Origin of the sequence: Streptomyces sp. NRRL S-1813, assembly GCF_000719605.1 — a bacterium.
GTDB classification, from domain to species: domain Bacteria; phylum Actinomycetota; class Actinomycetes; order Streptomycetales; family Streptomycetaceae; genus Streptomyces; species Streptomyces decoyicus.
This window is the reverse complement of sequence record NZ_JOHB01000006.1, coordinates 282,974-338,743: the sequence shown is the minus strand read 5'-3', so window position 1 is coordinate 338,743 and position 55,770 is coordinate 282,974. Positions and strand designations below refer to the sequence as shown.

General features: G+C 72.4%; 52 protein-coding genes and 5 pseudogenes (2 of these 57 only partly in view). 39 read left to right on the top strand and 18 right to left on the bottom strand.

Annotated elements, in window-relative coordinates; all coding sequences use genetic code 11:
* Positions 1 to 143: the 3' portion of a hypothetical protein gene (locus tag IF67_RS44845; protein ID WP_234341064.1), read on the top strand. The gene continues 103 nt to the left of window position 1, outside the view; only the last 143 of its 246 coding nucleotides appear in the window; its start codon lies beyond the left edge, outside the window; the stop codon is at positions 141 to 143.
* Positions 144 to 180: 37 nt separating this feature from the next.
* Here IF67_RS44845 and IF67_RS0112980 read toward each other — a convergent pair whose 3' ends face one another.
* Complete coding sequence (locus IF67_RS0112980; protein ID WP_030985210.1) at positions 181 to 849, bottom strand: LysE family translocator; 669 nt, start codon at positions 847 to 849, stop codon at positions 181 to 183.
* Positions 850 to 920: 71 nt separating this feature from the next.
* On the opposite strand from IF67_RS0112980, the gene IF67_RS0112975 reads away from it, so the two are divergent.
* Positions 921 to 1,835: a LysR family transcriptional regulator gene (locus tag IF67_RS0112975; RefSeq protein WP_030985209.1), complete on the top strand. Its 915-nt coding sequence runs from the start codon at positions 921 to 923 to the stop codon at positions 1,833 to 1,835.
* 87 nt (positions 1,836 to 1,922) lie between these two features.
* On the opposite strand, the gene IF67_RS0112970 is transcribed toward IF67_RS0112975, so the two are convergent.
* The gene (locus IF67_RS0112970) at positions 1,923 to 3,149 is read right to left on the bottom strand and encodes an 8-amino-7-oxononanoate synthase (RefSeq protein WP_030985206.1); all 1,227 of its coding nucleotides are present in this window, start codon (positions 3,147 to 3,149) and stop codon (positions 1,923 to 1,925) included.
* 156 nt (positions 3,150 to 3,305) lie between these two features.
* On the opposite strand from IF67_RS0112970, the gene bioB reads away from it, so the two are divergent.
* The 4 genes from bioB to IF67_RS0112950 all read left to right on the top strand — a co-directional run bounded on the left by bioB (position 3,306) and on the right by IF67_RS0112950 (position 7,557).
* Positions 3,306 to 4,457: a biotin synthase BioB gene (gene bioB / locus IF67_RS0112965; protein ID WP_030985203.1), complete on the top strand. Its 1,152-nt coding sequence runs from the start codon at positions 3,306 to 3,308 to the stop codon at positions 4,455 to 4,457.
* The gene (locus IF67_RS0112960) at positions 4,450 to 5,754 is read left to right on the top strand and encodes an adenosylmethionine--8-amino-7-oxononanoate transaminase (protein WP_030985202.1); all 1,305 of its coding nucleotides are present in this window, start codon (positions 4,450 to 4,452) and stop codon (positions 5,752 to 5,754) included. The genes bioB and IF67_RS0112960 overlap by 8 nt, the downstream gene beginning before the upstream one ends.
* Before the next feature lie 108 nt (positions 5,755 to 5,862).
* Positions 5,863 to 6,612, top strand: a complete 750-nt coding sequence (bioD, locus tag IF67_RS0112955; RefSeq protein ID WP_267959189.1) for a dethiobiotin synthase — start codon at positions 5,863 to 5,865, stop codon at positions 6,610 to 6,612.
* A 273-nt stretch (positions 6,613 to 6,885) separates the two neighbouring features.
* Positions 6,886 to 7,557, top strand: coding sequence for a class I SAM-dependent methyltransferase (locus IF67_RS0112950; RefSeq protein ID WP_030985198.1), 672 nt, complete (start codon positions 6,886 to 6,888; stop codon positions 7,555 to 7,557).
* Positions 7,558 to 7,629: 72 nt separating this feature from the next.
* Here the strand turns inward: IF67_RS0112950 and IF67_RS0112945 are convergent, their stop codons facing one another.
* Both IF67_RS0112945 and IF67_RS0112940 read right to left on the bottom strand, forming a co-directional pair.
* Entirely contained in the window at positions 7,630 to 8,001 is a 372-nt protein-coding gene (locus IF67_RS0112945; protein WP_030985195.1) for a hypothetical protein, read from the bottom strand.
* Positions 7,998 to 8,270 (bottom strand): toxin-antitoxin system HicB family antitoxin, encoded by a 273-nt coding sequence (locus IF67_RS0112940; RefSeq protein ID WP_051817949.1) that lies wholly within the window; start codon positions 8,268 to 8,270, stop codon positions 7,998 to 8,000. The genes IF67_RS0112945 and IF67_RS0112940 overlap by 4 nt, the downstream gene beginning before the upstream one ends.
* Before the next feature lie 494 nt (positions 8,271 to 8,764).
* On the opposite strand from IF67_RS0112940, the gene IF67_RS39120 reads away from it, so the two are divergent.
* From IF67_RS39120 to IF67_RS0112925, 3 genes and pseudogenes are all read left to right on the top strand, one after another.
* Positions 8,765 to 9,490, top strand: coding sequence for an amino acid permease (locus IF67_RS39120; RefSeq protein WP_234341063.1), 726 nt, complete (start codon positions 8,765 to 8,767; stop codon positions 9,488 to 9,490).
* A 21-nt stretch (positions 9,491 to 9,511) separates the two neighbouring features.
* Positions 9,512 to 9,904: pseudogene (locus IF67_RS39115) on the top strand (transcriptional regulator); the annotation flags it as partial.
* A 131-nt stretch (positions 9,905 to 10,035) separates the two neighbouring features.
* Positions 10,036 to 10,266, top strand: a pseudogene (locus IF67_RS0112925) (aminoglycoside phosphotransferase family protein); the annotation flags it as partial.
* Positions 10,267 to 10,291: 25 nt separating this feature from the next.
* Here the strand turns inward: IF67_RS0112925 and IF67_RS0112920 are convergent.
* Together IF67_RS0112920 and IF67_RS0112915 are read right to left on the bottom strand one after the other, a co-directional pair.
* On the bottom strand, positions 10,292 to 11,194 hold the full coding sequence (locus IF67_RS0112920; protein ID WP_030985188.1) for a serine hydrolase: 903 nt from the start codon (positions 11,192 to 11,194) through the stop codon (positions 10,292 to 10,294).
* Positions 11,191 to 12,078 carry a LysR family transcriptional regulator gene (locus IF67_RS0112915; RefSeq protein ID WP_030985186.1) on the bottom strand — a complete coding sequence of 296 codons (888 nt, stop codon included), beginning with the start codon at positions 12,076 to 12,078 and terminating at the stop codon, positions 11,191 to 11,193. Before IF67_RS0112915 ends, IF67_RS0112920 begins: the two co-directional genes overlap by 4 nt.
* Before the next feature lie 84 nt (positions 12,079 to 12,162).
* Between IF67_RS0112915 and bla the strand changes: the two genes are divergently transcribed.
* Positions 12,163 to 13,098 (top strand): class A beta-lactamase, encoded by a 936-nt coding sequence (gene bla / locus IF67_RS0112910; RefSeq protein WP_030985184.1) that lies wholly within the window; start codon positions 12,163 to 12,165, stop codon positions 13,096 to 13,098.
* Between the two features lie 65 nt (positions 13,099 to 13,163).
* On the opposite strand, the gene IF67_RS0112905 is transcribed toward bla, so the two are convergent.
* A complete protein-coding gene (locus IF67_RS0112905) occupies positions 13,164 to 13,643 on the bottom strand; it encodes a DUF6194 family protein (RefSeq protein ID WP_037839227.1) in 480 nt (159 codons plus the stop codon).
* A gap of 47 nt (positions 13,644 to 13,690) precedes the next feature.
* On the opposite strand from IF67_RS0112905, the gene IF67_RS0112900 reads away from it, so the two are divergent.
* From IF67_RS0112900 to IF67_RS0112890, 3 genes are all read left to right on the top strand, one after another.
* A complete protein-coding gene (locus IF67_RS0112900) occupies positions 13,691 to 14,449 on the top strand; it encodes a MerR family transcriptional regulator (RefSeq protein WP_030985181.1) in 759 nt (252 codons plus the stop codon).
* Positions 14,450 to 14,629: 180 nt separating this feature from the next.
* The gene (locus tag IF67_RS43680) at positions 14,630 to 14,767 is read left to right on the top strand and encodes a hypothetical protein (RefSeq protein ID WP_158713079.1); all 138 of its coding nucleotides are present in this window, start codon (positions 14,630 to 14,632) and stop codon (positions 14,765 to 14,767) included.
* Positions 14,768 to 14,816: 49 nt separating this feature from the next.
* Positions 14,817 to 15,536, top strand: a complete 720-nt coding sequence (locus tag IF67_RS0112890) for a DUF4232 domain-containing protein (RefSeq protein WP_030985180.1) — start codon at positions 14,817 to 14,819, stop codon at positions 15,534 to 15,536.
* A 73-nt stretch (positions 15,537 to 15,609) separates the two neighbouring features.
* Here IF67_RS0112890 and IF67_RS0112885 read toward each other — a convergent pair whose 3' ends face one another.
* Both IF67_RS0112885 and IF67_RS0112880 read right to left on the bottom strand, forming a co-directional pair.
* The gene (locus IF67_RS0112885) at positions 15,610 to 17,082 is read right to left on the bottom strand and encodes a helix-turn-helix domain-containing protein (protein WP_051817945.1); all 1,473 of its coding nucleotides are present in this window, start codon (positions 17,080 to 17,082) and stop codon (positions 15,610 to 15,612) included.
* A gap of 294 nt (positions 17,083 to 17,376) precedes the next feature.
* Positions 17,377 to 18,360, bottom strand: a complete 984-nt coding sequence (locus IF67_RS0112880) for an Lrp/AsnC family transcriptional regulator (RefSeq protein WP_030985177.1) — start codon at positions 18,358 to 18,360, stop codon at positions 17,377 to 17,379.
* A gap of 353 nt (positions 18,361 to 18,713) precedes the next feature.
* Between IF67_RS0112880 and IF67_RS0112875 the strand changes: the two genes are divergently transcribed.
* The 4 genes from IF67_RS0112875 (at position 18,714) to IF67_RS0112860 (ending at position 23,028) form a co-directional block, all read left to right on the top strand.
* Complete coding sequence (locus IF67_RS0112875; protein WP_030985174.1) at positions 18,714 to 19,619, top strand: MBL fold metallo-hydrolase; 906 nt, start codon at positions 18,714 to 18,716, stop codon at positions 19,617 to 19,619.
* Complete coding sequence (locus IF67_RS0112870) at positions 19,616 to 21,214, top strand: carboxylesterase/lipase family protein (protein WP_078889400.1); 1,599 nt, start codon at positions 19,616 to 19,618, stop codon at positions 21,212 to 21,214. The genes IF67_RS0112875 and IF67_RS0112870 overlap by 4 nt, the downstream gene beginning before the upstream one ends.
* Positions 21,211 to 21,645, top strand: coding sequence for a RidA family protein (locus IF67_RS0112865; RefSeq protein ID WP_051817943.1), 435 nt, complete (start codon positions 21,211 to 21,213; stop codon positions 21,643 to 21,645). Before IF67_RS0112870 ends, IF67_RS0112865 begins: the two co-directional genes overlap by 4 nt.
* 738 nt (positions 21,646 to 22,383) lie before the next feature.
* Positions 22,384 to 23,028, top strand: a complete 645-nt coding sequence (locus IF67_RS0112860; RefSeq protein WP_030985169.1) for a helix-turn-helix transcriptional regulator — start codon at positions 22,384 to 22,386, stop codon at positions 23,026 to 23,028.
* A 62-nt stretch (positions 23,029 to 23,090) separates the two neighbouring features.
* Here IF67_RS0112860 and IF67_RS44840 read toward each other — a convergent pair.
* Positions 23,091 to 23,234, bottom strand: a pseudogene (locus tag IF67_RS44840) (hemin ABC transporter ATP-binding protein); the annotation flags it as partial.
* A 65-nt stretch (positions 23,235 to 23,299) separates the two neighbouring features.
* Between IF67_RS44840 and IF67_RS41365 the strand changes: the two are divergent.
* The 11 genes and pseudogenes from IF67_RS41365 to IF67_RS0112800 form a co-directional block, all read left to right on the top strand.
* Positions 23,300 to 23,758: pseudogene (locus IF67_RS41365) on the top strand (HtaA domain-containing protein); the annotation flags it as partial.
* 181 nt (positions 23,759 to 23,939) lie between these two features.
* The gene (locus IF67_RS0112845) at positions 23,940 to 24,548 is read left to right on the top strand and encodes a GNAT family N-acetyltransferase (RefSeq protein ID WP_078889399.1); all 609 of its coding nucleotides are present in this window, start codon (positions 23,940 to 23,942) and stop codon (positions 24,546 to 24,548) included.
* A 92-nt stretch (positions 24,549 to 24,640) separates the two neighbouring features.
* Positions 24,641 to 25,066, top strand: coding sequence for a GNAT family N-acetyltransferase (locus IF67_RS0112840; RefSeq protein WP_030985160.1), 426 nt, complete (start codon positions 24,641 to 24,643; stop codon positions 25,064 to 25,066).
* Positions 25,067 to 25,281: 215 nt separating this feature from the next.
* Entirely contained in the window at positions 25,282 to 26,625 is a 1,344-nt protein-coding gene (locus IF67_RS0112835; protein ID WP_030985159.1) for a hemolysin family protein, read from the top strand.
* Positions 26,622 to 27,644, top strand: a complete 1,023-nt coding sequence (locus IF67_RS0112830; RefSeq protein ID WP_030985157.1) for a hemolysin family protein — start codon at positions 26,622 to 26,624, stop codon at positions 27,642 to 27,644. The genes IF67_RS0112835 and IF67_RS0112830 overlap by 4 nt, the downstream gene beginning before the upstream one ends.
* A gap of 28 nt (positions 27,645 to 27,672) precedes the next feature.
* A pseudogene (locus tag IF67_RS41360) lies at positions 27,673 to 27,867 on the top strand (hypothetical protein); the annotation flags it as partial.
* Between the two features lie 114 nt (positions 27,868 to 27,981).
* On the top strand, positions 27,982 to 29,415 hold the full coding sequence (purB, locus tag IF67_RS0112820; protein WP_030985156.1) for an adenylosuccinate lyase: 1,434 nt from the start codon (positions 27,982 to 27,984) through the stop codon (positions 29,413 to 29,415).
* 11 nt (positions 29,416 to 29,426) lie between these two features.
* Positions 29,427 to 29,984, top strand: a complete 558-nt coding sequence (gene mug / locus IF67_RS0112815) for a G/U mismatch-specific DNA glycosylase (RefSeq protein WP_030985154.1) — start codon at positions 29,427 to 29,429, stop codon at positions 29,982 to 29,984.
* A gap of 251 nt (positions 29,985 to 30,235) precedes the next feature.
* Positions 30,236 to 31,159, top strand: a complete 924-nt coding sequence (locus tag IF67_RS0112810) for an alkaline phosphatase family protein (protein WP_420708641.1) — start codon at positions 30,236 to 30,238, stop codon at positions 31,157 to 31,159.
* 1 nt (position 31,160) lies between these two features.
* Complete coding sequence (locus IF67_RS0112805) at positions 31,161 to 32,561, top strand: MFS transporter (protein WP_030985150.1); 1,401 nt, start codon at positions 31,161 to 31,163, stop codon at positions 32,559 to 32,561.
* Between the two features lie 11 nt (positions 32,562 to 32,572).
* Positions 32,573 to 33,589, top strand: coding sequence for a hypothetical protein (locus IF67_RS0112800; protein WP_030985148.1), 1,017 nt, complete (start codon positions 32,573 to 32,575; stop codon positions 33,587 to 33,589).
* Here IF67_RS0112800 and IF67_RS0112795 read toward each other — a convergent pair.
* Genes IF67_RS0112795 through IF67_RS0112785 form a run of 3 tightly spaced genes read right to left on the bottom strand, consistent with a single transcriptional unit; the run spans position 33,586 to position 35,752 of the window.
* Positions 33,586 to 34,035 carry a hypothetical protein gene (locus tag IF67_RS0112795; protein WP_030985147.1) on the bottom strand — a complete coding sequence of 150 codons (450 nt, stop codon included), beginning with the start codon at positions 34,033 to 34,035 and terminating at the stop codon, positions 33,586 to 33,588. The genes IF67_RS0112800 and IF67_RS0112795 overlap by 4 nt on opposite strands.
* Positions 34,036 to 34,083: 48 nt before the next feature.
* A complete protein-coding gene (locus tag IF67_RS0112790; protein WP_030985145.1) occupies positions 34,084 to 34,818 on the bottom strand; it encodes an ABC transporter permease subunit in 735 nt (244 codons plus the stop codon).
* A gap of 4 nt (positions 34,819 to 34,822) precedes the next feature.
* Positions 34,823 to 35,752, bottom strand: coding sequence for an ABC transporter ATP-binding protein (locus IF67_RS0112785; RefSeq protein WP_030985144.1), 930 nt, complete (start codon positions 35,750 to 35,752; stop codon positions 34,823 to 34,825).
* Positions 35,753 to 35,860: 108 nt separating this feature from the next.
* Between IF67_RS0112785 and IF67_RS0112780 the strand changes: the two genes are divergently transcribed.
* The 3 genes from IF67_RS0112780 to IF67_RS0112770 all read left to right on the top strand — a co-directional run bounded on the left by IF67_RS0112780 (position 35,861) and on the right by IF67_RS0112770 (position 39,021).
* Positions 35,861 to 37,093: a sensor histidine kinase gene (locus tag IF67_RS0112780; protein ID WP_030985141.1), complete on the top strand. Its 1,233-nt coding sequence runs from the start codon at positions 35,861 to 35,863 to the stop codon at positions 37,091 to 37,093.
* Between the two features lie 4 nt (positions 37,094 to 37,097).
* Positions 37,098 to 37,748: a response regulator transcription factor gene (locus IF67_RS0112775; protein ID WP_030985140.1), complete on the top strand. Its 651-nt coding sequence runs from the start codon at positions 37,098 to 37,100 to the stop codon at positions 37,746 to 37,748.
* Between the two features lie 85 nt (positions 37,749 to 37,833).
* Complete coding sequence (locus tag IF67_RS0112770; protein ID WP_030985138.1) at positions 37,834 to 39,021, top strand: ROK family protein; 1,188 nt, start codon at positions 37,834 to 37,836, stop codon at positions 39,019 to 39,021.
* A 167-nt stretch (positions 39,022 to 39,188) separates the two neighbouring features.
* On the opposite strand, the gene IF67_RS0112765 is transcribed toward IF67_RS0112770, so the two are convergent.
* Positions 39,189 to 39,935, bottom strand: a complete 747-nt coding sequence (locus IF67_RS0112765; RefSeq protein ID WP_030985136.1) for a GntR family transcriptional regulator — start codon at positions 39,933 to 39,935, stop codon at positions 39,189 to 39,191.
* 257 nt (positions 39,936 to 40,192) lie between these two features.
* On the opposite strand from IF67_RS0112765, the gene IF67_RS0112760 reads away from it, so the two are divergent.
* Complete coding sequence (locus IF67_RS0112760; protein WP_030985135.1) at positions 40,193 to 40,858, top strand: aspartate/glutamate racemase family protein; 666 nt, start codon at positions 40,193 to 40,195, stop codon at positions 40,856 to 40,858.
* On the opposite strand, the gene IF67_RS0112755 is transcribed toward IF67_RS0112760, so the two are convergent.
* Positions 40,810 to 41,703 (bottom strand): RNA polymerase sigma-70 factor, encoded by an 894-nt coding sequence (locus tag IF67_RS0112755; RefSeq protein WP_030985133.1) that lies wholly within the window; start codon positions 41,701 to 41,703, stop codon positions 40,810 to 40,812. The genes IF67_RS0112760 and IF67_RS0112755 overlap by 49 nt on opposite strands.
* A 189-nt stretch (positions 41,704 to 41,892) precedes the next feature.
* On the opposite strand from IF67_RS0112755, the gene IF67_RS0112750 reads away from it, so the two are divergent.
* From IF67_RS0112750 to IF67_RS45965, 6 genes are all read left to right on the top strand, one after another.
* A complete protein-coding gene (locus IF67_RS0112750) occupies positions 41,893 to 42,735 on the top strand; it encodes an alpha/beta fold hydrolase (RefSeq protein ID WP_030985131.1) in 843 nt (280 codons plus the stop codon).
* Between the two features lie 153 nt (positions 42,736 to 42,888).
* Complete coding sequence (locus IF67_RS42950) at positions 42,889 to 43,083, top strand: hypothetical protein (RefSeq protein WP_030985130.1); 195 nt, start codon at positions 42,889 to 42,891, stop codon at positions 43,081 to 43,083.
* 346 nt (positions 43,084 to 43,429) lie between these two features.
* Positions 43,430 to 45,007, top strand: a complete 1,578-nt coding sequence (locus tag IF67_RS0112740; protein WP_030985128.1) for an alkaline phosphatase D family protein — start codon at positions 43,430 to 43,432, stop codon at positions 45,005 to 45,007.
* A gap of 84 nt (positions 45,008 to 45,091) precedes the next feature.
* On the top strand, positions 45,092 to 46,489 hold the full coding sequence (locus IF67_RS0112735; protein WP_030985127.1) for a GNAT family N-acetyltransferase: 1,398 nt from the start codon (positions 45,092 to 45,094) through the stop codon (positions 46,487 to 46,489).
* Between the two features lie 161 nt (positions 46,490 to 46,650).
* Positions 46,651 to 48,345, top strand: a complete 1,695-nt coding sequence (locus IF67_RS0112730) for a DUF885 domain-containing protein (RefSeq protein ID WP_030985125.1) — start codon at positions 46,651 to 46,653, stop codon at positions 48,343 to 48,345.
* Positions 48,346 to 48,423: 78 nt separating this feature from the next.
* Positions 48,424 to 49,935, top strand: a complete 1,512-nt coding sequence (locus IF67_RS45965; RefSeq protein WP_078889396.1) for a GNAT family N-acetyltransferase — start codon at positions 48,424 to 48,426, stop codon at positions 49,933 to 49,935.
* Here IF67_RS45965 and IF67_RS0112720 read toward each other — a convergent pair.
* Positions 49,907 to 50,773: an SDR family oxidoreductase gene (locus IF67_RS0112720; RefSeq protein ID WP_030985121.1), complete on the bottom strand. Its 867-nt coding sequence runs from the start codon at positions 50,771 to 50,773 to the stop codon at positions 49,907 to 49,909. The two genes, IF67_RS45965 and IF67_RS0112720, sit on opposite strands and share 29 nt — an antisense overlap.
* 299 nt (positions 50,774 to 51,072) lie before the next feature.
* Here IF67_RS0112720 and IF67_RS0112715 point away from each other — a divergent pair, with 299 nt between their 5' ends.
* On the top strand, positions 51,073 to 51,519 hold the full coding sequence (locus tag IF67_RS0112715; protein ID WP_030985119.1) for an Lrp/AsnC family transcriptional regulator: 447 nt from the start codon (positions 51,073 to 51,075) through the stop codon (positions 51,517 to 51,519).
* A gap of 33 nt (positions 51,520 to 51,552) precedes the next feature.
* On the opposite strand, the gene IF67_RS39105 is transcribed toward IF67_RS0112715, so the two are convergent.
* Both IF67_RS39105 and IF67_RS0112705 read right to left on the bottom strand, forming a co-directional pair.
* Positions 51,553 to 54,843 carry an AAA family ATPase gene (locus IF67_RS39105; RefSeq protein ID WP_030985117.1) on the bottom strand — a complete coding sequence of 1,097 codons (3,291 nt, stop codon included), beginning with the start codon at positions 54,841 to 54,843 and terminating at the stop codon, positions 51,553 to 51,555.
* Positions 54,840 to 55,770, bottom strand: the 3' portion of a protein-coding gene (locus IF67_RS0112705) for an exonuclease SbcCD subunit D (protein ID WP_030985115.1). The gene runs 236 nt beyond the window's last position; only the last 931 of its 1,167 coding nucleotides appear in the window; its start codon lies off the right edge, out of view; the stop codon is at positions 54,840 to 54,842. Before IF67_RS0112705 ends, IF67_RS39105 begins: the two co-directional genes overlap by 4 nt.

Here is a 55,770-nt window from a genome sequence, read left to right as displayed (position 1 = left end):
GCGGGAGTGGCGCCTTCCTGTGCCATGCCGTGGTGGCGCGGGCCGCCCCCGGAAACGCCCGTGACGTCCGGGGGATTGTGGCCGCCGGGTTCGTGCCGCCGGGTGCCGAGGTGCTGAGGGTGCCGCACGGCGGTCGTGGCTGACGCGGACCGGCCGGAGAAGGTCCGGTGTGCGCCGCCCTCAGGCGAGCGCCAGTTCCACCAGCAGGATGCCTCCCAGAGCCGTGAGCAGCGCCCCGGTGGTGGCTTCCAGGGCACGGGCCACCCGCGGGCGGCGCAGCCAGACGCCCAGCCGGTCGACGAGCAGCGCGACGGCGGGGAACCACACCAGTGCCATGGCGACGACCATCGTCGCGAGCAGCAGCGTCCGGGGCAGCGCGGGCTGTCCCGCCGGGACGAACTGCGGGAGCAGGCTCAGGAAGAGAACAGGGGCCTTGGGGTTGAGTGCATTGGTCAAAAAGCCCTGCCGCAGGCTCTGCGTGGTGCCCAGGAGAGCGGCGGGCCGGGGGCCGTCGGCCGGTGCGGTGGCGGCCGGGCCTGCGGGGCCGTCCGTGGTGGCCGCCGGGCGGCGGAAGGCCGTGGCCAGGGCGCGGACACCGAGGTACAACAGGTAGCCGCCGCCGAGGAGTTGGACGGCTCCGAAGAGCGTGGGCACGGCGACCAGCACCGCCGCGAGCCCGGCCACCGCCAGGGCGGTGTGCACCAGCAGCCCGCCCGCGACTCCGACGGCGGTCGCCACCCCCGCCCGGCGCGAGTCGAGCGCATTGCGCACCACGACCGCGAAGTCCGCGCCCGGCATGGCGACCATGCCCGCGGCGACTCCGGTGAAGGCGATCAGCTGTCCGTCCATGAGAGCAGCATCGCCGGTCCGAGCCTTTAATAGGTATTGGCAATGTTCTTGGAGAGCCTAAAGAGATTCTTATGTACGACCCCACACGGCTGGCCGCCCTGGTAGCGGTGGCAGAGGCCGGTTCGATCACCCGGGCCGCCGCCCGGCTGGGCTACACCGCTCCCGCGCTCTCCCAGCAGCTCGCCAAGCTGGAGCGGGAGGCCGGGACGGCGCTCCTGGTGCGCCACCATCGCGGGGCTCGGCTGACGGCCGCCGGTGAGCTGCTGCTCGTACGGGCCCGGCGGGTCCTGGACGAGCTGGATCAGGCGCGGCACGAGCTGTCCCGGCTGGCGGGGCTGTCCGGCGGGCGGCTGCGGGTCGGCACGTTCATGACCGCCGGTACGCATCTGCTGCCGCCCGCGCTCAGCGCGTTCCGGCGGGCGCACCCCGATGTGGAGCTGAGCGTGACGGAGTACGTGCCGCCGCAGGCCACCGCGGCGGTGGCGCTGGGCGAGGTCGATCTGGCGCTCACGCATGAGTACGTGCCGGGCGAGGCGATGCCGGCGCCGGAGGGGGTGCGCCTGGAACCGCTGCTGACCGAGGAGCTGGTGCTGGTCACGGCGCCCGGCCATGCCCTCTCGGCGGGCTCCGGACGGCTGCCGCTCGTCGAGCTGGCCGGTCAGCCGCTGGTCAGCATGGCGCCGGCCAATCCCAACCGGCGGGAGGTGGAGGCGGCGCTGGCAGCCGCCGGGGCCAGTGAGGCGGTGCGCTGTGAGTCGCCGAGCTATGCCGTGGTGTGTGCACTGGTGAGCGCGGGGCTCGGGGTGGCCGTGGTTCCGGAGATGGTGGCGGAGGGGTCGCTGCCACCGCTGGGGGTCCGCCGGCTGGACCCACCGGAGCTGCACCGCCGGATCTCGGTGGCCTACCGCCCCGGCGGCACCCCGGCTGCCGACACCTTGCGGGCCCTGCTGCGCGGGGCCTTCACCCGCCACTCCCCCGCGCCGTGACGGCGGACGGCCGCGGCGGACGGCCGGTTCCACGGACGGCGGCCTGCCACGGGGCCGGCCGCCGTACCGCTCCGGACGGTCGCCGGCTCAGCCCGTCGGCGTCGTGGCCACGATCGTGCCGACCGCCCGGTCGAGCTGAGCATCCGTCAGGTCCGCGCGGGCGGTGAGCCGCAGCCGGGAGATCCCGTCGGGCACGGACGGCGGCCGGAAGCAGCCGACCGCGAGTCCGGCCGCACGGCAGTCGGCGGCCCAGCGGAGCGCCGCTTCCGGCGAGGGGGCACGTACGGAGACCACGGCCGCGTCCGGGCGTACCGCCGTCAGACCCGCCGCGGTGAGCCGCTCGTGCAGCCTCTGCGCGATCCGGACGGCCCGGGTGGCCCGCTGCGGTTCACGGCGCAGCAGCCGTAGCGCCGCGAGGGCACCGCCCGCCGCCGCCGGGGCGAGACCGGTGTCGAAGATGAACGAACGGGCGGTGTTGACCAGATGCTCGATGACCCGGGCCGGTCCGAGCACCACGCCGCCCTGGGAACCGAGCGACTTGGAGAGCGTCATGGTGGCCACCACATCACCGTCACCGGCGAGCCCGGCCGCCCACAGCGCGCCACGGCCTCCTTCGCCCAGCACCCCCAGGCCGTGTGCGTCGTCGACGAGAAGCCCGGCTCCCCGTGTCCGGCAGACCTCGGCCAGCGCGGGGAGCGGCGCGGCGTCCCCGTCGACCGAGAAGACCGAGTCGGTCACGGCGAGCGCCCGGCCGTCGTGGCCGGTCAGCGCGGCACGTACGGCCTCCGGGTCGGCGTGCGGAACGACTTGGGTACGGGCCCGGGAGAGCCGGCAGCCGTCGATGAGGGAGGCGTGGTTGCCCGCGTCGGAGACGATCAGGGCGCCCGGGGCGGTGAGTGCCGTGACGGCGGCGAGATTTGCGGCATAGCCGGAGGACAGCACCAAAGCGGCCTCGAAGCCGCAGAACGCCGCGAGTTCCGTCTCCAGCAGGGCGTGCAGCTCGGTGCTGCCGGTGACCAGCCGGGAGCCGGTCGCCCCGGCGCCCCAGCGGTGTGCGGCCTGGGCCGCACCGCGGGTGACCTCCAGGTGCCGGGCGAGTCCGAGATAGTCGTTGCCGGCCAGATCGAGCAGCGGGGAGTCGGCGGGGCGGGGGCGCAGGGTGCGGACGAGTCCGGCGTCCCGGCGCTCGGCACCGGCCGTATCGAGCCAGTCGAAGGCCGCATCGTACGCCGCACGGGCGGGCTCGGCGGAGGGCTCGGTGAGCCTCGCCGGGGAGGTGTCGCGAAGCAGCGACGGGGCGGAGTCCTGCGGCATCGGCTTCCTTCGTCTGTCGGCTTCGATTGTGGGCTGTCGATAGACGTTAGCGGTCGTTCCGCAGGTGCACGGTGTGGCGATACACACACCTCGATCGCAGCTCGTTGTGGGAATCCTCCTTGGCCGGGAGCGGTGGCGTGCGTCAGGATCAACGCCATGGACCTGCTGAACACACTGGTGGACAAGGGACTGCGGCGCGAGTTGCCGACCCGCGAAGAGGCACTGGCTGTATTGGCCACCTCCGATGACGAACTGCTCGATGTCGTGGCCGCGGCCGGAAAGGTGCGCCGCCAGTGGTTCGGGCGGCGGGTCAAACTCAACTATCTCGTCAACCTCAAGTCGGGGCTGTGCCCCGAGGACTGCTCCTACTGCTCCCAGCGGCTGGGGTCGAAGGCCGAGATCCTCAAGTACACCTGGCTCAAGCCCGACGACGCCTCCAAGGCGGCCGCCGCCGGGGTGGCCGGCGGCGCCAAGCGCGTCTGTCTGGTGGCCAGTGGCCGGGGTCCCACGGACAAGGACGTGGACCGCGTCTCGGAGACGATCTCCGCCATCAAGGAGCAGAACGAGGGGGTGGAGGTCTGCGCCTGCCTCGGCCTGCTCTCCGACGGCCAGGCCGGCCGGCTGCGTGCGGCGGGCGCCGATGCGTACAACCACAACCTCAACACCTCGGAAGCCACATACGGCGACATCTGCACCACGCACGACTTCTCGGACCGGGTCTCCACCGTCCAGCAGGCCCAGGCGGCCGGTATGTCGGCCTGCTCCGGGCTGATCGCCGGTATGGGCGAGAGCGACGCCGACCTCGTCGATGTGGTCTACGCGCTGCGCGAGCTGGACCCGGACTCCGTTCCGGTGAACTTCCTGATTCCGTTCGAGGGCACCCCGCTCGCCAAGGAATGGAACCTCACCCCGCAGCGCGCGCTGCGCATCCTGGCGATGGTGCGGTTCGTCTGCCCGGACATCGAGGTACGGCTGGCCGGCGGCCGTGAGGTGCATCTGCGCAGCATGCAGCCGCTCGCCCTGCACCTGGTCAACTCCATCTTCCTGGGCGACTATCTGACCAGCGAGGGGCAGGCCGGCCAGGACGATCTCGCGATGATCGAGGACGCCGGCTTCGAGGTCGAGGGCACGGACACCACCACGCTGCCCGAGCACCGCAGGCAGTGCGGTGACGGGGCGGCGGACGAGGCCACCACCGAGGCCGAGGCACCGGCCACCACCGTCCCGGCACCGTCCGACGAGACCCGCCGCGACCTGGTCTCGGTGCGCCGTCGCGGTGCCGGTACCGACCTGCCCCCCAATGCCTGAGCCGCTCACCCCCGGCGAACTGCTCGCGCTCGACCGGCAGCATGTGTGGCATCCGTACGGGCCGATGCCCGGCAAGGCCGCTCCGCTGCTGGTCGAGTCGGCTTCCGGCGTCCGGCTCCGGCTGGCCGAACCGGTCGACGGCCAGGACGAGTTGGTCGACGGCATGTCCTCCTGGTGGTCTGCGGTACACGGCTACAACCACCCGGTGCTCAATGACGCCGCGCATGGCCAGCTGGAGCGGATGAGCCATGTGATGTTCGGCGGGCTCACCCACGAGCCCGCCGTGCGGCTGGCGAAGCGGCTGGTCGACATCAGCCCGGAGCCGCTTCAGCACGTCTTCCTCGCCGACTCCGGTTCGGTGTCGGTCGAGGTCGCCGTCAAGATGTGCCTCCAGTACTGGCGCTCACTGGGGAAGCCGCGCAAACAGCGGCTGTTGACCTGGCGGGGCGGCTACCACGGCGACACCTGGCAGCCGATGTCGGTCTGCGACCCGGACGGCGGCATGCATGAGCTGTGGCAGGGGGCGCTGCCGCGGCAGATCTTCGCGGACGCGCCGCCGGCGGGCTTCGACGCCGCGCCCGACGAGGCGTATGCGGCACATCTGCGGGAGCTGATCGGCCGCCACGCCGAGGAGCTGGCGGCGGTGATCGTGGAGCCCGTGGTGCAGGGCGCGGGCGGGATGTCGTTCCACTCCCCCGCCTATCTGCGGGTGCTGCGGGAGGCCTGCGACGAGCACGGCGTGCTGCTCGTCTTCGACGAGATCGCGACCGGCTTCGGCCGTACGGGCGCGCTCTTCGCCGCCGGACACGCGGGTGTCGCACCCGATGTGATGTGTCTCGGCAAGGCGCTGACCGGCGGTTATCTGACCCTGGCGGCGACGCTGTGCACGACGGCCGTCGCGGACGGCATCTCCCGCGGCGCGCTGCCGGTGCTGGCGCACGGCCCCACCTTCATGGGCAATCCGCTCGCCGCCGCCGTCGCCGATGCCTCGATCTCACTGCTGCTGTCCCAGGACTGGGGACAGGAGGTCAAGCGCATCGAGTCCGGTCTGCAGAACGGTCTGGCACCGGCCGCGGACCTCCCCGGGGTGCGCGAGGTACGCGTACTCGGCGCGATCGGTGTCGTCCAGCTCGACCACGAGGTGGACATGGCGGCCGCGACCCGGGCGGCGGTCCGGGAGGGCGTGTGGCTGCGCCCGTTCCGGGATCTGATCTACACCATGCCGCCGTACATCACCGGCGACGACGACGTGGCGCGCATCTGCGCCGCGGTGTGCGCGGCGGCACGGGAAGGCTGAACGCACGGGCGGCGGTGGCCGGTCGAGGACACTTCGGCCGCCCCACCGCCGCTCCCCCTCCCCCCTTCCACACGAACCGCTCCCGCAAGGGCCGTTCACCCCACAACCATTCGCCGTAACCGCGCGGGACCGGCCGCGCAGAGTCGGAGGCACACCATGTCGGTGCTGTTCGTGACAGGCACGGGCACGGAGATCGGCAAGACCGTGACCACTGCCGCGATCGCCGCGGCGGCGCTCGCCCAGGGGCGTTCGGTGGCCGTGCTCAAACCGGCCCAGACCGGTGTCACGGCACACGAGAGCGGCGATGCGGCGGAGGTCGAGCGGCTGGCCGGCCCGGTCACCACCGCCGAACTCGCCCGCTTCCCCGACCCACTGGCGCCCGCCACGGCCGCGCTGCGGGCCGGTCTGCCGCCGGTGCTGCCCCACGAGATCGCCGAGGCCGCCGCCAAACTGGACGCCTCGCACGATCTGGTCCTGGTCGAGGGCGCGGGCGGGCTGCTCGTCCGCTTCGACGCGGACGGCCATACCCTCGCCGACGCCGCGCGGCTGGCGGGCGCCCCCGTCCTGGTGGTCGCACAGGCGGGCCTGGGCACCCTCAACGCCACCGCACTGACCGCGATGGCGCTGCGTTCGTACGGGCTGGACTCCCCGGGCGTCGTCGTCGGCAGCTGGCCGGCCGAACCCGACCTGGCCTCCCGCTGCAATCTCGCCGACCTCCCGGAGGCCGCCGGAGCCCCGCTCCTCGGCCTGGTCCCGGAGGGCTCCGGCGGGCTCACGCCGCAGGCCTTCCGCGCCGCGGCCGCCGACTGGCTGGCGCCGGTGCTCGGCGGATCGGGCGCGTTCCGTATCCCCGCGTGACGCCGACGCATCCTTTCGTGAGGTCGGCCCTTCCCCTCGTGATGTCGGCGGCGCGCTGCCGCGATGGTGGAACTCCGGTACCCCGGTGAGCCCCGCCGCGTGGGTGCTCAACGAGGACATCAGCTGCGCAGCGCACCCGCGGCGTCCGCTCGGCTCCCACCGTCGGCTCGTACAGATGTCCGCACGGCGGATGAGGGAGCTCGTGGCGGCTGGCGGTCCGCCCGGTGGGGAGACTGACAGCAGGAGCGGGCATCGTCGGCGAAAGGGTCGGTCATGTGGCAGCGCAGGAGAGTTCCGCAAGGCAGTGTCCATCACCCCGTGTTCGCCCGCTTCTATGCGAGCTGCTGCGGCCCGGCCGCGGACGCGCGGGCGGGCGTGGCCGCGCTCCGCAGGGAGTTGCTGGCCGGCGCCACGGGCCGGGTCATCGAGGTCGGCGCGGGCACCGGGCTGAACTTTGCGCACTACCCGGGGACGGTCTCGGAGGTGGTGGCGATCGAACCGGAGGCCACACTGCGGGAGGTGGCCAGGTCGGCGGCGGCGCGTGCAAAGGTGCCGGTCGATCTGGTGCCGGGTGTGGCGGAGGCCCTGCCGGTCAAGAGCGAGGCGTTCGATACGGCGGTGGCGTCGCTGGTGCTGTGTTCCGTGCGGGAGGTGCAGCGGGCGCTGGTGGAGCTGCGTCGGGTGTTGCATCCGGGCGGTGAGCTGCGGTTCTTCGAGCACGGGCGGGCCGCGGGGCGCGGGCTGGCGGCGGTGCAGTGGTCGCTGGACCGGACGGTCTGGCCACTGCTGATGGGTGGCTGTCACACCGGCCGGGACCCGCTGGGCGAGATCCGGACGGCCGGGTTCGAGGTGCTGCGGGTGCGCCGGCTGAAGGTGCCGGAGCGCGGGCCGGTACTGCCCACGTCACCGGCGGTGCTGGGCGTGGCGCGGCGGCCGGCCGACTGAGCGGGCCGCGTCACGGCGGGCTGATGGAGAATCCCCGCGGGGCCACCGGCTGCCCGCTCCTCGCCGCGGCCCTCACACCGTCCAGGTGCGCAACTCGTCCGCGATGGTGCGGACGTCGGCCGTGCCCTCCTTGACGAGGCGGGCGAGTTCGCGGACCTGCTCGGGAGAGGTGGCGATCTTCAGTCCGCTGGCGACGAGATAGCCATAGGCTACGGCGGTCGCGAACATCGCGTTCGAGCGCTCCAACGCCGGTACCTGGAGCAGGAGTTGGAGGAGCGAGGCGGCGCGGTCCTGCGGTTCGGTGTAGACGGGCACGCCGAATATCTCGGCTTCATGGCGGCTGACGGCGGCCACCAGAGCGCCCCAGTCGGTGACCTGAGGGTCTCCGGGGGTGTGCTGTTCGGCGATCAGAAGGAGCCAGGCGAGGTCGATGCGCAGCGTCACGTTGTGCCCGGCAGTCCTTCGTGGTTGGTGGTGGTCGCGGTGCCCTGGGCGCCGCCTGGTTCCAGGCCGAATTCCTCGGCGAAGACGCGCTCGTACTGCTTCATGAAGTCGGAGGCGGCCTCGACGAAGGTCTGGCCGACCTCACCGGCGTCCTTGAGGACGAGCTCCTCGATATAGCGATTCATACTCACTCCCCGCTGTAGGGCACGCTCTCGCGCCGCTTCGGCGGTGGCCTCGTCCACGCGGACATTCAGCTGTGTCTTCGCCACCCCTCCAAGCTAGCGCGCATCCGCTAGCAGCGGCAAGCTTCGCAGGTCTGCGCCCGGGGTGAGCATCGCGCGGGGCAAGAATTGTGCGGGGCGGGGGCCGGGATGGCCAGGGGCAGGGGCCCGGATGGCCGGGGGGAGGGGCCGGAGGAGATCCGGTGTGCGCGCGAACTGCTCGTGCGGCCCCTACCACCGGCCCTCCGCGCAGCAACTCCGCTCTCTCCTCCTGAGTTGGCATCCGTTCGGACGTCCCGCCGATCGGCATGAACCCCGCGCCGTAGCCGGTGGCCGACCGTGTCCCACCCGCGTGCCGTTGCCGATGCCGCACCATGTGATCTCGTGCGGCCGGGGCCCACCGGCGGGCTCAGCGACTGACCGGACCGCCCACGACCGCTCGGCCCCCAGGAGGACCTCCGCAGTGTCCGTCCCAGCCCCCGTCCCGCATCTCAAGCGCAGCCTGCGGCGCTTCGACATCATGGCGATGGGCGTTAGCCGCCGTGATCTCCTTCGATGTGATCGGGCAGATCGCCGCCGGCGGCGGCGAGGCCGTCACCTGGATCGCGGTGGCGTTTCTGCTGCCCTACGCCCTGGCCTTCGCCGAGACCGGAGCCGCGTTCCCCCAGGAGGGCGGGCCCTATGTCCGGGTGGAGCTGGCCTTCGGCCGGCTGGTGGCCGCGCTGACCACCATGTTCTATTGGGTCACCGATCCCGTCTGGCTCGGCGGCTCGCTGGTCTTCGTGGCCGCGCAGGCATGGGACGGGTTCGTCTTCCCGCTCGGCTCGGGCACGGTGGCGGACCACGCCTTCAAGCTGGTCTTCATCTGGGCCGCCATTCTCACCGCGGTGGTCTCGCTCCGCCGAGGCAAGTGGATCACCACGGCCGGCGCCGGTGCCAAGGTGTCGGCGCTGGCGTTCTTCACGGGTACGGCGTTGGCGTACGGCATCCAGCACGGCTTCCGCGGTCTGGAGAGCGCCGGCTTCTCCCCCACCGGAGCGGGCTTTCTGGCGCTGGTGCCGGTGTTGCTGTTCGCCTTCGTCGGCTTCGAGGCGCCCAACGCGGCGGGGGACGAGATGCTGGACCCGCAGCGTAGACGAGCAGTGTCGCGACGGCGAAGCCCCGGGTGCCGAACGGGGCCTGGTACGGCCGGGGCACCTCGCGGTGGCGCAGCCGCAGCGCCAGCAGGGAGGGGACCACGGCGAGGCAGGACAGCAGCAGTTACCTGATCCAGCATCTGCGCGCCCGGCCCCGCGACGAGGGACACAAGGACGGACCGGGCCGACAGCGCCGTCTCCCGCCTGCGCGCAATCGCCGGTACCGCGCCGGACGCCCCCGACCTGACCCACCTCGTAGGCGAACTCCTGCTCAAAAGCCCCGACTTCGCCAGGATCCGGGAACGCTACGACGTGACAGGCCGCAAACCCGCGCACAAGACCTTCCACCACCCCCACGTCGGCACGATCACCCTCACCGCCCAGGCCATGCGCCTGGAGGGCACCCCGGGCCAGCGCCTCGGCGTCTACGTCGCCGCCCCCGGCACCCCCGACCACGACGCCCTGCTCCTGCTGGACCTGACCGCACCCCAGCCGGCCCCACGGCCAACGGAGCAGAACCCCGAGCAGTCCCACAAACCGTCCTGACCTCAGACGCCGTCGGACTGTGCGGGCGCTCGTCGATCAACTCGACGACCTGTACCGAGCGTGTGCAGACCACCTCGGTTGCCATTATTGAGGTGATCGCGGCTGGGTTGGTCGGCCAGACTGGCGCTGTGATGCACGATGAAGAGCAGCCGTTGACCGGTGGGAACGTCAGCGACGGCGTCGTCCGTGTCGGGGACACCGTCCGGCGCCCCGTCGGGCCGTGGACCCCTGCGGTGCACGCACTGCTCACACATCTGCACGAGGTAGGTTTCCGGGCTGCTCCTCGCCCTCTCGGCATCGACGGTCAGGGCCGTGAGGTGCTGACCGTCGTGCCGGGCAACGTGGTCTGGCCCGACCGGTTCGAGTCAGGAGTCAGGTGAAGTGTCCTTACTGGGCACGCAGGTGGTCGTGCATGGTCCGGGCGACCTGGGCCATGACTGCTTCGGCGGCCGGTTGAGTTGCCGCCGGGACCACGGACTCGGTCAGTGCGGCGATGGCGAAGGTGCCGCCGTCGTCGTGCTCGACCACCCCGGTTTCGTGGCGGAGGTTCAGCAGGGTGCCGGTCTTTGATGACCACTTCGAGGCGTCCGAGCTGAAGTCTGGCGCCAGACGGTGCCGGATCACGTTGTGGCCCATGAACGAGCGCACCTGCGCGGCAACTCCGGGCGGAAAGCGTGCCGAGAGCCACAGGGCTTCCAGCAAGTCGACGAAGGCTCGTGCGGAGCCCGAGTTCGCTCTGCTCACATCGAGTTGGGGGATCGGGTGGCCTCGTCCTGCCGTACGTGATCCGATCGCGAGTGAGTGGGCGAGGTGCACGTCGCCCGGGTCGAATTGCTCGGCCGGGGTTTCGACGAGGTCACGCATGCGGTGCCGGACTGCGATGCCGCTGATTCCGGCGTCGCGCAGGGTCCGGTTGACCTCGGGGGGCGGGACCAGGTCGAACAGTGCGTCCGAGGCGGCGTTGTCGCTGAGCGCCGTGCTGAGGTAGAGCAGGTCGTCGACCGCGATGCGCGCGGGGTGACGGAATCTGCTGAGTCCCACCGGCCCCGGGGACGCGATGCGCCCCGGCTCGACGTCGATCATCGCGGCCCCGTCGATGCGCCCGTCGTGGATGCGGTCCAGCACGGCGACGGCGAGCGGCACCTTCACCAGCGACGCGACCGGGAACTCGATATCGGGATCGATGCCGATCTCCTCGCCGGTGGACAAGTCGCGCACCAGGAAGGAACCCGACAGGCCCGCTCCGGCAAGAACACCGCGGAGTTCCTGTGTTACTCGCTCGGCGCTCATGCACGCTCCTTTGCATCCGTGGGCGCTCCCAGGGCGCGGGCCACCTGTGTCCAGAGGCCGCCCTGCACCCGTTCCGCGTCGTCACCGGCCACCGCTGACACGTTGTAGCCGCGGGCAACGGGCGTTCCCGCCAGCCCGCGCCAGCACAGCCCCAGATCATCCGCTTGCGCCGCCGAGCACAGGAGAAAGTCGTCCGTGTGCATTGTCGCGGCCACGGCGGCGGTCAGCGATGCGGCGACCGCGATCTGTGCAGGCACGAGGGCGACGCGATGACCGGTCTGCTCCAGACGGTCCCGGATATGGGGAACATCGTCTTCCGGCTGGATCCAGATGCGCCGGAACGAGCGTTGCGCCCTGCCGGGCCGCAAGGTCTCGAGGTGGAGCGGCCCTCTGCCGCTGTCCGTCGGGGAAGCGACGCCGAGCGGCACCGTCCAATCAGCGCCTGCCGGTGGCACCGCGACAAGGGCGGCCCGGACTTCGCGGGACCGGAGCAGTTCCGTACGTTCCGCGGGGCCGGCGGTACGGAAGTCCAGGACGGTGTCCTCGTCGCGAGCGGCCGCGTCGAGCATCGCCAAGTGCCGGACCGAGCAGGTCTCGGGCACCGCGAGACCGAACGGCCGGAGCTTCGCCTGCTCGGCGTGGTACTCCAACGCCTCCGCCAACTGCACGAGCCGCTTCGCCGACGGGAGCATGTCGCGCCCGAACGCGGTGAGCGCCGCCCGCCGCGTCGAGCGATCGAACAGCCGCTCCCCGAAATGCTCCTCCAGCGCGGCAACCCGTCGGCTCGCCACGGACTGCGGCACGCGGACAGCCTCAGCGCCGAGGGTGAAGCTGCCGCGCTCGCCCACTTGCACGAACACTCGACACGCCGCCACCAGATCCACAACCGGCACCGTATGCCAAAACAGCATGCGAAGCCACGTTTGTGTCTTTGACCGCATGAACTGCTGCCGGAAAGGGTGTCGGACATGATCTCTTCCCAGCGCAGGACAGCCATCGCCGCAGCCACTCTCGTGCTCTCATCGGGCCTGCTGAGCGGATGCACCGGGTCCGGCGACACCGATTCGGCCCGGCCGGCATCCTCAACCGCCTCGGCACCGACCGACTCGGCCGCATCACGGGAGCGCGCCGCCAAGGCCCTCGCTCAGGTCGAGCGCCGATTCCATGCCCGCCTCGGTGTGTACATGCTGGACACCGGGACGGGCCGCACGGTGACGTACCGAGCGGGCGAGCGGTTCGCGCACGCCTCGACCTTCAAGGCCCTCGCTGCCGGGGTCGTGCTCAAGCGCAGCACGGACGACGAGCTCAACCGCGTGATCCACTACAGCGCCTCGGACCTCGAAGAGTACGCACCGATCACCAAGCGGCACGTGGGCAAGGGAATGACGCTGCGCGATCTCGTCAAGGCCGCTTTGCAGTACAGCGACAACACGGCCGCCAACCTGCTCCTGGACCAGCTCGGTGGGCCTGCCGGGCTGCAAAAGGCGCTCCGCGAGAGGGGAGACACGACGACTCGGGTCGACCGGACCGAACCGACGCTGAACGAAGCGAAGCCCGGCGACACCCGGGACACCAGCACTCCGCGCGCCCTCGGCACCGATCTGCGCGGGTTCGTCCTCGGCGACGTGCTGCCCGAAGGCCGACGGCAACTGCTCACGAGTTGGCTCCGCGGGAACACGACCGGGGGCCCCTACATCAGGGCAGGAGTCCCCTCCGGATGGAAGGTCGGTGACAAGACGGGCAACGGCGGGTACGGCACGCGCAATGACATCGCGATCGTCTGGCCGACCAGCGGGGCGCCGATCGTCGTCGCCGTCCTGTCCGACCGCGGCTCCAAGGACGCGGCCTCCGATGACGCCCTGATCAAGGACGCCACGAAGGCCGGCCTCGCCGCCCTCCGCTGAACTCCCGCCCGCTGAGCACCCGCCACGGCCGGTCCCTGCCGTCCGCCCGCGCGGCCGGGACCGTGTCAGTCGTTCGCCAGTGACCCTCCTTGTTCATGTCGCCGCGCGAACCTGGCACGAGCCGCGTCGTGGGCACCGCGCAGAAGCCGCACCACCGTGTCCGTGGTCTTCTCGCCGGGATTGACGACAGCGAGCCAGCCGAGTGCCCCGTATACCGGGTGCGGCAGCACCGTGTCGGCGGCCGTGTAGTCGCGAGGCCGGGTGAGGCTGCGCGGCTCCTCCTGCGTGAACTCCCGGAACGTCGCACGGTCGACGTGGATGTTCACCCGCCACCGTCCCGGAGCGTCGAGGTCGCAAGCGGTGTCGTCGGGGTAGTTCTTGACGACGATCGTTCCGTAAGGCTGAACGTTCTGCGGCATCTGACCGTCGGGGGCGAAGTAGAAGAAGGCGTCCCCCCACACGAGCTCGGGAAAGTCGCCGCCCGGCTCCGGGGCGACCACGAGCGCGCCGTCGAAGCCTCGCACGGCCGCAATGATCTGTTCCATACTCATGGTTCAAGCATCACCTTCAAGTGCTTATGTGGGGTTGGCCGATGGGCGAGCCGGCGAGCAGTTCGCCACACCTACCGCTCCGAACCGTTGATGTCGCCAGAGAGTCGGGGTACTCGGTACAACAGGTGCGCGACCTGGAACGGCTGGGAGTCCTTCCCGCGGCCGCTCGATCGGGCAACGGCTACCGCTCCTACACACCGCTTCATGTGCACGCCCTTCGTGCCTATCGCGGACTCGCGGGTGCGGTGGGGCCGGTCGCGGCCCGGCAGTTGCTCGCGGAGCTGCGAACGGGGACGACCGCGGAGGCCGCGTCGGCGGTCAACGCGGTGCATGTCCGGCTCGCCCGGGAACGCGAGGAGACTCTGCGCGCCCAGCGGGCCTTGCGGGCGATCCGGGCCGAAGCGGACACCAGCGAGTTCGAGCAGGAGAGTGACGCGATGACGATCACGGAGCTCGCCGAAGCGCTCAACGTACGACCCTCCACCCTGCGGTTCTGGGAGCAGGAAGGACTTGTCACCCCCGAGCGGGTGACGTCACTGCGCGCACGCCGCTACGGCCTGTCAGCCATCGGAGCAGCACGCATCGTTGTGGCTCTCCGCGGCGCCGGCTACGGCATTCCCGCAGTGCGCGAGGCCATGGGCTCCCTACAGCGGCTCGACGGCCTGGAAGAGACCCAACGCATCCTGCGGCACCGTGTGGACCAGATCGCCACACGAACCATGGCGCTCCTCCGTGCGGGCTCGGACCTGGCCACCGTCGTGGCGTCCGCCCAGGATCCGACGACCGCCCAGGTGCCATAGGGGCGGTGGGGATTTGGCTCACCGCGTCCCGTCACGGTGTCCCGCCACCGCGTCCCAGGGAAGGTTCGTTTCCGCAGGTCAGAGGTGCTACGAACGTTCCAGTGTCCCAATTCCCCCGTCGGCCGTGGCAGCCGGGACAAAGGGCGCCGCAAGCTGAGGTCAGCAAGCAACCACGACCTCATGCCGAAGGAAGACGTCATGCGGATCCGCTTCGTACGCCGCCGGTTCCGCAACGCCGACGTCACCGATGCGGTGGCTGTGGCCGTGCTCGCCGCGTCAGCCGCGACCGTCTTCCTCCTGATCGTCAGCCGTCTCTGACGGCACGCATGCCGACCGCAGTCACCCGAACAGAAGGCACCCACTCACCATGCCCACCAGCCATCGCGCCACCCATCTCGTCGCCTCCGCCGCCGCCCTGACGGCGGTCCTCGCGCTGACCGCCTGCCAGAACGACACCAAGGACACCGGCAGCCCCGCTCCGGCCGCGTCCTCCCAGTCCGCGACCGGTGATCAGGGTGCCCAGTCCCCCTCCAAGGGCAACGGCCCGGCCGAGGGCAGTCACGCGTCAAAGACCTCCGCGTCGGGCGCCTCCGGCAACGGGAACGCCGGCAAGAAGGGCCCGGGTCAGGCCGCCGGCCAGGGCTCCGGAAGCCGGACGACGACCGTCGCCTGCACCGGTGCGCACGTCAAGGTCACCGTGACCAAGGTCAAGCGCCCCCTTAACCACATGCTGCTGACCGCCACCAACACCGGCTCCGCGCCCTGCGATGCCTACGGCGCGCCCTACCTCCGCTGGGACGACGCCCAGTCCGCCACCACGTTCCTCGAAGCCTCCAAGCCGCAGGCCGTGGTCACGCTCGCGCCGGGCGAGTCCGCGTACGCCGGGATCATGTACCAGTCCGCGGACGGCTCGGGCAACAGCGGCCACACTGCCCGCACTCTGGGCGCCCTGTTCGGCAACCGGGCGGGCGACGGCTCCACCGGCCCGGCCGTGCGGCTCTCCCTGCCCAAGGGAGGCGTCTTCACCGACAGTTCGGCCTGGGTCACCTACTGGCAGTCCCGCGCCCAGGACGCGCTGGCCTGGTGAACGTTCGCCACTGATCACGGTCGGAGCCTGATCACGGCTGGAGCCTGGCCCCGGTAGCTGCCCGGGGCCGGGTTCAGCCGTTTTCCTTCGGAGCGGCAACCCAGTCGTTGCCGCCCAGCGGGTAGTCGTACTGCGGCCGGCCCTCCATCCCCGCGGTGTGGAACGGCTCCCCGTTGTCGTCGATGCGGAGCGTGCCGTGCCGGTTCCCGCTGGACCACTCCAGCTCCATGTACCAGCGCACCGCTCGGGACCCGGCGCGCGCGGTGACCTTGAAGACCTCGGGGTCCCGCTCGCTCACCTTGTAGGGGAAGTCCCGCTGTCCGCCCTCCGGGGCGAGCCTCGGCTGCGCAGCGGCCAGGGAAACCCCGAACGTCTTGGGGGTGATGCCGCCACCACAGCCCACGCCCATGCTGAAGGCGTTCCAGGCGGGCGGCGCGGAAGTACTCACCACCCGCACCCGCAGCGCGTGCAGCACCACGGTGCCCTCCCCCGCGCCCTGCACCGACACCTGCACCAGCTGACTGCCCGCCGAGACCGCGCCCAGCGCCGAAATCCAGCCCCGGGCGTCCTGTTCGGAGGGCGGCGGCGGCATCTTGCCCGGTTTCCGGTCGACCAAGTAGCGCTGGCTGCACGGGTCCTCCCAGCGGTACGGGCGGACATCCACACTCACCGGAAGCCCGGTCCGGTCGGCTGCTCCCGGAGTGGTCGCCCCGCCGTCGCCGGGCGCCTGGCCTCCGGGCGTATGGGACGGGAACGGACTCACGCTCCCCTTTCTGGTCGGCTTCGCGGACGCCGACGGCAAACGGCCGCCCTCGCTCCTCGCCACTTCGTTACCGCCCTCCGGGCTCGCGGGCCGCCCGACTGCCGTCTTCCGGCCGGTCCCGCCCTCGTCGGCGACCAGTCCCGCGGCCAGCGCGGCGGACGCGGCCACGACGGCCACGGCGATTCCGGCCGCCAGTGCGAAACGCCGCCGGCCGCCCCCGGGCCCCGCCTGGGCCACGGGCCGCCCCTCGGGGCTTATCACTGCGACCCGGCCGGGGGCGGATACGGAGGCGGCGTCGGAGTCGGAGCCGGAGTCGGTTGCGAGGAGGGCCGTTGGCGGCACGGGCGCGGCCGCGGATGTGGATTCGGATTTGGATGCAGGCTCAGGCCCGCGCTCAGGCCCGGACTCGGACTGCGGCTCGGACGCGGACTCGGCCTCGCGCCCGGCCCCGGGCCTGGACCCGGCAACCGTCTCGACCCCCGCGGCAACAACCGCCCTGTCGCCACCCCCTTGCTTACGGTCCCGCTCCCTGCGTCGCGCCTCGTCCGCCAGGATCCACTGCCGGTGCAGCTCCACCAGCTCGTCCGGCGTCGCCCGGCACAGCCGTGCCAGCCGCTCCAGCGGAGCGTATTGCGTCGGTACCGCATCACCATTGCAGTAGCGGTGCAGCGTCGACGTGCTCATGTGCAGCCGCTTGGCGAGCACTCCGTAGCTTTTCCCGGAGCGATCCTTCAACTCCTTGAGCAGCGCCGCGACCCCGGACGTTTCCTCAGCCCCCTGCACTGTCAACTCCCTCCCCGCCCACGCGCATCGCGCACGGACCATTCACCCCTACACAACCACCCCGAGCCTCCCCGAGCCGCCCCGACATTGCCAACTTCCCTCTCATTTCCGGACTCTTCAGGCAACGGGTCGGCGGATGACCGGGCGGGCCGCTGCGGCCTTCGTCGTCCCCTACGTGAGAACCATGATCGCGCAAGCCCGCCCGGATCGACATGCGGCGCCGTCACCGCGCCCTGGTCCCCGCACCGGCCGACGCTCCGCCACCGCGGACCTCGGCACCAGTTCAAACGGCGCTCAGGGGCGGGCCGTCCAGTACCGCTTGAGCACCTCGATCTGTAGGGAGCATTCCAGGGAGGTGACTTCCTCGCTGCCCTCGAAACCGCCGGTGAGGAAGTCGGCGAGGTGCTCCTCGTCGCGAAAGACACCTCCGTAGGTGAAGACCGAAGCGGCCGCCGTGAGGGCGAGGAACCGCGTCGCCGGATGATCCGCGAGGGAGACGGCGAGGCGCTGCACGGCCCCGGGGCGGCAGCCGATGCTCAGCACCACCTCGACCGCGTAGCCGATGTCGCGTGGATCGACCTCGACGCGGGGACGCAAGAGGCCGGATTCGAGCAGGGCGGCGACGGTGCGGCGGGCACGGGACTCGGTGATGTCGAGGGTGCGGGCAATGGCGGAGAAGGGCATCCGGGCGTCGTGGCGCAGGGCGGCGACGGTGTCGCGTTCCAGGCCGGTCAGCGGTGTGTCGCGCGGGTGGGCGGCGCGCTGGACGGTGTTCTGCCCGGCGAGCACGGCGATTTGACCGGACGTCAGGCGAGGCAGTCGCCAGGCCGACGTGCTGGTGAGCCGGCGCAGCATCCACTCGGTGCGCAGCGTGCGGATCCCCGGCACCGCGGGCAGTTCGGTGGTAAGGGCCCGGGTGGTGTCGGCGCGGGTGGGGCCGTGCAGCATGCAGAAGACGTCTGCCGCTCCGGACGCGAGTGACACGAAGGGGGTGTCGGCGCGCGCGGCGAGGGCTCGTGCCACCTCGGGGGCCCGCCCGGGGTCGGCGCCGATCCACACGGTGGCGGGCAGGCCTTCGGCCAGCAGCGACCACTCGATTTCGCAGATCACCCGCATCGCACCTTCGTCGACGAGGCGGGCGTAGCGGCGGGCGACCGTGCGGGCCGAGCTGTCGAGGACGCGGGCCAGCACGTCGAAGGAGGCCCGGGGGGCGATCTGTAGTGCGGCGATCAGGTCGAGATCGATCTCGTCGATCACGTCGATCACGGTGTCCTCCATGGCAGCTGGCGCCCCGTCTTCCACAGCCGGCGTCGACTGCGTCGGCCGGTCGGCTCTCGTCGGCTCTCGTCGGCTCTCGACCCTAGCCCAGCACCTGCCGGAATCAGGCATCAGGAGGGACCTTGCGCGGGGATACGGCACCGACGTCACTCCCTGCGCCCGATCGCGCCACCTTTCGCCTACATCGCGCTAAGTGGCGTGCTAGTCTGAAGGAATACGGCGTGCACGACACTTCACGTGCATGAAAACGGCACGCAGTGCAGGGGCTGATGCCGCGCCGACGGCCACCACAACTGCGGCAAGCGCGACGGCTGCGTCCCGTGCCTGCCGCCACCTGCCCGTAAGGAGAACTCATGAATGCGATCACGCTTGGAGACGTCTCGGTGCTGCGGACGGTGGAGTACGAGGGCACGACCCGGCTGCCGGAGGAGATGTTCGGCGACATCCCGGGCGAGGCCTGGGAGGCCCACCGGCCCTGGCTCGCCCCCGACTTCTGGGATGTGCGGACGGGACTGCTGCGGTCGTGCGTGCAGACCTGGGTGCTGCGCAGCGCCGGCCGGACGATCCTGATCGACACCGGAGTGGGCGACGCCAAGGAACGCCCCGCCATGCCGGCCTTCCACCGGCTGAACACGGGATACCTCGCGCGCCTCGCGGCCGCCGGGGTGAGACCGGAGGATGTCGATGTCGTGGTCAACACGCATCTCCATGCCGACCACGTCGGCTGGAACACCCGCCTGGTGGACGGGGAGTGGGTGCCGACCTTCCCGAATGCCCACTACCTCTTCCCGCGTGCCGATTACGACTTCTGGAATCCGGCCAACCACCACTCCCGCCGCATGGAAGAGGCCAACCGCAACGTCTTCGAGGACAGCGTCGAGCCTGTCGTCCGAGCCGGCCTGGCGACACTGTGGGAGGACTCCTTCGTGATCGACGAGAACGTGACCCTGGCCCCGGCGCCCGGCCACACCCCGGGCTCCTGCGTGGTGCTGCTCTCCTCCGGCCAGGACCGTGCCGTCTTCGTGGGAGACCTGCTGCACAACCCGGTGCAGGTGGTGGAGCCCCAGTGCAACAGCTGCTTCTGCGAGGACCCTGCGGGTGCCCGCGAGTCGCGCCACCGGGTCCTCGGCGAGGCCGCCGACGCGGGGCGGATCGTCTTCCCGGCCCACCTGCGCGGTGGGCGGCCGGGGATGCGGGTCGAACGGTCCGGCAGCCGGTTCGCCATCCGCTCCTGGGCGTCGCTGGAGGCCACGGCATGACCGGGGCCCACCACGGTGCCGACCGGCCGGACCCGATCCGCCGGGGCACCGTCCGTCCGCGCGACGAACGGCCCGGTCCCGTCGTGCGCACGACCGGCGGACGGGTACGCGGCCTGCACCAGGACGGTGTGCAGGTGTTCCACGGGATCCCGTATGCCGCCGCCCCCGTCGGCGCGGCCCGCTTCGCGGCACCGGCCCCCGCCCCCGCCTGGCACGGTGTCAGGGACGCCACACGGCCCGGCCCGACCGCGCCGGCCCCGGTCCGCAACGCGTTCGGAGGCATGGACCTCAGCCCGGTCACCGGCCCCCCGCCGATACCGGGCGACGCCTACCTCACCGTCACCGTGACCACGCCGGACGCGGGCACGGGCGGACTGCCCGTGCTGGTCTTCGTGCACGGCGGAGGCTTCCTCTCCGGCACCGGCCAGGCAGCCCTCTACGACGGAGGACCCTTCGCACGCAACGGAGTTGTCCTCATCACCCTCAACTACCGGCTGGGCATCCCGGGTTGGCTCTCCCTGCCCGGCGCCCCGGAGAACCGGGGTCTGCTCGACGTGATCGCCGCACTGCGCTGGGTGGCGGACAACGCCCCGGCCTTCGGCGGCGATCCGCGCCGCGTGACAGTTGCGGGCCAGTCCGCCGGCGCGATGATCGTCGCCGCACTTCTGGCCGCGCCCCCGGCCACCGGACTCTTCCGCCGCGCCATCAGCCAGAGCGGCAACGGTCTGTGCGCCGTCCCGGCCCGCCACAGCCTCGCGATCACGCGTCAGGTGTGTGCGACGCTCGGGCTGCCGGCCCGCGCCGAGGCGTTCCACGGTGTGGACGAGACCCGTCTGACCGCCGCCTTGCACGCACTCCCGCCCGCCGATCCCGCGCACTCCGGCCACCTCGATCCGTCTCTGGGCAACAGCCCCTTCAAACCCGTGATCGACGGCGTTCTGCTGGATCGACAGCCCGCACTCGCCCTCCGTACGGCGGGCCATCAGGGCTCGGGACCGGTGACGGCACGAGAGCTCCTGATCGGCACCACCACGGACGAGGCGGCCCTCTACACCGTCCCCGGCGGCGCGATCAGCTCGATGACCACCCACACACTGGACGCCATCGCGGCACGGCGCTCCGCCCGGCCGGGGGCCCTGCTGACCCACTACCGCGCCCGGCTCCCGGCAGCCGGGCCGGGCGAGTTGGCGACCCGCCTGATGACCGACCTGTACACCGCCGGGAGCCGCGCACTCGCGGACGCCCACAGCGCACTCCCGGCCACCCGGACCTTCGCCTACACCTTCGCCTGGCGGTCCACCGCCTTCGACGACCAACTCGGCGCCTGCCACTGCGTCGAGCTGCCCTTCGTCTTCGACCGCACGGACCTCCCCGCGCTGCACGGCGCACGCGCCCTCCTCGGCCCCGACCTGCCGGACCGTGGTGTCGCGGACCTCGCGGCCCGCACCCACGCCGCCTGGGTCGCCTTCGCCACCCACGGCGACCCCGGCTGGCAGCCCTACGACTCCGACCGGCAGGCCACCATGCGCATCGACCGCAGCTGGCGCCTGCACCACGGCACCCCCACCTCGGCCGGCACAGGAGAACCGGCATGACCCCGGCCTCCCACCACCGCACGGCCTCTCCCGGCCTCACCGCGCGGACCACGGACGAGCCGTCGGCACCAGCGGCCTTCCCGCCCTTCGCACGCCGGGGGCCCGTTCTCCAGGTCTCGGGACAGGGCGCGCTCGACCCGGCGACCGGCGCCGTCCTGCACACGGGAGACGTCGCGGCACAGACCACGTGTGCGCTGGAGAACGTCCGTGCCGCGCTGACGGCCGGCGGTGCCTCTCTCACGGACGTCGTGATGCTCCGGGTCTATCTGACGGAACGCGAGCACTACGCGGCGATGAACGAGGCCTACGGACGCTTCGTCGACCGCTACTTCGGCACCGGGCCGCGGCCGTGCCGCACCACCGTGATGGTCGGGCTTCCGCTCGCCGGCATGCTGGTCGAGATCGATGCGCAGGCGGCGGTCGGTTACTGAGCGTTGCTTCCCGGCCGCCGTCGGCAGGAGTGAGGAGCCTCTGGCGGCCGGGCCGAACGGCGCTCCCCCGCACGCCGGCTGCCTTTGCCGGCGCCGCGTCAGTTCCGCCCGGAGGCCCCCGGTCTCGTCGGCCGGAAGGCCGTCGTTCCAGGCAGGCGTTCCAGGCAGGCGTTCCAGGCGAAGGGCTTTCTCGCAGGTCAAGGCCCATCCCGGCATTCCAGCGTTCTTAGTTGGCCCGGAATCATTGCCGCGCGGACACCCCGCCCCGCAGGCTGTGCACAGCATTGCCGAACCGGTGCCGCAGCCGCACTGCGCAGTCGCATCCGCACCCGCTCCGCACCCGCTTCCGCATCGACTCCGCATCGACTCCGCATCGACGGTGTTCTCGCCGTCGCCGCCCTCCCGGCAGTGCCGACCCGCTCGCCAACCGCTCAACCGCCACCGAAGTCCCACGGGGAGACGTACCACCATGCACCGCAACCGGCCCCACGCCCGCCACCACCGTCTGAACTAGCTGAGCCAGCTGGACTGCGCGAGCTTCTCCGCACGGTTCATGAACGATTCGCACTATTCCCGATTCATACGGGTGTGGGAGACGCCCACCGCCCGGACCGGGCGCGGCAGCCCCGGGCGGCGTCGTCCCGGCAGGCAGCTCTTGCACCTCTCGCCAAGGCGGCGCGCCGGAGGGCGGGCGGGGCAAGGCCGGAGTCGGGGGCTCCAGAAAACGAGGTAACCCAGATGCATGCAACCGACCATCAGAGCGAGCCGAGGATATCCGTCGTGGTCCGCGCACCGGATCCGATCTCCCTGGCGGGCGTGACCAGCCAGCTCAGCCAGCAACGGGGGGTGCGGGTGGTGGAGGGCGGAGGGGAGTTCCGGGCCCCGGTGGCCGTCGTTGTCACCGCGACGATGGACGACTCCACGATCGCTCAGCTGCGCCGTCTCGTCCGGATCGACGGGGCACGGGTCGTGCTGGTGGCGGACCAGATCCGGGAGGCCGAGCTGCTCGCCGTCATCGAGTGCGGCGTCGGAGCGATCCTCTGGCGCCACCAGGCCACCCCCCGCCGGCTGTACCGGGCCGTGCTGGCGGCCTCCCGCGGGGAGGGGGACTTACCCTCGGATCTGCTCGCCCGGCTGCTCCAACAGGTCGGACAGCTCCAGCGCAGCGCCGACGACCGGCCCGGCACGCTGGCAGGGCTGGCGCCGCGCGAGGTCGATGTCATCCGCCTGATCGCCGAAGGTCTGGACACCGCGGAGATCGCAAGCAAGCTCTCGTACTCCGAACGCACGGTCAAGAACGTGCTGCACGGGATGACCACCCGGCTCCACCTGCGCAACCGCGCCCACGCCGTCGCCTATGCGCTGCGGGAGGGCCACATCTGACCGGCTTGCGGGGGGGGGAGGGAGCACGAGCCGTCGGCCCGGCTCCACCACACGGCCCCATCGCGTTCACCGCCGGACAGCGAGGAGAACCACCGGCCGGCGAACGCGGTCGCTTCGGTCGCCGCCATTGCGGTAGCCACCGCGGCGTCGTCCGCGTCCTCGGCCGACGTCCCGGCCCAGGGCGCGCGCCCCATCCGCACCACTTCGGCCCGGACCGTTCACGTTCTCCCGCGGCACCGGGAGCTACGACACCGCCACCCACGCCGTCGCCACCACCTTCAAGGGCGGTGTGCGGTTCGCCTCCAAGGCGCACGGCTTCGACATCGAGCTCGCCGACCTCAAGGTCGGCACTCCGGGCAAGAACGGGACCATCACCGCAGACGTCACCTCCTCCGGCACGACCGCGGACGACGTGAAGTTCGCCGCGCTCGACCTGAGCGGACTCAAGCCGGGCGGCGGCGCGGGCGGCACGATGACCTACGCGAACATCCCGGCGAAGCTCACCGCGGAGGGCGCGAAGGCCTTCAACGGCATGTACAAGGCGGGCCAGGCGCTCGACCCGGCGACCCTGTCCGCCTCCCGGCCGGCCGGACCGGGCCGCAGTCCGCTCCTGCCGACGGCTCCACGGGCGGATCCGGGCCGAGCTTCACCAGCGGCAACGACAGCGGCGCCCTGGCCGACACCGGGTCAACCGCACTGCACCAAGGCCTCCTTGCCGCCGCCCTGGTGACCGCAGGCGCCGCCACCACGTACGGGCCCGCAGGCGCATCACCCGCTGACGCCTCACGGCCGCCGGTGGCCTCTCCCTCGCGCCATGCCCCAACTCCCGCCGTCGGGCTGCCCTCTTGCCCCCGAGCGGAGCCGGACCCCACCCCCGTCGCCGAGGAACACCGGGGTGCAGAATGCCCCGTATGCCGAGAGCAAATACCCCGAAGACGGCAACGATCGACGATGCTCCGCTGATCAGCCGCACCTTGGCCCGCGCCTTCGACGACGACCCGATGATGCGCTGGCTCTTCACCGGCCCTGCCTCGCGCGAGGCAGGGCTGGGCCGCTACTTCACCACCCTCTTCACCCGGCAGTACGCCCACCACGGCGTGTGCGAACGCACCGGGGCCGCGGCCGCCTTCTGGGTGCCGCCGGAGGCGCAGGCCAAGGCCGTTCCGGACGCGGAGACCGTCCAGGAGCTCCAGAACATCCTCGGTGACCGGGCTCCACTGTTCAGGGACGCCGTCGAGGCGGCCGCCAAGCACACACCCCAGGAACCACACTGGTATCTGGCAGTGATCGGCGCCGACCCGGCCTCCCGGGGCCAGGGGCACGGGGCCGCTCTGCTGCGCTCGGGGCTGGCCAAGGCCGACGCCGCGGGTCTGCCCACCTGTCTGGAGTCCTCCAAGCCGTCCAATCTGCCCTTCTACGAGCACTTCGGCTTCACCGTGCGTGAGGAGCTGCGGCTCCCGGAGAACGGACCGGTCCTGTGGGCGATGCGGCGCGAACCGCGGCGCGCGGCGGGCTCCTAGAAGGTGCTCGGCAGGGAACCGTCCTGGACGGCTTCGTCATCCACCATGGAACCCGTTCGCCGGCCGGACCGGCGCTCTGCTTGGCTCGCCCCATGAGCGATCTTCACATCCGCCACGCCACCCTCCCGGACATCGACGCCGTGTTGCAGTTCTGGCGCGAAGCCGCGGAAGGAACGAGCATCAGCGACGACCGCGACGGAGTGGCCCGGCTGGTGACGCGGGACCCCGAGGCCCTGCTGCTGGCAGAGTGCGACGGCGTCCTCGCCGGGACCGTGATAGCCGGCTTCGACGGCTGGCGCTGCCATCTCTACCGGCTGGCCGTGCACCCCGACCGCCGCAGGCAGGGCATCGGCGGCGCGCTGCTGACGGCCGCCGAGGAGCGGTTCCGTGCGCTGGGCGGCCGGCGCGGCGATGCGATGGTGCTGGACCGCAACGAACCGGCGCGGCACGCGTGGCGCGCGGCGGGTTACGCGCCCGAGCCGCAGTGGAGCCGCTGGGTCAGGCGCCTCGACGGCTGAGCGACGAACCCGAAACGCGCCATGAGCCCGCCCCGCCGAGGGGCGGGCTCTTCCCCGACCACCAACTTTGCTGATCCTTTACTATGGAGTCTCCTCTCCCCCCAGTGAAAGGTGTGTGAGCGTCCAGCCATGGACGAGCCTCCTAGTTGTCGAGCACCCTCCCGACAGAGCGCGAACCTCCCGATCCTGTTCGATCATGGGACGGAGGTGACTCGATGACCGACCTGCTCTTTCTGGGCGTGGCGCTCCTCCTGACCCTGGCCTGTGGGGTCTTCGTCGCCGCCGAGTTCTCGTTGACGACCGTCGAGCGCAGCGACCTCGAACGCGCCGCCGAGCGCGGTGACCGGGGCGCGGACAGCGCCCTGAAGGCAGTGCGCGGCCTGACCTTCCAGCTCTCCGGTGCCCAGCTGGGCATCACCGTCACCGGCCTGGTCATCGGCATGCTGTCCAAACCGGCCATCGCCACCATGCTGGCGGGACCGCTGGACGCGATGGGCCTGTCGCGCACGGTGGCGGATTCCGTGGCCCTGGTCCTCGGCACCGCGATCTCCACGGTCGTCCTGATGGTGGTCGGCGAGCTGGTCCCGAAGAACTGGGCCATCTCCGATCCGCTGGTGATCGCAAAGAAGGTCGCCACCGCCCAGCGCGGCTTCAGCGCCGCCTTCAAGCCGTTCATCCGGCATCTCAACAACACCGCGAACCACATGGTCCGCAGGATGGGCCTGGAGCCCGCCGAGGAGCTGGCCTCGGCGCGCGGCCCGCAGGAGCTGGTGGCGCTGGCCAGGCACTCCGCCAAGGAGGGTGCGCTGGAGCCCGACACCGCCGAGCTGTTCGTCCGTACCCTCAATCTCGCCGATCTGACCGCGGAGAACGTCATGACACCGCGGGTGCAGGTCATCGCGCTGGAGGTGCAGTCCACCGCGGAGGACGTGGCCAATGCGACCCGGGCGACCGGGCTGTCCCGCTTCCCCGTCTACCGCGGCAGCCTGGACAGCGTCGTCGGGGTGGCGCACATCAAGGACGTCCTGACCGTCCCGGCCGAGCGCCGCCCCCGGCACCCGGTCTCCGAGCTGGTGCGCGAGCCGTTGCTGGTGCCCACGACGCTGACCGTGGACCGGCTGCTCGACCGCCTCTCCGGCAGGCGCACGATGGCCGTGGTCATCGACGAATACGGCGGCACGGCCGGCGTGGTGACGCTGGAGGACATCGTCGAGGAGGTGGTCGGCGAGGTCCGCGACGAACACGATCCGATGGAGACCCCCGACCTGGCGCCGGCCGGCACCGACACCGAGGGGCGCAGCGTCTATCAGGCCGACGGCGCCGCCCGCACCGACCAGCTGAAGCGGATCGGCCTGTGGCTGCCGGAGGGCCCGTACGAGACCCTCGCCGGGCTGATCGCCACCGAACTCGGCCGGATACCGGTCGGCGGCGACACGCTGGAGGTGACCGGCTGGCGGATGGACGTGCTCGATGCCGCCGGCCATCGCGCGGCCCGGGTGCTGCTGCACGCCCCCCGCCCCGGCAGCACCGACGAGCAGGAGAAGGAGGCCCGCCGATGACCGCGCTCCAGCTTTTCGTGGGCCTGCTGACGCTGGTCGTCAATGCTTTCTTCGTGGGCGCCGAGTTCGCCCTGATCTCGGTGCGCCGCAGTCAGATCGAGCCCTACGCCGAGCGCGGCGACCGCCGGGCGACCAGCGTGCTGTGGGGTCTTCAGCATGTCTCGGCCCTGCTCGCGGCCGCCCAGCTGGGCATCACGCTGTGCACCCTGGTGCTGGGCGCGGTCGCTGAACCGGCCATCGCGCACCTCCTGGAGCCGGTGTTCCACGCGGTGGGGATCTCGGCGGCGCTGATCCACCCGATCTCGTTCGTGATCGCGCTGTCGCTGGCCACCTATCTGCACATGCTCTTCGGCGAGATGGTGCCGAAGAACATCGCGCTGGCCGAGCCGGTCCGCAGCGCCCTGATGCTCGGGCCGCCGCTGGTCGCGCTGACCCGGGCGCTGCGCCCGGTGATCTTCGCGATCAACGCACTCGCCAACGCGCTGCTCAAGGTGCTGCGCGTGGATACCAAGGACGAGGTCGCCGCGACGTTCTCCGACGACCAGCTGGCGAAGATGGTCGAGGACTCCCGGGCGGCCGGGCTGCTCGACGAGCGGGCGCAGGAGCGGCTGCGGGACGCCCTGGAGCTGGGCCGCCGCCCGGTCAGGGACGTGGTGCTGCCGGTCGAGAAGGTCGTCTCCGCGATGATGGGGATCACCCCCGAGGAACTGGAGCAGCTGGCCGCCGATTCCGGCTTCTCCCGCTTCCCCGTCGTCGACGACACCCGCCGCATCCTCGGCTATCTGCACGTCAAGGACGCGCTGGACGCCGCCCCCCGCACGGTCCCCTTCCCGGTGTCCGCGCTGCGCCCGATCGCACGGATCAAGGCCTCGACGCTGCTGGACGACGTGCTGACGGCGATGCGGGGGTCCCGAACCCATCTGGCCGCGGTGATCGGTGAGGACGGGCGGCTGGCCGGGCTGGTGACGATGGAGGACGTGCTCCGGGAGCTGGTGCTACAGCAGCGGCCCGCGGCCTGACGAGGGGTGGCCGAGCGACGGCCTGACCGAGCAGCTCTTCGCGCGGATCGACGACGCGGCCGCGCGGCACGGTGCGGTGGTCGTGGACCTGTACGCCTCACGGGCGCTGTCCGATCCGCGGCTGTGGGCGGACGACCGGCTGCATCTGAACGCCGAGGGGCACCGCCGGGTCGCGGAAGGCCGCCCCGCCAAGCGCCCCGAGCTGCTGCCGTACGAGGGCTGACGGCCCGGTCGGCGCAGGGTGCCGCGCCTCCGGGCGCGGCTTGGAGGAACGTACAGCCGGGACCGGGGCGCTGGCCTGCGTAAACCGCCAGTAGACTCTGACCACGTGACTGCTGTGTCTGCGAAGCCTCGCATCCCCAATGTCCTGGCCGGCCGCTACGCCTCCGCGGAGCTGGCTGTGCTGTGGTCCCCCGAGTACAAGGTCAAGCTGGAGCGGAAGCTGTGGCTTGCCGTGCTGCGTGCGCAAAAGGACCTGGGGGTGGAGGTCCCCGAGCAGGCGCTGGCCGATTACGAGCGCGTCCTGGAAACCGTCGACCTGGCCTCCATCGCCGAGCGCGAAAAGGTCACCCGGCACGACGTCAAGGCCCGCATCGAGGAGTTCAACGCCCTCGCCGGCCATGAGCAGGTCCACAAGGGCATGACCTCCCGCGACCTGACGGAGAACGTCGAGCAGCTCCAGGTGCGACTGTCCCTGGAGCTGATGCGGGACCGTACGGTCGCCGTGCTGGCGCGCCTGGGCTCGCTGGCCGCCCAGCACGCCGAACTGGTGATGGCGGGCCGCTCGCACAACGTCGCCGCCCAGACCACGACGCTCGGCAAGCGCTTCGCGACCGCGGCCGATGAGCTGCTGGTGGCGTACGGCCGACTGGAGGACCTGCTCTCCCGCTACCCGCTGCGCGGCATCAAGGGCCCGGTCGGCACCGCTCAGGACATGCTCGACCTGCTCGGCGGTGACGCCGCCAAGCTCGCCGACCTGGAGCAGCGGATCGCCGGGCACCTCGGCTTCGGCCAGGCCTTCACCTCCGTCGGCCAGGTCTACCCGCGCTCGCTCGACTACGACGTGGTGACCTCGCTGGTGCAGCTGGCCGCCGCGCCCTCCTCGCTGGCCAAGACCATCCGGCTGATGGCCGGGCACGAGCTGGTCACCGAGGGCTTCAAGCCCGGCCAGGTCGGCTCCTCGGCGATGCCGCACAAGATGAACACCCGCTCCTGCGAGCGCGTCAACGGCCTGATGGTGATCCTGCGCGGCTACGCCTCCATGGCCGGTGAGCTCTCCGGTGACCAGTGGAACGAGGGCGATGTGTCCTGCTCCGTGGTGCGCCGGGTCGCCCTGCCGGACTCGTTCTTCGCGCTGGACGGCCTGCTGGAGACGTTCCTGACCGTGCTCGACGAGTTCGGCGCCTTCCCCGCCGTCATCGCCCGCGAGCTGGACCGCTACCTGCCCTTCCTCGCCACCACGAAGGTGCTGATGGGTGCCGTACGCGCCGGTGTGGGCCGCGAGGAGGCGCACGAGGCGATCAAGGAGAACGCGGTCGCGTCGGCGCTGGCCATGCGCGAGCAGGGCGCGGAGCGCAATGAACTGCTGGACAAGCTGGCGGCGGACGCGCGGATCCCGCTGGACAAGGCGCAGTTGGACGCCCTGATGGCGGACAAGCTCTCCTTCACCGGCGCCGCGGCCGACCAGGTGGCGTCCGTCGTCGCCCGGATCGAGGAGATCGCCAAGCAGCACCCGCAGGCCGCGGCGTACACCCCCGGCTCGATCCTCTGACACGAGGACCTGTGCGCTTCACCCCCGAAGAGCTGGAAGCCGCTCGCGACCGCCTCGTCCCCGACGTGGCCGCGAGCGGCCTTCGCGTGCTTTTCTGCGGCATCAACCCCGGGCTGATGACGGCCGCCACCGGCCATCACTTCGCCCGGCCCGGCAACCGTTTCTGGCCGGTGCTGCACGCCGCCGGGTTCACCCCGCGCCAGTTCCGGCCCGCCGAGCAGGAGGAGTTGCTCGTCCACGGGCTCGGCATCACCAACGTCGTGGCGCGGGCGACGGCCAAGGCCGACGAACTGACCGCCCAGGAGTACCGCGAGGGCGGCCGGCTGCTGGCCGAGAAGGTCGCCCGGCTGCGCCCGCACTGGCTGGCCGTCGCCGGTGTCACCGCCTACCGCATCGCCTTCGACGACAAACACGCCGCGATCGGGCCCCAGGAACGCACCCTGGGCGACACCCGCATCTGGGCGCTGCCCAACCCGAGCGGGCTGAACGCCCATTGGACGCCGGCGACCCTGGCACAGGAGTACGGACGGCTGCGCGCCGCGGCGTTCGCGGCGGACGACGACGCATGAGGCGCTGACGGCAAGTACGGCTGACGGCGCGTGCCCGGCCGACGCCCGGCCGATGCCCGGCCGACCCGGGTGCGGAGACCGTGCGCCGTGGCCGTAGGCCGTCCCTACGCCGTCCGCAGGCGGCCCGTGGGCACACGGCCCCGACCGCTCGGTGACCGTTCGACTGCGCGTCATCTACTGGCCGTGTACATGTCGATGTGACGGTTCTACGCTATCGCCGCCCGCGCCCCCCTCTCTCGTCGGAGGCCCCCGTGCCCGCTCCGTCGTCCTCGCGTTCCAGCTCCTCCTCCCACCGCATCCGCCGCTCGCGCCGTCGCAGGGCTGGCGCGCTCGCCGGGGCGTTCGCCCTCGCCACCACAGGCCTCGGCATCTGGGCGGGCACCGGCTTCGGCGCCGAGCCGGCCGCGGCCGCCGTACCCACCCCCGACCATGTGGTCGTGGTCGTCTTCGAGAACCACGCCTACGGCCAGGTGATGGGCAGCTCCAGCGCCCCGTACCTCAACTCCCTGGCCGCCGGCGGTGCGAGCCTCACCGCGTCCTACGCCGAGACGCACCCCAGCCAGCCCAACTACTACGCCCTCTTCTCCGGCGACACCCAGGGCGTCACCGACGACAGCTGCGTCGACCCGGGGTTCAGCGACGCCCCCAACCTCGCCGCCGAGGTGACGGCGGCCGGCAAGTCCTGGGCGAGCTACAACGAGTCGCTGCCGTCCGAGGGCTCCACCACCTGCAAGAGCGGCAAGTACGCGCAGAAGCACAACCCGTGGTTCGGCTTCAGCAACGTCTCCACCGCCTCGGCGCACACCTTCGACGCCTTCCCCACCGACTTCTCGAAGCTGCCCACCGTCTCCTTCGTCGTCCCGAACCTGTGCAGCGATATGCACGACTGCTCGGTCTCCACCGGTGACACCTGGCTGAAGGACCACCTCAAGGCCTACGCCGACTGGGCCAGGGCCCACAACAGCCTGCTGCTGGTCACCTTCGACGAGGACAACCGGCTCAGCGGCAACCGCATCCCGACCGTGCTCTACGGCCGGCCGGTCACGGCCGGCGCCACCTCGGCCACCACCTACAACCACTACGACGTACTGCGCACCCTCGAGGACATGTACGGCACCTCGCATGCGGGGAACGCCGCCGACGCCAAGGACATCAGCGGCATCTGGGCCGGCTGACGTGTACCTCGCGGACCGCGGCTCCGCTCCCTCCACCTCCGCTGCGCCGGGCGACCGGCGCGCCGTACCGGACCGGCGTCCGGGCCGACGCGCCGGGTCCGCCCTCCCCTCGACCGTGCTCGTCCTGGGCACCGTCAGCCTCATCACCGACATCTCCTCGGAGATGGTCACGGCCGTGCTCCCGCTGTACCTCGTCGCCGAACTCGGGCTGTCCCCTTTGGGGTTCGGGGTGCTGGACGGGGTCTACAACGGGGTGAGCGCGCTGGTCCGGCTGATGGGCGGCCGGCTGTCGGACCGGGGCGGGGGCAGCGGTCACAAGGCGGTGGCCGTGGTGGGGTACGGGCTCTCCGCCCTCTGCAAGCCGTTGTTGCTGATGGTGCACTCGCTGCCGTTGATCGGGGCGGTGCTGGCGGTGGACCGTACCGGCAAGGGGCTGCGGACCGCGCCACGGGACGCGATGATCTCACTGGCCGCCGAACCGGGCGCCCGCGGACGGGCGTTCGGGGTGCACCGGGCCATGGACACGGCGGGCGCGCTGTGCGGGCCGCTGGTGGCGTTCGTGCTGCTGCGGGCCGCGGCCGACGGGTATGACGCGGTGTTCATGGTCAGCTTCTGTGTGGCCGTGGTGGGCGTGGTCGTGCTGCTGCTGTTCGTCCCGCGCCGCGCCACCACTGCCACGGAGGGCACCGTTGCGGCCGGACCCGCCGTTGTCGCCGAGGACACCGCCGGCGTCAAGCCCACTGCTGTCGCCGAGGACGCCGCCGGGACGGCCCCGGCCGGACCACCAGCGCCGGTGCGCGCGCTGCTCGGCCGGCCGGAGGTCCGCCGGCTGACGGGGTGCGCGGTACTGCTGGGGCTCACCACCCTCAGTGACTCCTTCCTCTATCTGACCCTGCAACGGAGGCTGGATCTGCCCGGTACGTGGTTTCCGGTGCTGCCGCTGGGCACCGCCGCCGTATTCCTGTTGCTGGCGATGCCGTTGGGGGCGATCGCCGACCGGATCGGCCGCCGGCGGCTGTTCCTGGCGGGGCATCTGGCGCTGCTGTGCGCCTACGGACTGCTGCTCGTCCCCTCGGCCGGGGGCGCGGCCCTGGTCTGTACCGTGCTCGCGCTGCACGGCTCGTTCTACGCCGCGACCGACGGGGTGCTGGCGGCCGCGACCGCCGATGCGGTGCCCGAGGACGTCCGCGGCAGCGGGCTCGCCGTGGTCCAGACCGGCCAGACCTCCGCACGCTTCGTCTGCTCGATCGCCTTCGGTGCCGTCTGGACCGCCTGGGGCGACCACACCGCCGTCCTGGCCGCCACCGTCGGCCTTGCCCTCGCCGCGGCCGTCAGTGCCCGCCTCCTCCGCCGTGCCGGCACGCCACCGCCCCTCGCCTCCCCCTCGGAGCAAGCATCATGAGCCGCCCCCCGCTGAGCCGCACCGCACGCCTCCTCGTCCTGCTGGCCACCGTCCTCGTACTCGGCGGGGTCGCCGTCGGCGCCACCCTGCACGCCGCCGGGCGCGCCGCCCAGAAGGACCGCGCCCAGGCCGGCGGGCCGGCCGTGGCCCCCGGAACCGTCCGCCTGGACGACCCGCGCCACACCTTGTTCCGCAACATGGCCTGGGGCCCGCACCGCGACGAGATCACTGCCGTCCCGGCCGGCCGGCTCTCCGGCCCGCGCACCGCCTCCGGCGTCCGCTGCCTGCGCTTCCACGAAGCCTCCGGCACCGGCATCTGCCTGCGGGCCGTCCACGGCAAACTCCGCGACACCTACCGCGCCGTCGTCCTCGACAAGCGCCTGCACGAACTGCGCCACTACGACGTGGCCGGCACCCCGACCCGCGCCCGGGTCTCCCCCGGCGGCCACACCGTCGCCTGGACCGTCTTCGTCAGCGGCGACTCCTACGCGGGCACCGCGTTCTCCACCCGCACCTCCCTCGTCGACACCCGCACCTGGCGCCTGGACGCCAACCTGGAGACCTATGCGCTGACCGTCGACGGACACCCGGTCCACGCGGTCGACATCAACATCTGGGGCGTCACCTTCGCCGACGACAACCGCTTCTACGCCACCGCCGCCACCGGCGGAAGGACCTACCTCGTCCGCGGTGACCGGACCGCCAGGACGCTCACGGCACTGCGCACCAACGTCGAATGCCCCTCGCTCTCCCCCGACGGCACCCGCATCGCGTACAAGAAGCGCGTCAAGGGCGCCGACCCGGACGCTCCCTGGCGGCTCTACGTCCTCGATCTGGGCACCCTGCGCGAGACCGCGACCGGCGAACACCGCAACGTCGACGACCAGGCCGTCTGGCGCGACGGCCGCACGCTGGTCTACTCCCTGCCGGGCGACTTCGGCTCCGACCTGTGGACCGTTCCCGCCGACAGCACCGGAAGACCACAGCTCCTCGTCACCGCGGCGCTCGCCCCCGCCTTCCCCCGCTAACCCCCCATCCGCGCCACCTCCCTCTCCCCCACCGCCACCAGCAGCTGGAAGGGCAGCTCGCGGTCGCCCTGCCCCACGCCCACCCCGATCCACCGGCTGTGCACCCGCCAGCCGTACATGCGCGGGACATAGCCGCACAGCGTGTCCAACGGCGGCCGGACCGGTATGCCCCTCGCGGACCGTTCCAAGTCGTCGGCAAGATCCATTACTTCGGGCTCGCCCCACCGTAAGGACAGTGCCTGCACCAGCGCCGTCAGCTCGGCCTCGAACTCCTCCGCGGCCTCCGCCACCTCGGCGAGGTCCGCGTCCCAGAACTCCTGGCTGACCCGCAGGCCGGCTATGTGGAAGCCCGGACCGCTCTCGACCAGGGCGGAGCGCCCGGGAGCGACGGGGAAATCCCGCAGCCGCCAGCGGTCGATGACGGTGAGATACGCGTCGATGGTCATGCCGTCAGTAAACCTCCCGGGTCTGACAATTGACTCCCGCGCGGGCCCTCAGACGTCCCTGCGCAGCAGTGACCACAGCCCCGCCGCCGCGGCCAGCGCCGCCCAGCCGGCCATCACCGCGAGACCGGTCCACGCCCCGAGCGCCCCCGCGGGCGCAAGGTGCAGAATCTGCTGTCCCGCCCGGTCCGGCAGGAACTGGCCCACCATTCTGGTGGCGTCCAGTGAGCCGAACAGCGGGCCGAGCGAGAGGAAGAGCGGGACGAGGAGGCTCAGGGTCCCGACGGGGCTGCGCAGCAGCGCGGCGACACCGGCGGAGAACACCGCGAGCAGCCCGGAGTAGATCCCGCAGCCGACGGCGGACCGCACCACGCCCGGCGAGCCGACGCTCACGCCCGCCTCACCGAGCAGCGTCTGCCCCCCGGTCACGGACGCAAAGCCGGCGACCAGACCGACGGCGAGGGCGAGCCCGCCCACGGTGACGAGCTTGCCCGCGTACAGCAGTCCACGGCGCGGCACGGCGGTCAGCGAGACCCGGACGGAGCCGCTGGACCACTCCCCCGCGACCGCGAGGGCGCCGCAGACGATGGCCCCGAACTGGCCGATGTTGAGCCCGAAGTAGGCGTGGAAGACCGGGTCGAAGGGAGCCTCCGATCCGTCGTGGCCGCCGCAGACGAACCAGGCGATCGCGACGGTCACCACCAGGATGGCGGAGAGGCTGTACGACAGGGAACGCAGCGAGCGGATCTTCGTCCACTCGGAGCGGAGCACGGCGGTGAAGTGCATGACGTCAGACCTCCTGGGTCTTCGCGGTGGCGGAGACGAACTCGCCGGCGTCTGCGGTCAGCCGCAGATAGGCGTCTTCCAACGAGGGCGCCTCCTCGGCGAGTTCCAGGACCGGAATGGCCCGGCGGGCGGCAAGCGCACCGATGTCGGCGGGTTCCGCGCCCTCGACCACCCAGCCGCCGGGGCCGTCGGGCACCGCCGCCCACCCGGCCCGGGTGAGCTCGGCGTGCAGCCGGGGCCCTTCGGACGTACGTACCCGCACCCTGCGCCGGGTGTGCTCGCGCAGGAAGGTGTCCATGGCGGTGTCGGCCAGCAGCCGGCCGCGCCCCAGCACGATCAAGTGGTCGGCGGTCAGGGCGGTCTCGGTCATCAGGTGGCTGGAGACCAGCACCGTACGGCCGTCGGCGGCGAGGCGCTTGAGGAGCGTACGGATCCAGATGATGCCCTCCGGGTCCAGCCCGTTGGCAGGCTCATCCAGCATCAGCACGGCCGGGTCGCCGAGCAGTGCGGCCGCGATGCCGAGCCGCTGCCGCATGCCGAGCGAGAAGGTCCGCACCCGCTTGCCCGCCACGGCCGACAGCCCGGTCTCCTCCAGGACCTCCGCCACGCGCCGTACCGGGAGGCGGTTGCTGTGCGCGAGGGCGAGGAGGTGGTCGCCGGCGCGCCGGGCCCCATGGGCGGCGCCCGCGTCGAGCAGCGCCCCGACGTGCCGCAACGGGTGCTCCAGGGCGCGGAAGGCACGGCCGCCGACGGTGACGGTGCCCGAGGTGGGACGGTCCAGACCCACGACCATCCGCATGGTGGTGGACTTGCCGGCGCCGTTGGGACCGAGGAACCCGGTGACCCGCCCCGGCTCCACTCGGAAGGTGAGAGCGTCCACGGCGCGCACGGTTCCGTAGACCTTCGTCAGCTGCTGGACTTCGATAGGGGTCATACCGCAAGGCTGTCGGCCGTACCCACCCGCCCGCCTCCCCCGCCGTCGGGGATCGCCTCCCCCGGCCGGGGGAGGCCGCGGGCCGGTGGCCGCTGCCACGATGAGGGGGTGCCCCCCTCGCTCCCCAACGTTCTCCGCCCGCTCTTCCGAGCCGTCACCTACACCCGTTGGCTGCATCTGCTGATCGCCTCGGTGGCCGGGGTGCTGACCGGCTTCCTGTACAACGAACCCTTTTTCGCGGGCGGATGGCTGACGTGGCTGTGGATGGCGGTGCTCCCCCTGCCACTGCTCGCACTCGCCGCCCTGATACCGGTGGTCCGCCGCGTCGAGGGGCTCCAGGCCCAACTGCTGCTGACTCCGGGCCCGCACGACCGCACTGCGCGCGCCGCCTCCGGGATCGCCACGACCCCGTCCGGCTCCTGGCGCGAGCGTGGCCGTACGGCGGTGTGGCTGCTGCTGCGGCTCGAGGCGGGCGTTGCCCTGTCGGCCCTGACTGCGCAACTCCCCTTGCTGGCCTGGGCGTTCATGATGGCTGCCACAGGGCGCCCCACGCACCTCAAGGGCCTGCCGGCGATCGAGTCGCCCCACTGGTGGTACGGGCTGCTCGCACCGCTTCCCCTCGTCCTGCTGTCGGCCGTCGCCGTCGGGGCGGGCGCGCTCATGGCCGGCGCCGCACGGCTGCTGCTGGGTCCCTCGGCCGCGGAGCGGCTGGCCGGACTGGAGGCCCGTACGGAGCGCATGCTGGAACACAACCGGCTGGCCCAGGAGCTGCACGACGCGATCGGCCACGCGCTGACCGTCACCGTCGTCCAGGCGGGCGCGGCCCGTGCCGCCGGTTCGCCCGAGTTCACCGAGCGGGCGCTGGCCGCCATCGAAGACACCGGGCGCCAGGCGCTGGCCGATCTGGAGCGGGCGCTGCGTCTGCTGCGCGAGGACGCTCCCCGGCCCGCCGACCGGCCCACGCTCACCGATGCCGAGCGGCTGCTGGAGTCGGCTCGGGCCGCGGGCTCGACGGTGCGCGCCGAACTGAGCGGCCCGTTGGAGACGTTGCCCGGTCCGGTGTCCCGCGAGGGGTACCGCATGGTGCAGGAGGCCCTGACGAATGTGCTGCGGCACGCGGGCCCGGTGCCGGTGTCCGTACGGATGGCCGCCGACACCGACGTACTGGAACTGGAGGTACGCAACCCACTGCCCGCCGCGCCCCCGGAGCCCGCCGGTGGCGGCCGTGGCCTGCGCGGCATCCGCGAACGGGCCGCGCTGCTCGGCGGCGAGGCCGAGACCGGGCCGGACGGCGGCGAGTGGCGGGTGCGCGCCCGTCTCCCTCTGCGCCAACTACGCTGACGTCGTGCCGATTTCCGTACTCCTGGTCGACGACGAGCCGCTGGTACGCGCGGGGCTGCGCGCCATCCTGGAAGCGCAGACCGATATCGAGGTGGCGGGCGAGGCGGCCGACGGGGCGTCCGTCGTCCCGCTGGTGCGGAAGCTGCGGCCCGATGTGATCGCCATGGATGTACGGATGCCGCTCCTGGACGGCATCGAGGCGACCCGCGCGGTGCTGCGCTCGGTGCCCGAGCCGCCCCGGATCCTCGTCGTGACCACGTTCGAGGAGGACGAGTACGTCTACGAGGCGCTGCGCGCGGGCGCGGACGGCTTTCTGCTCAAGCGCTCCCGGCCGGCCGAGATCGTGCACGCGGTGCGGCTCGTGGCCGAGGGCGGATCGCTGTTGCTCCCTGCGGCGCTGCGCAGCATGGCGGCCGGCCGCCGCAACGACCGCGCCCGGGCGGACTTCGAACGGGCGGCGCTCACCGCACGGGAGCAGCAGGTGCTGCGCCTGATGTCCCGGGGGCTGTCGAACGCGGAGATCGCCGGCGAACTCGTGCTGGGAGCCGAGACCGTGAAGACGCATGTCAGCTCGGTGCTGGGCAAGCTGGGGGCCAGGGACCGCACCCAGGCCGTGATCGCCGCGTACGAGTCCGGGTTCGTCTCGCCCGGCTGACCGCGGAAGCAGCCACCACGGGACTCGCCGCCCCTCAGGTGACCGGCTACGATCCGCCACACACGCAAAGTGAGGGAGACGTACGTTGGGGCGGCTCACCGGCGGGGACCCCTCCCTGCTGCGACGGATCAACTCCGCTGTGGTGCTGCATGCGCTGCGCGCCGCGGACTCCCCCACGCTCACCCACCTCGTCCAGGTGACGGGCCTGTCCCGGCCGACGGTCGAGGGCGTGGTCGAGGGGCTCATGGAGACCGGCCTGGTGGTCGAGGCGGCCGCCGAGGAGGGCGGGACGCGCCGCCAGGGGCGGCCGGCCCGCAGGTTCCGGTTCCGTACGGAGGCCGGCCATCTGCTGGGCATCGAGATCGGCCCGCACCGCGTCGCGGCCCTGCTGTCCGATCTGAGCGGGCGGGTACTGGACACCGCACAGCGCCCCGTCGAAGAGACCGCGCCGGCCGACGAGCGGCTGGAGCGGGTCCGTGCCGTAGTGGCCGATCTGCTGCGCCGCACGGGCGTGCCCCGCAGTTCGCTGCGGGCCGTCGGTGTGGCCGGGCCCGGCATCGTGGAGGCGGACGGCACGGTACGGCTGAGCACCGCGCTGCCGGGCTGGACGGGTCTGCCGCTGGGTGAGCGGCTGCGGCGGTCGTTCCGCTGCCCGGTGCTGGTCGAGAACGACGCGAATGCCGCCGCGGTGGCCGAGCACTGGCAGGGCGCGGCCACCGGCTCCGATGACATCGTTTTCGTGCTGGCCGGGCTCAGCCCGGGGGCCGGCTCGCTGATCGGCGGACGCCTGCACCGCGGCTTCGGCGGGGCCGCCGGGGAGATCGGCGCCCTGCATCTGCTCGGCCGCGAGGCGACACCGGAGAAGCTGCTGTCGACGACCGGAGAGCCGCTGCACCCCCTGGACGAGGCGCAGGTCGCGGCGGTCTTCGCAGCCGCGCGGCAGGGCGACGCACAGGCGCGGGAGGCGGTCGACCGTTTCCTCCGGCGGCTGGTGCACGATGTCGCGGCGCTGGTGCTGGCGCTGGACCCGGAGCTGGTGGTGATCGGCGGCTGGGCGGCGGAGTTGGACGGTGTACTGGCCCCGCTGCGCAGCGAGTTGGCGCGCTACTGTCTGCGCCCGCCGCAGGTCGCCCTGTCGCAGCTGGGCGAGGCGGCGGTCGCCACGGGCGCGCTGCGGCTCGCGCTCGATCATGTGGAGGGCGAACTCTTCGCGGTGGAGGGCACGGTGACGGGCCGCCGCCCGAGCCGTGACGCGGTGACCGGCCGCCGCTGACCGAACGGCAGGCGACCGGCCGCCGTTGCCCCGCGACATGTGACGGGCCGCCGTTGGCCCACGGCACGTGACCGGCCCTCGCCCGGCCGGCGGCCGCCACGGCACGAAGAACGGGCCCGCTCCGGAGCGCTGTCCGGAGTGGGCCCGTACGTCGTCCGCCGGGCGGCTCAGCTCGCGAGCAGGGCCGCCGCGTCGCTCTCGCCGAAGGTCAGCCGGCAGGTGTCCGCACGGTAGGTGGAGACCGCAACGGCCGTCGTGCGTCCCCCGGAGACATAGCGGGTGGTGACGACCAGGACGGGCGCGCCCGGCAGCCGGTCCAGCTGCTTGGCGTCCTCCGCACGGGCCGAGCCGAGCTCGACGGTACGGTCCTGGCCCCCCAGCTCCAGCGTCTGAAGCTCCTGAAGGACCGCACGGGCCCGAGCCGGGGCGCTGAGCGAGGCCACCGGCGGGCAGCCCGGGACCGCCTCCGCCGGGACGTACAGCAGCTCGGCGGCGACGGGCCGGCCGTGTGTGACCCGGCTGCGGCGCACGATGTGCACCGGTTCGCCGGGGGCGGTCGCGAGCAGGCCGGCCACGGCGGCGGGCACCGTATCGCTCTCGACGGCGTCGACCGGCTGCCAGTCGTCGCCGGCGGCACCCGGCCAGGTGTGGCGGACGGGGTCCACGGCGACGCCGACGCGCGGCGGTGCGACCGTGGTGCCGACACCGCGGCGGCGCTGGAGTCTGCCTTCCAGCTCCAGCTGTTCGAGCGCCTGCCGCAGCGTGGCCCGGGCGACACCGAACCGCGCCGCCAGGTCACGCTCGTTGGGCAGAATCTCGCCGACCGCGAACTCCGAGTCCAGCGCATCGCTGAGCACGGTCTTGAGGTGCCAGTACTTCGGCTCCGGCACCGTTTCGAGCTGCGTGGTCCCCACCCTGTCCTCCGCACTGGCCGTTACCGGGGCTGCTCCCCCATGGGACTCGGACCCGCACACAGGCCCTGCCTCCGCCGGGCCGCCTGCGCGCCCGATTATGAGCGCTTCTTTATTAAAGGTTGTTGCAGTATCCCGACGATATGGCCGCCCCCACCCTTGGTCAAGACCAATCCGGCATCCGTTTCGGATCGGAGCAACCGCCCGCACCCACCGCCCCACCCGCGCCCTCTGCACCGCCGCGCGCTACCGTCACCGGCATGCTCACCCTGCTGCACACCTCGCCCGTCCACGTCCCCGTCTTCGACGCGCTGCGCGACGAGGAGGCCCCCGGGCTGGCGCTGCATCACCTCGTACGTCCCGAACTCCTCGACCGCGCAAGGGCGCAGGGGCCCGACGCGGTGACCGAGGACGTCTCCGCCGAGCTCGCCGCGGCCGCCCAAGACGGTGCGCGGGCCGTGCTGTGCACGTGCTCGACGATCGGTTCCGTCGCCGAGGCCGCCGGTGCGGCGCTCGGCCTCCCCGTCCTCCGGGTGGACCGTCCGATGGCCGCGGCCGCCGTCGCCGCCGGCCCGCGCATCACCGTGCTCGCCGCCGTGGAGAGCACCTTCGCTCCCACCGAGGCCCTGATCACCCAGGAGGCCGACCGGGCCGGCCGTGCGGTGAGCGTGCGAAGCGTGCTGGTGCCGGGCGCCTGGGAGCGCTTCGAGGCCGGCGACAGCGACGGCTACCGGTCCGCGGTCGTCTCCGCGGTGCGCGAGATCCGGGACGCCGACGTGATCGTCCTGGCGCAGGCATCCATGGCAGCGGCGGCCGAGGGGCTCGACGCCGGTGTGCCGGTGCTGTCCAGTCCGCGGCCCGGTCTGCGGGCCGCCGCTCAGCCGGCCGCGAGCGACTCCAGCTTCTCCGGATTGCGGACGATGTAGACCGTCTGGATCTTGCCGTCCCGGACGCCGAGCTGGATGACGGTGTCCGGCACTCCGTTGTTCCGCGCCAACAGCGCGATCCCGCCGTTGAGTTCGAGGACGGTGAACTCCATGCCGGGCGGCACGGACCTGGTGACGCCGAAGAGGAAGCGGGCGACCTTGTCCGCGGACTCGATGATCCGCAGCGGGGCCTTGGCCTTTCCGCCGCTGTCCCCGACCAGCCGCGCGTCCGCCGCGAGCAGGTTCAGCAGCCCTGCCAGATCGTCGCCGGCCGCCGCGGCCATGAACCGCTCGGTCAGTTCGCGCTGCCGGCCCTGGTCGACCTCGAAGCGCGGTGTGCCGTCCTCCACATGCCGCCGGGCGCGGCCCGCCAGTTGGCGTACCGCCGCCTCGGTGCGGTCGAGGGCGGTGGCGATCTCCGCGTACGGATAGCCGAAGGCCTCGCGCAGCACGAACACGGCGCGCTCCAGAGGGGAGAGCGACTCCAGGACGACGAGCACGGCGAGCGTCACGGATTCGTGGAACACGGCCCGGTCGGCGGTGTCCGGGGCGGTGCCGCCGAGGTCGGTCGCCAGCGGCTCCGGGAGCCACGGGCCCACGTAGGACTCACGTCGCGACTGGACCTGGCGCAGCCGGTCGATGGCCAGCCGGGTGGTGATCCGTACGAGAAAGGCACGCGGTTCGCGCACCTCCGACCGGTCCGCTGCCGCCCAGCGCAGCCATGCGTCCTGCACCACGTCCTCGGCATCGGCCACCCGGCCGAGCATCCGGTAGGCCACCCCGAACAGCACGGGGCGGTGTTCCTCGAAGACGTCGGTGAAACCGGTTGTGGATTCGCTCAGCACCCCTCCATCCCACCGGCTCGTCCCGGCCTTGTCCAGCGGAAACCACGGAGCGCGGCGGCACCGGGCGGGTGGTGTGCAGCACATCCCGTGCTCACCGCGGCCGCCCCATACCGCTCAGTAGCCTCAGCTGGCATCGTGTCAGCGCATGCCCGGCCCCACCGAAAGCACCGCACCCCCCGAGGAGTTCTGATGACCGCCCCGGTCTCCTTCGCCCGTGTCACCCCCGCGGACCGGCCGCCGTTCACGGTCGCGTACCAGCGCAAGGGCGCGGGCGAACCTGTGGTCCTGCTGCACGGCATCGGCCACCACCTCCAGGCCTGGCGCCCGGTGTGCGACATCCTGGCCGCGTCCCATGAGGTCATCTCCCTCGATCTGCCGGGGTTCGGCGCCTCCCCCGCACTGCCCGACGGTTCCTCCTACGACCTGTCGTCGGTCGTCCCGCTGCTCATCGCGGCGTTCGCGGAGCTCGGGGCCGACCGCCCGCATGTGGTGGGGAACTCGCTGGGCGGGCTGCTCGCCCTGGAGCTGGGGCGCGCGCGGGCGGTCCGGTCGGTCACCGCGCTCTCGCCCGCGGGCTTTTGGACCCCCGCCGAGCGGCGTTACGCCTTCGGTGTGCTGCGCGGCATGTACGCGGGGGCGCAGGCACTGCCCCATCCGGTGGTGGAGACCCTGGCCCGGACCGCCCTCGGCCGCGCCTCGCTGACCGGCACCATCTACGCCCACCCCGGCCGCCGTTCGGCCGATGCCGTCGTTGCGGAGACCCGGGCCCTGCGCGAGGCGCCCGGCTTCACCCCGACGCTGACGGCCGGCCGCGCCGTGCGGTTCACCACCGATGTGCCGGACGTCCCCGTGACGATCGGCTGGGGCAGCCGGGACCGCCTGCTGCTCCCCCGCCAAGGCGTCCGCGCCAAGCACACGATTCCGGGCGCGCGGCTGGTCCGGCTGCCGGGCTGCGGGCATGTGCCGATGCACGACGACCCGGCGCTGGTGGCGCGGGTCATCCTCGACACCGTGAACCAGGACGTGTCCTAGGCAGCGTTGTGCTCGATCACTCCATCGCTGCATCGCTCGATCCGCTCCCGCGGTGTTCCACGGCCCAGGTCGCGATCTGGGTACGGGAGGTGAAGCCGAGCTCGCCCCGGAGGCTGGCGAGGTGGGTTCCTGCGGTGCGGGGAGATCACGAGCTTGGCGGCGATCTCCTTGTTCGAGGCCGGGCAGGGGGCATCCGGCCGACTGCCAGAGGGCCTGTGCCGCGCCGAGCAGCTTGGCTGCCTGGTGGGAGCGTCCGGTGTCTTCGAGGACTGCGGCGAGAACAAGGGAGGCGTCATCGCCGCGGACGCGGCCGACCTGCCCGAGGGCTACGCCGACCGCGTCAACTGACCCCTGCGCTCCCGCTCACCGCTCTCGTCAACAGTACGGCCGCGGGCGGAGATGCTGCTCGCATGCGGCCCGGGCACTGCACCCGCGGCCGCCGGGCGTGGCCCGAGCGCACCGGCCCGACGGATCCGGTGAATTGCCACCAGGACCGTAAACATCCCGGCGTCATCCTGGCGGTCGGCCGATGGTCTTGCGACCATGGCCCGGGTCCGGTGGGTCACAGGGCTCAGGGACCATTCGGGGCGCGGAACGGGAACGGACCGCTGTTCACCGTCCGTTCGGCTGCGGGGCACCGGACAGCGATACGAACGAGGCGGCAGTGAAGTCGGTCGAGGCATGGAGGTTGGAAATGGCGCAGGGATCCGGCGGCGGCTTCGGACGGCGGTCGCTGCTACAGGGCGCGGCGGCGGGCTCGGCGGCGCTGGCACTGCCCGCGATCTCCTGCGCCTCGCCGGCGCAGGCCCGCAGCGGGCGGCCGAGCGCCGACTGGGGCGTGCAGGTCGGCGATGTGACCACGTCCTCGGGTCTGGTGTGGGTGCGCTCCGACCGGCCGGCCCGGATGGTGGTGCAGACCGCTGCGACCGAGTCGTTCCGTAACGCCAGGTCCTGGCGTGGACCGGTGATCGGGGCGGGGACGGACTTCACCGGCGTCACCTCGTTGCACGGCCTGCCCGCCGGTGAGCAGATCCACTACCGGGTGCTGCTCGCGGACCCGGACGACCCCCGGCGCACCGGCGAGCCGGTCACCGGGACCTTCCGTACGGCGCCCGCGGGCCGCCATCCCACTGGCGTGCGCTTCCACTGGTCGGGCGATCTCGCCGGGCAGGGCTGGGGCATCAACCCGGACCGCGGCGGCTACCGCATCTACGAGGACATGCGGCGCCGGAACCCGGACTTCTTCCTGTGCAGCGGCGACAACATCTACGCCGACAGCCCGATCCCCGAGCGGGTCACCCTCCCCGACGGCCGGATCTGGCGGAATGTGACGACGGAGGAGAAGGCGAAGGTCGCCGAGACGCTGGCGGAGTTCCGCGGCGCATTCCGCTACAACCTGCTGGACGACAATCTGCGCCGCTTCAACGCGCAGGTGCCGACGATCACGCAGTGGGACGACCACGAGGTGCACAACAACTGGTACCCGGGGCAACTGCTCGATGACGACCGGTACACGGTGAAGGAGACGGATGTGCTCTCCGCGCGCTCACTGCGCGCCTTCAGTGAGTATTTCCCGATCCGCACGCTGCGGCCCGACCGGGGCGGCCGGGTCTACCGCGTGGTGCACCACGGACCGCTGCTCGATGTGTTCGTGCTGGACATGCGCCGTTACCGCAATGCCAATTCACCCGGCCGGCAGACCGACGACCCGCAGGGCATTCTCGGGGCCGAGCAGCTGCGCTGGCTCAAGCGAGAGCTGTCCCGCTCGCATGCGGTGTGGAAGGTGATCGCCTCCGATATGCCGCTGGGACTGGTCGTCCCGGACGGCAAGACCAACTTCGAGGCGGTGGCGCAGGGCGATCCGGGCGCTCCTCTGGGGCGCGAGCTCCAGCTGGCGGAGCTGCTGCGGCACATCAAGCACGACCGGGTGACCGGCACGGTGTGGCTGACGACGGACGTCCACTACACCGCGGCGCAGCACTACGCGCCGGAGCGGGCCGCGTTCAAGGACTTCGAGCCGTTCTGGGAGTTCGTGTCGGGGCCGCTGAACGCGGGCGGATTCCAGGCGTTGAAGCTGGATGGAACGTTCGGGCCCGAGCAGCCGTTCATCAAGGCGCCGGACCGTGCCAACACCTCCCCCGCGGAGAGTCCGCAGTACTTCGGCGAGATCGATATCGACGGGGGAAGCGGGGAGCTGACGGTGCGGCTGTGTCAGGAAGGCGGCAAGGTGTTGTTCAGCAAGGTGCTGCAACCGGGACAGGCAGGACAGTAGAGGCCAATGCGTCGATTGCGTCTTTTACCCGTCGGACACAAGGTGTTGGCGATCAGGCAACACCTGTCCGCCAGGCTTGTGTGCATGACTGAAGCATCCTCTGCCCATGCCATCCGTCGCTCTCACTGGCGGCGGGACGTCGTCGAGCTGGCCGCCCTGTTCACCGCCGTGGCGGTGGCCGACATCATCGCCAATATGGTCGCGCACGGCCCGTCGGGCCCGGTCATGCTGTGCTCCGCCGCGGTCGCGCTGCTGGCCACGGCCGGGTTCCACGTCTGGTGGTCACGACGCCACGAAAACGCCCCGCCGCCGACCGATACCGGCGCCCCAGCGGCGTCCCCTGCCGGGCAGGCCCCTGGGGCCGAGGGCCAGGAGACGGTGCTGTGGCGGATGCGGACCACGGTCCGGGACGCGCCCGGCAGCCTGGCCGCACTGTGCACGGCACTGGCCGCGCGGCGGGTGGACATCCTCAGCCTTCAGACCCACCCGCTGTCCGACGGCACGGTCGACGAGTTCCTGCTGCGCGCACCCGACGCGCTGACCTCCGCGGCGCTGGCCCGTACGGTCGCCGACGCGGGCGGCGCGCACAGCTGGCTGGAGCGCGCCGATACCCACGATCTCGTCGATGCGCCGACCCGGATGCTGGGACTGGCGACCCGTACGGCCCTGGATTCCGCCGAACTCCCCCTGGCACTGCGACAGCTGCTCGGGCGCTGCACGATCCGGTCCGTGCCCGCGCGCTCGTTGAGCGGTCAGCCGCTCGCGGAGCAGGTGCCCACGGAAGGTGTATTGGAGGAGCACATCATGAAGTTCCGCGACCCCTCAGGGGGTTCGCTCACCCTCGAAAGGCCGCAATTGCCGTTCACCCCGACCGAGTTCGCCCGGGTTCGCGCACTGGTCGACCTGGACGCCAGACTCGGCCAGCGCGTGCCGCCGCGGCGTGAGGTGCTGACGCTGCCCGAGGGCAACGAGATCACGGTCCGTCGTGCCGACACCACCGATCTGGCCGCGGCGCGCGAGATGCACGACCGCTGCTCGCCGAAGACCCTCGGCCTGCGCTACCACGGCCCGGTCGGTGACGCGGACCGTTATCTCGGCCATCTGCTCAGCCCGCGGTTCGGCCGCACCCTGGCGGTGGAGACCGCCTCCGGCCGGCTGGTGGCGCTCGGCCATCTGCTGTGGGACGGGGACGAGACCGAGGTCGCGCTGCTGGTCGAGGACGCCTGGCAGCAGCGCGGCATCGGCGCCGAGCTGCTGCGCCGGCTGGCGGCGATGGCGGCCGAGGCCGGCTGCGCGAGCGTCTACGCGATCACCCAGGCCTCGAACACCGGCATGGTGGCGGCGATGCGCGGCCTCGGGCTGCCGCTCGACTACCAGATAGAGGAAGGCACTCTCGTGATCACCGCCCGCCCGACGGGTCTGCCCGCCCGGCGGGAGCACCGGGAGAGCGTACGGGCCCAGGACGGCACGGCGCGCCGCTGACCACCACCGCGCGGCGCCCACCGTGCACCGAAGCCCTCCGGCCGGCCTGGCGTTCCGACGCCCGGCCGGCCGCCGCATGAAGGCAAGGGCGGCGCAAAGCGACAGCAACGTAAAGCCTCTTGATGGTGACGCGGCGGGGCCATCCGTACGAGGATGGACCCATGTCCCACACCACTTCTTCCGAGGGCGGTCCGCTGCCCCGCCAGGTCGCCGATGCCTATGTCGACGCCCTCGTCGACCTGGACCCGATCACCGGCACCTTCCTCGGCATCGCCGAGAGCTCCCGCAAGCTCCCCGACTTCTCACCGACGGGCCAGGAAGCGGTGGCCCAGCTCGCCCGTACGACGCTGGAGAAGCTCACCGAGGCCGAGTCCCGGCCGGGTGCGGACACTGCCGCCGAGCAGATCTGCGCGCGGCTGCTGCGCGAGCGGCTGACCGCGGAGCTGGCGGTCCACGAGGCGGGCGAGGGCCTGCGCACGGTCAGCAATCTCAGCTCGCCGCTGCACCACGTCCGTGAGGTCTTCACGGTCACCCCGGCCGAGACCGACGAGGACTGGGCGGCGATCGCCCAGCGGCTGCGGGCCGTACCGGCCGCGCTGGAGGGATACCGCGCCGCCCTCGACGCCGGACTGAAGCGTGATCTGCCCGCCGGACCGCTCCAGGTCCGCACCGTCATCGGCCAGTTGGACGAGTGGATCGGTACGGACCGCAGCTGGTTCGCCGAGTTCACCGACCCGGGCCCGGACAGCCTGCGCGCCGAGCTGACCGAGGCCGCCGGGGTGGCGACCGGCGCCCTGGTGGAGCTGCGCGACTGGTTCCGTGACAGCTATGCCCCCGCCATCGCGGGCGCACCGGACGTGGTGGGCCGGGAGCGCTACGCCCTGCTCGCCCGCTACTTCAACGGCGCCGACCTCGACGCGGACGAGGCGTACGCCTACGGCTGGTCCGAGTTCCACCGGCTGCTGGCCGAGATGGAGACCGAGGCCGAGAAGGTCCTGCCCGGGGCGAAGACGCCATGGGAGGCACTGGCCTGGTGCGATGAGCACGGCGAGGCGATCGAGGGCGTCGAGGAGACCCGGCAGTGGCTCCAGTCGCTCATGGACGAGGCCATCGACGGGCTCGACGGCACCCACTTCGAGCTGGCGGAGCGGGTGCGCCGGGTCGAGTCGCGGATCGCCCCGCCCGGTGGCGCCGCCGCCCCGTACTACACCCAGCCGTCGCTGGACTTCTCCCGTCCCGGCCGCACCTGGCTGCCGACGATGGGCGAGACCCGCTTCCCGGCGTATGACCTGGTCTCCACCTGGTACCACGAGGGGGTGCCCGGCCATCACCTCCAGCTGGCGCAGTGGGCCCATGTCGCCGACCAGCTCTCGCGGTACCAGACGACGGTGGGCATCGTCAGCGCCAACGCCGAGGGCTGGGCGCTGTACGCCGAGCGCCTCATGGACGAACTCGGCTTCCTGACCAGCGCCGAACGACGCCTCGGCTACCTGGACGCGCAGATGATGCGGGCCGTCCGGGTCATCATCGACATCGGGATGCATCTGGAACTGGAGATCCCGGCGGACTCCCCCTTCCACCCGGGTGAACTCTGGACACCGGAGCTGGCGCACGAGTTCTTCGCCCGGCACAGCAGCCGCCCGGCCGACTTCGTCGAGAGCGAGATCACCCGCTACCAGGGCATGGCCGGCCAGGCGATCGGCTACAAGCTCGGTGAGCGGGTGTGGCTACAGGGCCGGGAGGCGGCCCGCGCCCGGCACGGCGCGGACTTCGACCTCAAGGCCTGGCACATGGCGGCGCTGTCGCAGGGCTCGCTGGGCCTGGACGACCTGCTGAGCGAGCTGTCGGCGCTCTGACCGCGGCCCGGGTGTGCGACGGCCGGCCACTTCGAGCGGTGTTGTGGCCGGCCGTCGCCGTCCGTAGGGTCCGCTGACATGACAGTGGACCTCGCGGCGGACCGGCCGCTGCTTCTGTTCCCCGGCGACCCGCTCCGCCCGCGCCGCACTGATCCGCACTTCGCGGCCGAGGCGGCCACGGCGCAGTCGGCCGGCGCGGCGACCGCGGTGCTCGACCACGAGGCGCTGGCCGCCGGGGACGCCGAAGGGGCGGTGGCACGGGTTCCGCGCGATGCCGGACCGGTCTGGTACCGCGGCTGGATGCTGCCCGCCGGCCGCTATACCGAGCTGTCCGCGGCGCTCACCGCCCGCGGCTGCCGTCTGCTGACCTCGCCCGCCGCCTACCGCTCCGCCCATGAGCTCCCGGGCTGGTACGCCACCTTCCGGGCGCTCACCCCGCACTGCGTCTGGCTCCCCTGCGCACCCGGCCGGCCCCCGGAGCGGGCGGCCCTGGCGGAGCTTGCCGAGGCATTCCGCGCGGCGGGCGGTCCCTGTCCGCTCGTCGTCAAGGACTGGGTCAAGTCCCGTAAGCACGAATGGGACGAGGCCGCTTATGTGCCGGACGCGGCCGACACCGAGCGGCTGGCCTCGGTCGTCGGCCGCCTCGTCGACCTCCAGGAGGACTTCTTGACCGGGGGCGTGGTGCTGCGCGCCTTCGAACCGTTCGCCGGAGTGGGTGAGGCGCGGGTGTGGTGGGTGGACGGCGAGCCGGTATGGATCGGCCCGCACCCCGACACTCCGGGGCTGCGCCCCGCCCCCGATCTCACCCATGTGGCGCCTGCCGTGCGGGAGTTGGGCCTGCCCTTCGTCACCACCGATCTGGCGCTGCGCACCGACGGCGTGTGGCGGGTGGTGGAGGTCGGCGACGGACAGGTCAGCGGCCTGCCGGCGGGGGCGGACCACCGGCCGCTGTTCGAGGCGCTGGTCACCGCGGGCGCCGGTTACCCGCTGGCCCTCACGGCGGGCCGGGTGGCCCTGCGCGCCCTGCTGCCGGCCACCGCCGCCCGGGTCGCGGACGGCGATCCCGCGGGCTTCGACTGGATCGACGGCACACCGCCCGAGGCCACCTCCGGCGGCGCCGGTATCGCCGTACGAGCTGCCGCGGCCGGCCGCTACCGTCCCGGCTGGGGCGTCTTCGTCCTGTCCGACGCGGCAGCCGGTACGGCACTCGGCAGCATCGGCTTCCACGGCCCGCCGGATGCCGAGGGCTTCGTGGAGATCGGCTATGACCTCTCCCCGTCCGCCCGCGGCGCCGGATGGGCGACCGACGCGGCGCGACTGCTCGCCGGCTGGGCGGCCGTCCACCCCGGGGTACGGACGGTGTGCGCCCTGACCGAGCCGGAGAACGTGCCGTCCCAGCGTGTTCTGGTACGGGCGGGCTTCCGGTTCGTCGGAGAGCGCGACGGGATGCGCGCCTACGAGATCGACGCGTCCGCAGCCACTGACGCTGCCACTGCCACTGCCACTGCCACTGCCACTGATGCTGATGCTGCCGCTGCCGCTGCCGCTGCCGCTGCCGGGGTCAACGCCGGAAACCACCCTCCGAGTTGATGACCTCCCCGGTGATCCAGCCCGCCTCGTCGGTCGCGAGCCAGGCGATCAGCCGGGCCGGGTCGTCGGGCGTGCCCCACTCGCCCCCGGGGAAGCGCCCGGCGACCCGCTCGCGCAGCGCACCGACCGCGTAACCGGTGTCCACCGGGCCCGGGTTGACGGTGTTCACGGTCACCCCGAGGCCGGCGAACGTGGTGGCGAGGCTGCGGGTGGCCGAGGCGAGCGCCCCCTTGGCCAGGCCATAGGCCATCTCCTCCGGCATACCGTCGCCCAGGTCCTGTCCGGAGGTCATCATCACGATCCGCCCGCCCGGCAGCCCTGGTACGCGCCGGCGGGCGTAGGCCTGCGCGAGGAGGATCACCGAGCGGGTGTTGACCGCCCAATGGGCGTCGAGCATCGCCGCGTCGAGCGTGTCCAGGGGGCCGTCGCTGCCGCTGAGCGCGTGGTTGGCGACGAGGATGTCCAGTCTGCCGCCGAGCGCCTCGGCCGCGGTGTCGAGGAGGCGGGCGGGGGTGTCCGGCCGGGCCAGATCGGCCGGCCCGTGGGCCACCACCGCTCCGGGTACGGCGAGTTCCCGTACGCCGGCGGCGACCGCGTCCGGGCCGCCCGGGTCCGCTCCCCAGGGCTGCCCGCTGTCGTGCGGAACGTGGTGGTGCAGATAGACGCCGGCTCCGTATGCGGCCAGCCGCCGGGCGACGGCGTAGCCGATGCCGCGGCGCCGGCTCGCTCCGGTGACCAGGGCGGTACGGCCGAGGAGCGGCAGCGGGTCGCGGCGCGGTACATCGGTGTCCGCGGCGGGCCGGGCGCTCTCGGCAGGACGGCTGTTGTCGTAGGTCATGACACACCAGCCTGGTGGCCGCCGGGCGAGGCTGTCACCCGCATTTCCGTACGCCGGATCGGCGTACTGCGCGGACACCACGCGCGCCTTTCCGTACACCGGTGGCACACCGCGCGGACATCACGCGAAGCGCTTCCCCCGCCCCTCCCCTTCGAGGGAAGGGGCGGGGGTGGGGGCGGCGGGCCGCGGCGTCTGGAGGGGCATGGCCGACAATTTACGGTCCCGTTCTCGGGGCCGAGAAGTGATGGTCACCGGCGAACCCCTTGATCTGCCGGTGATTCCACTGCTAGACAGCCCGGATGACCGGCTATTCCCCCGACGCCACCGACTGGCGCATCCTCGACGTCCTCCAGCACAACGGCCGCGCGGGCTACGCCGAGCTCGCCCGCGCCGTGAACATGTCCGCCAGCGCCGTCACCGAACGGGTCCGTCGGCTCGAGGAAGCCGGGGTGATCTCGGGCTACGCGGCGGTGATCGACCCCGAGCGCATCGGACTGCCGGTGCTCGCCTTCGTGCGGCTGCGCTATCCGAACGGCAACTACAAGCCGTTCCACGATCTCCTGGACACGACGCCGGAAATCCTGGAGGCGCACCACGTCACGGGCGACGACTGCTTCGTCCTCAAGGTCGCCGCCCGGTCGATGAAGCATCTGGAGGAGGTGTCCGGCCGGATCGGCGCGCTGGGCGCGGTGACCACCAGCGTCGTCTACTCCTCGCCGCTCTCCCGCCGCGCCGTCAGCCGGTGACCTGCGGCTTCGTGGCGCCCCCGCCCGGGAGGCTCAGCCCCGTACCCGATGCCGGACCGTCGAGCCCGACCGGTCCTTGACCACCTCCAGCTGGGCGGGGATGCGCGCCTTGAGGTCGGCGACATGGCTGACGATGCCGACACTGCGGTCGCGGTCGCGCAGTGAGTCCAGAACGTCCAGCACCTCGTCCAGGGTCTGTTCGTCCAGGCTCCCGAACCCCTCGTCGATGAAGAGGGTGTCCAGCCGGGTGCCGCCCGCCTCGTCGGTGACGACATCGGCGAGGCCGAGCGCCAGCGCGAGCGAGGCGAAGAAGGTCTCGCCGCCGGAGAGGCTGGAGGTGTCCCGTTCGTGGCCGGTCCAGGCGTCGACGACATGCAGGCCGAGGCCGGAACGCCGGGCGCCGCCGGCCCGTTCGTCGGAGTGGACGAGGGTGTAGCGGCCGCCGGACATCCGGTGCAGCCGGGCCGTGGCGGCGGCCGCGACCTGTTCGAGCCGGGCGGCGAGCACATATGACTCCAGGCGCATCCGCCGCTCGTTCTCCGTCGACGTACCGGAGGCGAGTCCGGCGAGACGGGCGATGCGGTCGTAGGCGGCACGCACCGGGGCCAGGGCACGGGCATCGGCCTCGGCGCGGGCGGAGAGCCGGTCGAGCTCCGTACAGCGTTCCAGGGCCGCGGCATGGGTGGCGGACGCCGTACGCAGCCGCGCCGCCGCGGCCTGGTGAGCGGCCTGTGCGGCGACCGGGTCCGCGGGCGGCAGGGCCGCTGCGGCGGAGGTCTCGGGGTCGGCCAGCTCCGCTTCCACCGCGGCGGATTCGGCCTGCCAGTCGTCGAGTTGCTGTTGCAGCACGCGCCATTCGTCGTCCCGCAGCAGCGCCTCCGCGGCGGCCTGCGGGGTGTCGAATCCTGCGCGACAGGCGGCGTCGGACAGCCCGGCGTCGGCATCCTTGAGCCGCTCGGCGCAGGCGTTCGCCGTCCGGGCCGCCTCCGCCGCCGCGGCGAGCAGGGCGACCTGCCGCTCCAGCCGCGCGGCCCGGTCGGCCACGCTCGGGCAGTCGCCCCGCGCCCGGGTCAGCTCCTCTTCCAAGGCGGCCCGTTCGCGGTCCAGCGCCTCACGGTGGGAGGTACGCGCAGCGGCCCGGCGCTCGGCCCGCTGCTGCTCGTCGCGGCGCCGTTCGTACTCACGCTCGGCGCGTCCGAGCGCCTCGCGGGCGGCATGGAGGTCGGCGCCGAGCGCATGGGACCGGGCGAAACCGGCGCGCAACTCCTCGACCTGCGCGGCGAGTTCACCGGTCGGGGCGCCCCCCGCCGTGGCGGCAGCGGCGGCCAGCGCCTCCTTGGCCGACTGGTAGTGATCCGCCGCCTGCTGACGGGTCTCCTCGGCCTGACGGTGCGCTTCCAGGGCGGCCTCCTCGGCCGTCCGGTCGACATGATCCGCGTCGGCCCGGGCCGGGTCGGGGTGCTCGGTCGCGCCGCACACCGCGCACGCCTGACCGTCGCGCAGCCCGTCCGCGAGCTCGGCGGCGATCCCGCGCAGCCTGCGGTCCTTGAGATCGAGCCAGTGCTCATGGGCTGCCGCGGACCGCTCCCGGGCGGCGAGCAGCTCGCCTTCCGCCGACCGCACATCGGCACCGAGCCGGTCGCGACGACGGGCCGCTTCCCATCGTTCGGCGGCCGGTTCGATCCGGGCGCCGAGCTGTTCGGCCCGGGTGGCGGCCTCCTGTGCCGTCTCGATGCGCTGCCGGTGGGCGCGCTGGGCCTCGTTCCAGGTGGCGAGCCACTCGGCGGCGTCCAGCAGCGTCTGCTCGTCGGCCCGCGCCTCGCGGTCGAGGCCGGCCCGCTCCCGGGTGATGTCGGCGGCTCGCCGCTCGGCCCGCCGGGCCGCCCCGAGCGAGCCCAGCTCCTCCCGCACATGCCGTTCCTGTGCGGCGAGTTGCTCGCCCTCGGCGTCGGCGAGGCCGGACGGCAGCGGGCTTCTGTGCTGCCGCTCGGCGCGCTGCGCCGCGTCCAGTTCGCGCCAGGCGGCGTCGCGCAGGGCGAGTGCGGGCGCCACCTCCGCGGCCGCACGGGCCCGCGCCAGCCTGCCGCGGGTGCGCTCCCGCTCCTCGGCACGGTCATCGAGCCGGGCGGCCCGTCGCCGGGCGTCCGCGTACCGCTGCTGGAGCCGGTGCCGCTCGCGGGCCTCTTCCCCGCGCCCGGCCGCCTGGTGCTCCGCAGCCTCCGCGGCGTGCACCGCGGACCGTGCGACCGCCAGCCGCTCCCGTGCGCTCACCCGGGCGACGGCTGCCCTGACCAGCACCGCCTCAGCGAACCCCGGCTCGCCGGGGCCGGGTGCGGCCGGGCCTTGCGCGGCGGCGGTACGGGCCGACGCGGCCTGCCTGCCCCGTCCGCCGCCCTCCACGGACCCGGCCTGCCCCGGCACGGTCGCCGTGACCGTCGCGTTTGTCCCGGCCGTCCCTCTTGTCGCGGCCGTCGCCGCCGCCCGGCCGCGCCCGCCGGCCGCCGCGGCACCGCGTCCGCGCGCCGCTGCGCCCGTCGTCGCCTGCCCGGTCCGGTCCGGCGCCGGGACCGAGGGATCGGTGAGATCGGGGCACTCCCCCGCCGCCTGCGCCATCCGGTGCGCCAGCGCCAACAGCCGTTCGTCGCCCGCCGTGACCGTGTCCGACGCGGCCTTGCGGCGCGCATTCAACTGCTCTTCGAGGGCCGCGAACCGCCGGGTGTCGAAGAGCCGCCCCAGCAGCCGGGAGCGGGCCTCCGCATCGGCCCGCAGAAAGCGCGCGAAGTCGCCCTGCGGAAGCAGCACCACCTGGCAGAATTGCTCCTTGCTCATCCCGAGCAGCTGGCCGATCTCCTCGCCGATCTCCTGATGCGAGCGGCTCAGCGCCTTCCAGTGACCGCCCGCGCCGTCCGCAGGACCGTCGCAGTCCGCCGCGCCCCCGGCCCCCGCCTCGGCCCCCGCCGGAACGAATTCCCGCAGCCTGCTCTGTGCCTTCTCCTTGGTCGTACCGCTGCCCCGCTTCTTGGGACGCGGCTGCTCGGGGAGCCTGGTGATCTCCAACCGCCGCTCGCCCACGGTCAGTTCGAGGACGACTTCGGTGAGGGTCAGCGGGTCGGCCAGATCGCTGCGCAGCGCCTGGCCGCTCTGCCGCGCCCCGGGCACCGATCCGTACAGCGCAAAGCACACCGCGTCCAGGACCGAGGTCTTGCCCGCGCCCGTCGGTCCGTGCAGCAGAAACAGACCGTCCCGCGACAGCCGGTCGAAGTCGATGGTCTGCGAGCCGCCGAAGGGTCCGAAGGCGGTGAGCGTGAGCCGGTGCAGCCTCAACGCGCCACCTCGGCCGCCATGTCGTCGACACGCACCTCGTCGATCGCCGAGCGCAGTTCGTCCCGCTCCTGGTCATCGGCCGCCCGGCCGGACCGTACGTGTTCCACGAAGTCCTCGGCGATCTCCTGGTCGCTGCGCCCGCGCAACCGCTGCGCGTACGAGGCCAATGAACGGGTGGGCCCCTCGTCGGGATCGAAGACGAGGCTGACGATGTGCGGGAAGCGCCGGGCGAGCCGGGCCATGGGCTCATGGGGGCGGGCGGTGTCGGTGAGCGTCGCCTCGACCCAGGACTCCTCGTGCCGGCCCGGCTCCGGGTCGTCGAGCAGCTGCTCCAGCGGTCCCCGGATACGGGCCAGCGGCCGCGGCACCGGGCAGTCCACCCGCTCCGCGTGCACGGCGCCGTCCGCGTCGAGATCCACGATCCATGACGACTTGCGGTGACCGGCCTCGGAGAAGGAGTAGGCGAGCGGCGATCCGGAGTAGCGGACCCGCTCGGTGAGGGTCTGACAGCCGTGCAGATGCCCGAGCGCGACGTAGTCCACGCCGTCGAACACGGCCACGGGGACGGAGGCGACCCCGCCGACGGTGATATCGCGCTCGCTGTCGCTGACCGCCCCGCCGGCGACAAAGGCATGCGCAAGGACCACGGAACGGGTCCCCGCGGGCCGGCCCGCGAGATCGGCCCGCACCCGGTCCATCGCCGCGCCCAGCACCTCTGCGTGGTCGGCCCGCCGTGCGCCGAGGGTGTCGCGCACCATGGCGGGTTCGAGGTACGGCAGTCCGTAGAGCGCCACCGGACCGTGGGCATCCGCAAGCAGCACCGGCGTGCCGCAGCCGGCCGGGTCGGTGCGGAGATGGATGCCGGCCTGCTCCATCAGTCCGGAGCCGACGCCCAGCCGGCGGGCCGAGTCATGGTTGCCGGAGATC

What these genes read in the sequence shown, in the direction of transcription:
- IF67_RS0112900 (WP_030985181.1), top strand. Translation starts at nt 13,691, where the DNA reads ATGGGCGAGCCGGCGAGCAGTTCGCCACACCTACCGCTCCGAACCGTT.
- IF67_RS0112860 (WP_030985169.1), top strand. Translation starts at nt 22,384, where the DNA reads ATGCATGCAACCGACCATCAGAGCGAGCCGAGGATATCCGTCGTGGTC.
- IF67_RS0112720 (WP_030985121.1), bottom strand. Translation starts at nt 50,773, where the DNA reads ATGACCTACGACAACAGCCGTCCTGCCGAGAGCGCCCGGCCCGCCGCG.
- IF67_RS0112875 (WP_030985174.1), top strand. Translation starts at nt 18,714, where the DNA reads ATGAATGCGATCACGCTTGGAGACGTCTCGGTGCTGCGGACGGTGGAG.
- IF67_RS0112735 (WP_030985127.1), top strand. Translation starts at nt 45,092, where the DNA reads ATGACTGAAGCATCCTCTGCCCATGCCATCCGTCGCTCTCACTGGCGG.
- IF67_RS0112715 (WP_030985119.1), top strand. Translation starts at nt 51,073, where the DNA reads ATGACCGGCTATTCCCCCGACGCCACCGACTGGCGCATCCTCGACGTC.
- bla (WP_030985184.1), top strand. Translation starts at nt 12,163, where the DNA reads ATGATCTCTTCCCAGCGCAGGACAGCCATCGCCGCAGCCACTCTCGTG.
- IF67_RS0112740 (WP_030985128.1), top strand. Translation starts at nt 43,430, where the DNA reads ATGGCGCAGGGATCCGGCGGCGGCTTCGGACGGCGGTCGCTGCTACAG.
- IF67_RS0112760 (WP_030985135.1), top strand. Translation starts at nt 40,193, where the DNA reads ATGCTCACCCTGCTGCACACCTCGCCCGTCCACGTCCCCGTCTTCGAC.
- IF67_RS0112975 (WP_030985209.1), top strand. Translation starts at nt 921, where the DNA reads ATGTACGACCCCACACGGCTGGCCGCCCTGGTAGCGGTGGCAGAGGCC.
- IF67_RS0112830 (WP_030985157.1), top strand. Translation starts at nt 26,622, where the DNA reads ATGACCGCGCTCCAGCTTTTCGTGGGCCTGCTGACGCTGGTCGTCAAT.
- IF67_RS0112730 (WP_030985125.1), top strand. Translation starts at nt 46,651, where the DNA reads ATGTCCCACACCACTTCTTCCGAGGGCGGTCCGCTGCCCCGCCAGGTC.
- IF67_RS0112960 (WP_030985202.1), top strand. Translation starts at nt 4,450, where the DNA reads ATGCCTGAGCCGCTCACCCCCGGCGAACTGCTCGCGCTCGACCGGCAG.
- IF67_RS0112785 (WP_030985144.1), bottom strand. Translation starts at nt 35,752, where the DNA reads ATGACCCCTATCGAAGTCCAGCAGCTGACGAAGGTCTACGGAACCGTG.
- IF67_RS0112790 (WP_030985145.1), bottom strand. Translation starts at nt 34,818, where the DNA reads ATGCACTTCACCGCCGTGCTCCGCTCCGAGTGGACGAAGATCCGCTCG.
- IF67_RS0112970 (WP_030985206.1), bottom strand. Translation starts at nt 3,149, where the DNA reads ATGCCGCAGGACTCCGCCCCGTCGCTGCTTCGCGACACCTCCCCGGCG.
- IF67_RS0112950 (WP_030985198.1), top strand. Translation starts at nt 6,886, where the DNA reads ATGTGGCAGCGCAGGAGAGTTCCGCAAGGCAGTGTCCATCACCCCGTG.
- IF67_RS43680 (WP_158713079.1), top strand. Translation starts at nt 14,630, where the DNA reads ATGCCGAAGGAAGACGTCATGCGGATCCGCTTCGTACGCCGCCGGTTC.
- IF67_RS0112880 (WP_030985177.1), bottom strand. Translation starts at nt 18,360, where the DNA reads ATGGAGGACACCGTGATCGACGTGATCGACGAGATCGATCTCGACCTG.
- IF67_RS0112750 (WP_030985131.1), top strand. Translation starts at nt 41,893, where the DNA reads ATGACCGCCCCGGTCTCCTTCGCCCGTGTCACCCCCGCGGACCGGCCG.
- IF67_RS0112795 (WP_030985147.1), bottom strand. Translation starts at nt 34,035, where the DNA reads ATGACCATCGACGCGTATCTCACCGTCATCGACCGCTGGCGGCTGCGG.
- IF67_RS0112840 (WP_030985160.1), top strand. Translation starts at nt 24,641, where the DNA reads ATGAGCGATCTTCACATCCGCCACGCCACCCTCCCGGACATCGACGCC.
- IF67_RS0112870 (WP_078889400.1), top strand. Translation starts at nt 19,616, where the DNA reads ATGACCGGGGCCCACCACGGTGCCGACCGGCCGGACCCGATCCGCCGG.
- IF67_RS0112890 (WP_030985180.1), top strand. Translation starts at nt 14,817, where the DNA reads ATGCCCACCAGCCATCGCGCCACCCATCTCGTCGCCTCCGCCGCCGCC.
- IF67_RS0112920 (WP_030985188.1), bottom strand. Translation starts at nt 11,194, where the DNA reads ATGAGCGCCGAGCGAGTAACACAGGAACTCCGCGGTGTTCTTGCCGGA.
- IF67_RS0112980 (WP_030985210.1), bottom strand. Translation starts at nt 849, where the DNA reads ATGGACGGACAGCTGATCGCCTTCACCGGAGTCGCCGCGGGCATGGTC.
- IF67_RS0112845 (WP_078889399.1), top strand. Translation starts at nt 23,940, where the DNA reads ATGCCGAGAGCAAATACCCCGAAGACGGCAACGATCGACGATGCTCCG.
- IF67_RS0112905 (WP_037839227.1), bottom strand. Translation starts at nt 13,643, where the DNA reads ATGGAACAGATCATTGCGGCCGTGCGAGGCTTCGACGGCGCGCTCGTG.
- IF67_RS0112865 (WP_051817943.1), top strand. Translation starts at nt 21,211, where the DNA reads ATGACCCCGGCCTCCCACCACCGCACGGCCTCTCCCGGCCTCACCGCG.
- bioB (WP_030985203.1), top strand. Translation starts at nt 3,306, where the DNA reads ATGGACCTGCTGAACACACTGGTGGACAAGGGACTGCGGCGCGAGTTG.
- IF67_RS45965 (WP_078889396.1), top strand. Translation starts at nt 48,424, where the DNA reads ATGACAGTGGACCTCGCGGCGGACCGGCCGCTGCTTCTGTTCCCCGGC.
- IF67_RS0112835 (WP_030985159.1), top strand. Translation starts at nt 25,282, where the DNA reads ATGACCGACCTGCTCTTTCTGGGCGTGGCGCTCCTCCTGACCCTGGCC.